Genomic DNA, 41,847 nt, shown 5'->3' with positions numbered 1-41,847 from the left:
GGGCGGGCGTGGGGGCGGGTGCGGGCGGGGCGGGCGCGGCCTGGGCGGCGGCCTGCGCGGCCTGCGCCGCGGCGGCGGCCCGAGCGGCGGCAGCGGCCGGATCCTCCACCGGAGCGGGCGGCGGTACGGCGGCATGGCTGTCCGGACCGGGAACGTACCCGGCCGCGGGCCCGCCGCCGGAGAAAGCGGCCCCGGCGACCGAGGCCGAGGCGGCGCCTCCCCGTTCCAGCCGGTCGAGGCGCGCCTGGACCGAACGCTCGTCGTCGAACGCCGCAGGCAGCAGCACCCGCGCGCAGATCAGCTCCAACTGGAGCCGAGGCGAGGTCGCGCCCCGCATCTCCGTCAGCCCCGTATTGACGAGATCGGCGGCCCGGCTCAGCTCGGCCGCCCCGAAGACGGACGCCTGGGCCTGCATCCGCTCGACGACATCGGCGGGGGCGTCGATCAGCCCCTTCTCCCCCGCGTCCGGCACGGCCGCCAGAATCACCAGATCCCGGAGCCGCTCCAGCAGGTCCGCGACGAAGCGCCGCGGATCGTTCCCGCCCTCGATGACCTGATCCACGACCTCGAAGGCCGCGCCCCCGTCGCCCGCGGCGAACGCGTCCACCACGGCGTCCAGCAGCGAACCGTCCGTATACCCGAGCAGGGCCGTGGCCATGGCGTACGTCACACCGTCGTCGGCGGCGCCCGCCAGCAACTGGTCCATCACGGACATCGAGTCACGCACGGACCCGGCACCGGCCCGTACGACCAGGGGCAGCACCCCGTCCGCGACGACGGCGCCCTCCCTGTCGCACACCTCGGCGAGATAGTCGCGCAGCGTCCCGGGCGGCACCAGCCGGAACGGGTAGTGGTGCGTACGCGACCGGATCGTCCCGATGACCTTCTCGGGCTCGGTGGTCGCGAAGATGAACTTGAGATGCTCCGGCGGCTCCTCGACCACCTTCAGCAGGGCGTTGAACCCCGCCGAGGTGACCATGTGCGCCTCGTCGATGATGTAGATCTTGTAACGACTTCCGGCGGGCCCGAAGAACGCCTTCTCCCGCAGATCACGCGCATCGTCCACACCACCGTGCGAAGCGGCGTCGATCTCGATGACGTCGATCGACCCCGGCCCGTTCCTGGCCAGGTCCTGGCACGACTGACACGTACCGCACGGCGTGGGCGTCGGCCCCTGCTCGCAGTTCAGACAGCGCGCGAGGATGCGCGCGCTGGTCGTCTTCCCACAGCCACGCGGCCCGCTGAACAGGTAGGCGTGATTGACCCGGTTGTTGCGCAGGGCCTGCTGCAGCGGGTCAGTGACATGCTCCTGCCCAATGACCTCGGCGAACGACTCGGGGCGATAACGGCGGTACAGCGCAAGGGACGACACACCTACGACGATATCGGCCCCCTACGACAAAGCCCCCTACCCCCGCCACCCACAACGCAAGCGCCCCCCACGCACCCGCCAGAGCCAACCTACCCTTGCTGCCTTCCGGCCCTGGGGGAGTTCAGTCAGATAGCGCCACGTGAGGGGCTCCGCACACAGTACCCGATCCCGGCCCCCGCGAACGAGTTCGCGAGCACGGCCCAGCGTCTTGTATTGTTTGCGGCGGAGGATTCGCCTAGTGGCCTAGGGCGCACGCTTGGAAAGCGTGTTGGGGGCAACTCCTCAGGGGTTCGAATCCCCTATCCTCCGCCATTGCTCTCACCGGGCAATACGTCGAAGGCCCCCGCTGCTCGCAGCGGGGGCCTTCGACGTGCGTGGTCTCAGTTCTGGTCTCAGTGTCGTTCCCTCTTGGTCTGGGGGCTCTGCGCCCGCTCGATGCGGCATGGCTCGTGGGGCACAGGCTGAGGAACAAAGACGGCACCTTCCCTCAGGAACGAAGTGGTCGACCGTGTCGGCCAGGTGGTCGCCGCAGTGAACTGCACGGCGGGAGCCCTACCCGCGCCACAGAAGTCCTGGCGCTCGGTGCCTCCCACTCCGGCGCCCGCGCGGCCGTTCCGCTTCGGCGGGAACGGCTGGCCGCCCCGGCGAATCCGGCTGGCCGTTGAGCAGGATGGCCTGCCAGACCTGTTCCTGGAGGGCCAGGATGCAAGATCCGCAGGCGTACGTCACGTCTGAGCACCTGCGGCCTTCACCGGACCGAGCCACAGAACGCGAGTCCACTGCTGGCCTCAGTAGAGCCCGCAGAAGCCGTCCACCCACGCGTTGCCGTCGTCGGTGACCGCCGGAGTGGGCGGACCGCCACGGGCGAACTCGGCTGTGCCGTGTATCACCTGATGCGGTACGGCCACTTCCATCAGCACGGCCCCTCCCTTGCGGTCAGCGGCCCAGGGCAGATGCCGGAGCCGATCCGGCGTTCTTCTTCTCCCCGTCGGCGAAGAGGAGGGTGGGCTCGGCCAGGATGTCGCGGCCGGCCTCGCTCTTGCAGATCTCGTCGACGCTGCCGAACCTGGCTTCGGAGTAGTCGAGTTCGAGCAGTGCGGCGGCCTGTCGGACGGATGCCTCGTCGGGGCCCTCGATCTCGACGAACGTCGGAAGGTCCGGCCAGGTGTCGAAGGCGAAGGCGACCTCGCCCAGGCGCCACTCCTCGCGGTAGTTCTCCTGGTGACGGACCTCGCGCATGCCGACGTTCCGGAGAATCTTGGCCATGGCGTGCAGGTCCGCGACTCCGGTCTCGATCTCTGTGGTGCCGTCGATCGTGGTGGCGTCGGTGACCTGTTTGAGCGTGAGCGTCGAGCGCGTGCCCTCGTCGCGCAGGCATACCCAGGCACCGCCGTCGAGAGCGTCGTTCTCGAAGATCTTGCGAGTGAGGAGGGTGCGCGGGAATGCCTGGACCGCACCGAGCGCGGTCGGCCGGGCCTGAAGGCCGGCTACGTCGATGGCCAGGAACTTGGCCTCGTACTCGTGCTTCATGAGTCCTTCTTCCCCTGGTGATGGGCGGAGTCGGGTGTGTGAGCCGCAAGGACCAGGCGTGTTGGGGGCAACCCCTCACGAGTTCGGATCTCGCATCCTCCGCAATTGCTCTCACCAGGCAGTACGTCGAAGGGCCCCACCGCGAGATGGGGCCCCTCGACGCGTGGTCAACGGGGCAACCGAACAGCCTCGGAGCGATTTCCGTCGTTCCAGATGTAGACACCGACGGTGCCCGCGCCGTACCAACTCTCCGGTCCCATCTCGGCCGTGGGAGACGGGTACTCGCTGATGGACTCCCGAACTTCGCCCGGGTCCACTCGCGTGTACGGCTGATTGAAGACCAGAGCGGGCCTGCCGGTGGTCCGGGAAAGCCACGTGGTCGTGTGGTCGTAGAACCTTGGTCGGTCTTGGCACTGCCTCTTGGCGCAGCGGCCCTTGTCGAGCCAGTGAAGCCCGGATGAACACCCCGTGTTGCCGCTCTTGAGGTCGTGCTGGTCCGCCCAGTCCAACAGGTCCGCACGCATTCGGACGTAGACGTTCGGGCCGTAGGGCCAGTCCACGCCGTCTGCGTCACGGCTGAGCACGCCTCGGGCTCGGTCATCCAAGAAGCTGATCAGATCCTTCTGATCGGTGCTCTGGCACCGCCAGCACCACCACTTCGCTTCACCGATCCCGGAGTCGAAAAACAGCCCCTGCCGGGATCGTCCGCATCCCTCGCAGTCATACATGACCTTGCTCCTTCGCTTCTCGTCGGGCCCGGTTCGGTGCCATGGAGAACGGTCCTGCCGTTCGGAATCGCCAGTCATGACCTGGAGTTACGTTCTAACTACCCCCAGTCATGGGCCAATCATCGCGTGGGGCGCGCTTCAACGGGTCCGAACCGCAGAGCTGATCAAGCCGCCACATCAAGGCGGGCCCTCTCCGCAGCACTCGTTGTCCTGGTAGTTGCCAGAAAGGGGCATTTTGTGATCTTCGACGACGAATATCGGCGTCATCAGCCGGGGAGATGCCTGGATATATCAAGAGAGATATACTCTCGGTTCCAGCTGATATCTCCGGAGGTGCCCAATGAGTCGTACAGTGATCGATCTCGACGACGAGCTGCTGGCCGACGTGGCTCAAGCGCTGGGGACCGGCACCAAGAAGGACACGGTCAACAGTGCTCTGCGCGAGGTACTCGAGAACCGCCGGAGGGCCCTCGCTCTCACTCGGCTGCGGGCCGCGGCGAGCGAGGGAGGCTTCGATCTGGAGCTCTTCGAGGACAAGAGGAACTACCGGCGGTGAGCGCGGCACAGTTCCTGATCGACACGAGTGCGCTCGCCCGGTTCCTCCGCGGCGATGCCGAACAGTACGGCTGGGACCAGGCTGCTTCGGCCGGACTCATCGCGACCTGCCCCGTCACCGAGCTGGAGTTCTTCTACAGTGCCCGCTCCGCCGCGGACCGCGCGCGCGGCATCGAGGATCTGCAGTCGCTTTTCGGCTGGGTGCCCGTCGATGACCGCGCGTACGATCGCGCTTGGCAGGTTCAGGAACTGCTGACCCAGCGTGGCCAACACCGCAGCGCCGGAGCCGTTGACCTCATCGTTGCCGCCACCGCAGAGCTACAGGGACTGACCCTCCTGCACCGCGACCACGACTTCGCGTGCGTCGCTGCCGTCACCGGCCAGGCCATGCAGTGGTACGGCCCGGAGCCCGGCAAATGAACGCCCTCGTGGTCTCAGTCCTGGTCTCATTCACCGACGTGCGCCACAGTCCGGCAAGCAGGTAACCGGTGACTGCGCCGCAGGTCGGAACGCTGGCGACCGGCCCCGGACAACCGCGCGAAGGCTTGGACAGCGTGTTGGGGGCAACCCCTCACGAGTTCGCATCTCGTATCCTCCGCCATTGCTCTCACCGGGCAATACGTCGAAGGTCCCCGCAGCTTGCCGCGGGGACCTTCGACGTTGGTGGTCTCCGTACAGTGCTGGGTCGACGCAGGAAGGATCTTCCTCCTCGCTGAGCAGGGCTTCGTGATCCGGTTGACGGTCCGGCGTTTCATCAGCCCGATGAGCAGCCGCGCCGGGAATCAGCGTGAAGCTGGTCAGCCTGTCGGATATCCGGGTGGGCGATGGTGTTCCACGCGGCGGGCGTGATCGCCGCGAACAGGACGGCGGGGACGACCAGCGGCGTTACGTGTCACCCCTGCGGGGCGGGGTGGGAGGGGCGCCGGTTATCGTCGCAGCGCTCTGAGCCACTGGTCTGCGACGACATGGCTGAGCCGCGGGAAGTCGAGGGCCGCGGGTGCGAGGAGCTGCTGCATGCCGATTCCGCGCAGCTGTCCCAGGACCGCGATCGCGGTGGCGTCGGGGTCGGCCTCCGTGCGGATCTCACCCTCGGCGATTCCGGCGGCGATGTCGGCGCGCAGATCCGCGCGGAAGCCGTCGTCGCGTTCCTGGAAGACGGCGGAGAGCTCGGGCGAGGTCGCGGCCTCGACCCACAGCAGCAGGAACGCCCGGCCGGCCACGGCACCGTCGCCCATTCTTCTGATGTAGCCGTCGATCAGCGCGATCAGGTGGTCGAGACCGGGTGGCATCTCGCCGATGCCGGGGACGAATCCGCTCTGGCTGGACTCGGCGAGTGCCTGGAACAACGCCTGCTTCGAACCGAAGTGGTGGGTGACGATACCTCGGCTGTACCCCGCGCGCTCACCGACGGCCGCCAGGGTGGCCGACCGCACGCCCGTCTCCACCACGACCTCCGCCGCGGCCTTCAGCAGGGCGGACCTCGTCGCGGTGCGCCGTTGGAGTTGCGTGCGGCGTTCGCCGCGTGATGACGCGGCGGGGGGCTTCTCGGCCTTCTCGGCTGGCATGAGCCGCAGTCTAGCGATCCCCAGTTCACTTGCGTGTCGTCCAACAAGTATGTGACGATGGGCGTGCAACCATCGGGCCGTCGGAGAGGTGACTACTGATGAGGGTCGTGTTCGTCAACGGCAATCCGGAGAACGCCGCGATATGGGACCTGCTCTGCGACGAGCTGCGCGGAACCGATGCCGTCCGGCTGTCTCCCCCTGGATTCGGGGCGCCCGTCCCGGAGGGTTTCGGGTGCACTGTCGCCGAGTACCGGGACTGGCTGGTCGGCCGGCTGGAGGCGATCGGCGAGCCGGTACACCTTGTCGGGCACGACGTCGGCGGAAGCACGGTGGCGTCGGTCGCCATGAAGAGGCCGGACTTGCTGCGGAGCTGGGTCAGCGACTCGCTGGGCGTGTTCCACCCCGACTACGTGTGGCACGACCTCGCCCAGCAGTGGCAGACGCCCGGCGTGGGTGAGGAATCCGTTGCCAGGTTGATGGGTGGCAGCCTGGAGGAACGCGCCGAACGTTTGATGGCGAGGGGCATCCCCAGGCCCGTAGCCCTCCGGATCGCCCCCGCCCAGGGACCGGAGATGGGGCGGGCGATCCTCGCGTTCTACCGCTCCGCCGCCCAGCCGGTCATGGCCGAACTCGGGCGAGATCTCGCCGATGCGGCGAAGCGACCGGGCCTCGCGATCATCGGTACGGATGACCGGTTCGTCGGCTCGGAGGAGTTGCGACGCGATTCCGCGGCAAGAGCTGGGGCCGAGACCGCCGTCCTGCGCGACATCGGGCACTGGTGGATGGTCCAGGACCCCGCTCGCAGCGCGCGTACACTCACCTCGTTCTGGGCCGGCTGCGAGCACTGCTGCCCAGCGGGGGACACGGGCTGATCGGTCTGTCGGAGCGGGTCCGCCTGGCCGGAGGCACCATCGAGTCCGGGCCCACCGGTGACGGCGGCTTCCGGATCGACGCCGCGCTGCCCATGTCCGTACCCGGAGCGGCCGCGACCGGAGCGTGACCCCGCCGGGCGCGGTGGCGCTCCGTCGAGGCCGGGCCTTTCAGGTCAGCCCGGCGTCGTGGGTGATGAGCGCGACCTGGGTGCGGTTGGCGGCGTCGAGCTTGGTCATGATCCGGCTGAGGTGGACCTTGACCGTGGACGGGCTCACGACCAGGTCGGTGGCGATCTCGGAGTTGCTGCGGCCCTGCGCGACCGCCACGGCGACCTCGCGCTCGCGGGCGGTCAGCTCCGCCATCCGCGATCGTGCCCGCGGGGCGACCGCGCCCGTGGCGAAGGCGGCCAGCAGCCTGGTGGTGATGCGCGGTGAGAGCATCGCCTCGCCGCGCGCGAGGACCCGTACCGCGTCGGCCAGTTCGCGCGGCGAGGCGTCCTTGAGCGCGCAGGCCTGCATCCTCGACTCCGGCGGGCCGATGGTCACGGGCCGTCCCGGGCGGTGGGAACTGATCGGGGCGACCAGCCGCGACGGCGACGCCGACCCGAAGTGCGCCACCGGGCCCGGCATCTACACCGATCTGACGGCCCATCGCGCATGGATCGAGCGGGCCACCGCGACGTGATCGGCCCGTCCGCCGCCGTCAGCCGGCCGACGGGGTCCAGTCGGCGGGCAGGCCGGACTGGGCGAGTACGGCGCCGAGGCTGTAGAAGTCCTGGTCCGAGGCGATCCTGCGGGGGTTGTCGAGGTCGAGAAGGACGGCCATCGGTACGGCGAAGGGCTTGGGCGCGCCCTTGATGTGGCCGGAGTAGACGGCCTCGATGGTGATGTGGTCGCCGTCGCGGTGGGCGGCGCGCACGGTGGCGTGGACGTTGTCGATCGCGCTGTCGGTACGGGCCTTCCACCCGGAGATCTCCTCGCGGCCCCGGAGGGTGACACCGAGGGCCTGGTCGGTGTAGGTGGCGTCGGCGGTGAACAGGGCGCCGAGCGCCTTGGGGTCGGTGCCGTTCCAGGCGGCGGCCCAGTCGGTGACGATCTTCGGCTGGTGCCGGTGGTCGTGCTTCACCAAGGAGGGGGAAGCCGAGGGTGAGGGGGAGGCCGCGTGGGCGGTCGTGGTGCTGAGCGTGGCCGTGACGACCGCGGCGCAGATCAGCGTGGTCATGGTGCGGAGCGGGCTGAGCTTCATGGTGACGGTCCTCCGGGCGGGTGGCGAGTCGGTGCCGCGAAGCCTTCGTCCTGTCGACGAGTCCGGCGGAGGCGGCGCCATGGGGCGTTCGCCACCGCGGCCCACCCCTTCCCGGAAGGAAGCTTCGCGTTAGTTAGAAGCTATAACCATCGTGGCGTGAAGGTCAAGCGTGTTGGTGATACCCCCTCACCACACGGAAGGGCCCCACCGTTCACGGTGGGGCCCTTCGACACGTCCGGTCAGGGGACGGCCTGTCCCTGGCTCACACGAGGAGCGGCAGCGACACCAGGCCTCGCATCAGCCGTGTGTGCCGCCACTCCAACTCCTCCGCCGGGACCGCCAGTCGGACGTCGGGGAAGCGGGACAGGAGCGCCCCGAGCGCGAGTTCGCCCTCGGCCCGTGCCAAAGGGGCTCCCACGCAGCGGTGGATGCCGTGGCCGAACGCCAGGTGCCCCGTGGCGTCACGGTCGAGGTCGAGGTGGTCCGGAGCGGCGAACCGGGCCGGGTCGCGGTTGGCGGCGCCGGGGGCGATGAGGACCGGGACGCCCGCCGGGATCTCGGTCCCGCCGAGCGTGAGCGCTTCCGTGCTGTAGCGGAACGTGGCGATCCCGACCGGCGAGTCGAAGCGCAGCAGCTCGTCCAGGGCACTCCCGAGCAGCCCCGGCTCCGCTCCCAGCCGTGCCAGCGACTCCGGGTGCTGAAGGAGCGCCAGGGCCGCGTTGCCGATGAAGTGGGTGGTGGTTTCGTGGCCGGCCACCAGCAGGAGCACGCCGAGCGAGACGAGTTCGTCCTCCGTCAGCCGGTCCTCGGCGTCCCGTACGGCGATGAGGTCGTCGAGCAGGCTCTCGCCGGGCGAACGGCGCCTGGAGGCGACCAGGTCGGTCAGGTAACCGGCGAGGGCGTGTGAGGCGGCGTCGATCCGCCCCGGGTCTCCGGCGGCGAACAGCTCGCCCGACCAGGTACGCACGAGCGGGCGGTCGGCTTCCGGTACCCCCAGCATCTCGGAGATGACGGTGACCGGCAGCGGGACCGCGAGGCTCGCGACGAGGTCCACCGGGCCGTGCTCCGGCCAGGCGTCGAGCAGTTCGCCGACGAGGCCGGCGATGTACGGGCGCATCCGCGCGACCGCACCGGTGGTGAACGCCTTCGTCACCAGCGTACGGAGCCGCGCGTGCTGCGGGGGATCCGTGGCCAGCATGTTCTGGGAGAGAGCGGGGTGGAGGTCGCGCCGCGACGGCTTGTCCGCGAAGAACCGCGTGGTGTTCTTCGACAGCCGGGGGTCGGTGAAGGCCTGCCGGGCCTCCGTGTGGCCGGTGACCAGGTAGCTGTAGTGCCCTCCCGAACCGGTGGGCACCTTCCGCACCGGCGCCGCGCCGCGCAGCTTGGCGTAGGTCGGGTAGGGGTCGGCGAAGAACCGTGGGTCCTTCAACGGATCGGTCACGCTTGCGCTTCCCTTCCCGAGGCTGCCAGGTCATCGGCGACGGTACGTACGGTCCCGCTCTGTTCGTAGGCATGGGCGACCAGGAGCAGCCACTCGGTCTCGGCCCGGAGGTTGCCCGCGCGGGCGGCTGCGCCGGGGGCCGGCGCCGCGGTTTCGGGCCGCGGATCGCCGCCGGCCTTCTTCGCGTGTACGGCGGCTCGCAGGACCGCGGCCTCCACGATCGCGTCCCCTTCCGGGGTTCCGGCCAGGCCCTGTTCGGCTACGGCCCGTTCGGCGCTCTCCTGGACGTACGGGGAGCGGTGGGGCCGGAGTGCGAGCCCGCCGTCGTTGATCTCGATCACGCGGCGGTGGAGGAAGAAGGCGAAGTCGTCCGCCTGCTTCTCCTCGCCGAACTCCGTCGCGGCCAGAACGACTTCGGGCGCCGCGCCGGAGATGGCCTCCCACAGGGGGCCGAGCGCCGCGTGCGACCGCGACTCCCACCGCCGTCGCAGGAACTGGCTGAACGGCCAGACGACCGCGGGGAGGGTGAGACCCAGGGCGATGAGGAGTACGGCCAGGGCCGGCGCCGTCACGCTGAACACGCAGCGGACGGGGGTGAAGGGCGTCGAGCAGCGGGCGCCCTCCGGGATGAGGCCCAGTCCGAGCCCGATGGACACGAGACCGAACACCTTGTAGGCGGCGTACAGCAGCGCGAAGACGCAGCCGGCGGCGGTGACGCGCAGTCCGATGCGCTGGCTCCTGCGCCGTGAGCGGGTGGACTGCTTCCAGGTCTGCGCGCAGAAGTCCTTCGCCGTGACGCCCAGATACGAGATGTAGATCAGCACGTAGAGCGCGTAGAGCTCGGGCGACCGGTCGTTCATCTGCTCGGCGACGAACAGGACGGTCATGCCGGCCACGGAGATCCCGAGGAAGAGCACGCGGAGCCGGATGCTTCGCCGGGCCTCGTCAGGCTCCAGATCGAGCTGGAGCATGAAGACCAGGACGGAGGTCGCGGCGGCCAGCGTGAACGAGTTGCTGAGCAGGCGGCCGACATGGGGCACGACGCTCTCGACGGCGCTCTCCACGGCCGGTACGTACGAGGCGAAGGCGAGCGCGAAGGAGAACAGCAGGGCGGCCATGGGCCACGTGCCGGTCGGTCTGGGTCCGCCGCGCCCGCGTACCCAGTAACCGGCGGCGAGGAGAAGCACGAGGGCGACGCCGGAGAACAACAGGTTGATCATGGATGCCGATGGCCCTTCCTGGTGGGTTCGGCGAACAGGGCCTCCCAGCGCTCGGCGCCCTTCGCCGGCTCGCTGGGGGGAAGTTCACGTCCCCGGTACATGTGCTGGCGTATGACGGTGGCCATCATCTCGGCCTCGCGCTCGTCGTCCGTGGAGTAGCTCGTACGTCCGTTCATACGCCGGACGAGGGTGGAGTTGAAGCCGATGGCGCGGAGGGTGCCGGCGTCCAGCGCCAGACTGCCGGGGTGGTCGCAGATGATGTGGCTGACCTCGTGGGCGAGGATGTGGTTCTGGTGCAGGGCGGACGTTCCCTCCTCGTAGAAGAGGAGGTCGGCGTCGGCCGTCTCCAGCCGGATGCCGCACGGTGCGTCGATCGCGCCGAGCGTGTTCAGCGGCCTGAGGATGATCGGACGGCCGCGCTTGAGCGCCACGGCGTCGCACAGGTCGCGGGTGCTGAAACGGTGGGGGAGCCGGAGTGCCTCCACGCGCTCCTCGCACGCGTCGCGAAGGCGCTCAAGGTCCATGATCGGTCCAGACGTCGCTCGGGTCGGCACTCCTGCGAACACACCCCCGTACAAGAGGGAGTGATCCGGGTGCCCCCGCGCCGAACCGATCGAAAGCTTAGGCGAATACCTGTGCCCGGCCAAGGGATTTCCGTTCCCCTGGCGGGAGTTGGCCGCCGGACGGTCGGAGTGGCCGTCAGTCGTCCAAGTTGAGTTTGTCCGGGGCGGGTTCGCCTGGGAGCCCTTCCAGGATCCGGGCCTGTTCGATCACCGTGGCGACCATCTGAAGGGTCTCGGTGGAGAGGCCGTTGGCACGCAGGGCGACGGTACGGACGTTCCGGTCCCGCATGGCGGCGAGGACGGCGATCTCCGCCCGGGTGCGGTGGGCGGCCTCCTCGTCGACGAAGTAGCCGGCGGGCACACCGAAGAAGTCGGCCAGAGCCTTGATGGTGTGCCGCGTCGGATTCTTCTTGGCCCCGGTACGCAGTTGCTGGATCGCACTCGCGGTGAGCCCCCTGCCCTGCCCTCCCGAAGCCTCCTGGATGCCCGCGGCGACCTCGGCGTAGGTGTAGGGGCCGCGGTTCTCCGGGTGGACCCGCTCGAACAGGTACTCCAGTAGCTGCGCGAAGGTACGCGGCTCGTCGTCTGTCACGTCCGGTACGCCCTTGTCACGATCATCGCTGTATCCACTCCGGTGCGTGAAGAGCAGGGAGTTCCCTGACATCTTGCCCACTGTAGTTGCCAATTCACCGTAACCAGGGTGTACGTTCTTGGTGAGCGGCTCACACCAGAGTGTTCATCTGCTGGTCAGGCGTCTCCGCTCCTTGGGGTACGAGTGAACTACCCCGACGGGGGCCGGGTTTCACGGGGGTGAGCCCGGCCACCTCGGAATCGCGGGCGGCGGCCTACGCGTCGGCGAGCAGCGGGTCGTAGCCGGTCGAGCGGCGGCGGCCCGACATGAAGGAGAGGAAGTCCTTCACGAACGCGCCGCGGGTGTACCGCGTGTCGGCTTCGGTCATCGTGCGGCGGAAGGCGGTCCTGAACAGGGTCCGGTACTCGGCCTCGTCGATGAAGCCGTCGCCGTTCGCGTCGGTGACGTCGAAGAGCACTTCGGCGACCCTGATCAGCGCGGGGCCGGCGAGGGAGGGGGTGGCCGCCGCGTACTCCTCCTTGCTGACGCGGCCGTCGCCGTCGGTGTCCAGGGCGGCCTGGAGTTCCCTCCACCACTGCGCGTACGCCTGGTAGAGCCTGGTCTCCTCGGGCTCGTCCAGGTCCAGGCGGGTGGACAACTCCCGTGCCATGGCGGCGAGATCGGGCCAGTCCAGGTATCCGTTGCCGGTCTGGTCCAGTACCTCGGTGAAGAATTCGTCGGCGTTCCGCAGCGCCCCGGTCGGCTCGGCGGGGGTGTGCTGTACGGGGAACGGTGTGACCAGGCGGAAGAGGGCGCCGGCCTGGTCCATCCGGTCGCGCAGGGACGTGAGCGTCGCGGTCCGGGCCGTGTCGCTGTCCCTGTCGCTGTCCCTGTCCCTGTCCCTGTCCCTGTCCCTGTCCCTGTCCGGGGAGGGGTTGAGCAGGTCGACGAGGTTCTCTGTCCTGAGCCAGTTGTCCGGGAGGAAACGGGCCAGGCCCGCGGCCACGTACGCGCTCCGCATCAGCGTCCGGGCGCCGGGAACCTCGGGCAGGCCCGCCCGGCGCCGGAAGGGCTCGGGGAGGGACGCCACGGTGATCGTGCCGATGAGCGGGCCCGCGAGCGCGCGGCCCGCCGCCCATACCGTGGGCAGGCCGTCCAGCAGCGCCGGTGCGGGGAGGTGGTCGAAGAGCTGGTGGAGGATGATGCGCAGCGCCTCGGTGTGCTCCAGTTCCTCCTCCACCACCCGGTCGTAGTACGGCCAGAACTCCTGCACGGTGGGCGGCAGATGACCGGCCGCGTCCCCCAGGGCCGCCAGGAAGGCCTGGAATTCGGCGTAGAGGCGTTCCATGGACTGACGGTCGAGCGGCTGGCCGCTCAGTCGGCACATGGTGACGGAGCTCTCGAAGAGCGTCGCGACGACCCAGGCCCGGACCTGGGGGTCCATCGCGTCGTAGGGCTGGTCCTGTGCGTCCGTACCGCTCAGCCGGGCGTGCAGGCGGTTGAGGCGCGCCGCCTCCCGCTGCCGCGTGTGATCGTCGGCGCCGAACATGCGCTGGAGGCTCACCAGCGTGTTGCGCAGCCGCCGCCACGGGTGCGCCACGAACGTCGAGTTGTCGGCCAGGGCCGCGCCGATCTGCGGGTGGGCGGCCTCCAGCACCGTGGCCCTGACCACGGCCAGGGCCCAGCGCGGGTCGTTGAAGAACCGGTGGAACTGCGAGTCCGGGCCGAAGAGGGCGCCCAGTTGAGCTTCGTCGGCCGGCGGAGTGGGGGCGCTGTGGTCGTCAGTCTCAGTCGCGCCGGGAGCGCTTGCGTCCGGGTCCGTCACGGTGGGGGTTCTCCGTTCCTGTACGGCGTCACGCCGCCGAAGCGGCGGTCACGCTGCCGGTAGGCGCGCAGGCACTCCAGGAAGTGCGGCGCGCGGAAGTCGGGCCAGAGCACCTGCGGGAAGATCCACTCGGCGTAGGCCACCTGCCAGAGCATGAAGTTGGAGATGCGCTGTTCGCCGGAGGTCCGGATGACGAGGTCCACGTCGGGTGTGTCGGGGAAGGGCAGGTGGGCGGCGAAGCACCGCTCGTCGACGGTGTCGGCCGGTACCCCGCCGCGGATGAGGGACCTGGCCGCCTCGACGATGTCCCCGCGTCCGCCGTGGTCGAACGCCACGGTCAGTGTCATGCCCCGGTTCGTGCTGGTCAGCGTCGCCAGGTCGGCGAAGTCCCGGGCCAGCGGCGCGGGGATCCTCGGGTCCGCCACGCCGAGGAAGCGGCAGCGGATGCCGCGTGCGTACAGCAGCGTGGCGTGTTTGCGTACGACGCGGCGCACCAGCCCCATGAGGAAGTCGATCTCGCTGCTCGGGCGCTGCCAGTTCTCGGTGGAGAACGCGTACAGGCTCAGCCACTCCACCCCGGCCGACCGTGCCGTCTCGATGACGTCGATCACCGTGGTCTCGGCCGCCCGGTGGCCCGACGTACGCGGCAGGGAGCGCCGCGCCGCCCATCGGCCGTTCCCGTCCATCACGCACGCGACGTGACGCGGGACCGCCCTGGGCTCCCCGGGGCCCTGCGCCGGGGCGGATTCACCGTCGGCCCGGTCGGCCGTCATCGGTGCGCCCCCTCCCCCGGTTGCCGTGACACCGCTCCCCCTCCGCCCGCCTCGCGCTGCCGCCCCGCTCCGGGCCCTCAGGGCGTCGGACGGATCGGCACTCAGCACTCAGGCTCAGCACTCAGCAGAGTGCCGGTCCCCGGCTCCGGGCACCTCACGATCCCTCCCTGTTCACCCGTAGTACGCCAGTCCGATTGCGCGATCTTCCTACGGCGCGGCCTTCCTGAGGCGATGCCCACGGGAGGCGGCAGGCGTCTCCGGGCCCGCCGTCAGCCGGGTCAGAACCGCTCGCACCGCGCGTTCCACCGCGTGCCGCCCCTGCTCGGCCGCCTCCGGGTCGGCGCCGTGGTCGAGGGTCTCGAAACCGTGGCGGGCGAGCGGTACGTCGATCACCTCCACCCGCGCCCCGCCGTCCTCGGCCGCGGACAGGAACTCCTCGACCGTCGCCGCGATCTCCGGACGCTCCCGGCCCACCCGGGTCAGCACGATCGGCAGGGCTCCGGCGGAGCCGACCGTCGCCGCGGGCCGGAAGCGCGGCTCCACCAGACCCCAGCCGGGAACCGGCGCGAGGACGGGGTACGTCGCCGCCACGCACCGGAGCCACGGCGGCGGCGCCGCGAGCCAGTCCGCCAGCAGCAGCCCGCCGCCGGAGAAGAACCACAGCGCGACGCGCTCCCCGTCGACGCGCGGATCGGCCCGTACGCGCTCGACCGCCGCCGCGACGTCCCCGGCGGCGCGGGCGTAGTCGGTCAGCCCGTACAGCCGGTGGTCCACCGTGACGCCGACAGCCCCCAGGCTCGCCACGTACCGCCCGTAACCGGTGAAGACCGGCCAGTCGCGCGGGGTGGGGCGGGTGTCGGCGGCGAGCGGGCCGCCGTGGACGAGGACGACCGCCGGGCGGGGGTCCGTGGCCCGCGGGAAGTAGAGGGTGGTGTGTTCGTCACGTTCCTGGCCCCCGCCCGGCGCGTCCTCGGGTACGTCGAGGGGGAAGGGGCCCAGATGTGCGGGGCGCGCGTCCGTCCTCGCCGTCACCCGGCGCCCCTCGTCCGCCGCCGCCCGCAGGAGTACGCCGGCCAGCGCGTCGGGGACCGAGAGCATCGGCCAGTGGCCGGTGTCCAGCTCGAAGAAGCCCACCCAGGGCTCGGCCAGCGCCCGGAAGCGTGGCTGTCCGGTCTCCACCAGCATCTCGACCAGGGCGATGCCCGATCCATCGGCCGTGCAGAAGATCCCGGTCGTCGGCAGCGCGGCGAGCGCGTCCGCGTGCGGCAGACGGAGCGGCCGGGTGAGCGTGCCGAGCGGCTGGGGCGCGGCGTGGTGGGCCAGCCGTGCGAGCGCGGCCTCGGGGACACCGGCCGTACCGCCCCAGCGCTCCGGCTCGTCGAGCGGCGGCGGGGGGACCCGCCAGTCGTTCCCGCCCTTCCCGGGGCCCCCGCCGCCCGCTGCCAGGCGGTCGCGGATCGCCTGGTCGGGGGCGAGCGCGAGCGCGGCGTCACCGTCCTGGGGCCGGCCCGCGTCGAGATGGACGATCCGGGCGACCCGCTCCGTACGCCGGTCCGCCGCGCCGAGCACCGGATGGATGCCGTAACAGTGGCCCACGAGCACGACATCCCCCGGACCATCGGCCGGGGGGATGGAGTCGATCAGGTCCACCACGTCCTGGATGTGCGTCTCCAGGTCCGTGTCCGGGCCCGCGAGATGCCGGCGGTCGCCCATGCCCGTGAGCGTCGCCGCGTACACCTCGGATCCCGCCGCCCGGAGCAGGACGGCCACCTCCTCCCACACCCAGCCACCGGTATGGCTCCCCGACACCAGCACGAACGTCGCCGTCATGACCACCACTCCTTCGTTCCGCGTGGGTCCGCATCGGCGCGTGGGCCGATCCCGTACGCCGGTACCGTAGGAACTCCCCCTGAGGGAGGTTCAAGCCGTGGACGACGGCACGTGGAGCATCGGGGAGCTGGCCCGGCGCGCGGGCGTCACCGTCAAGACCGTCCGCTTCTACTCCGATCAGGGTCTGCTGCCCGAAGCCGCCCGCAGCTCCGGGGGCCACCGCCGGTACGGCCCCGACGCGCTCGACCGGCTCCGTCTGATCCGTTCGCTGCGCGCCCTCGACCTGCCGGTCCCGGACGTGGGCCGGGTCCTCGTACGGGAGTCCGCGCTGGAGGACGTCGTCGCCGGGCGGCTGGCGGAGGTCGGCTCGCGGCTGACCGCGCTGCGCTGGCAGGAGGCCGCGCTCCAGTCGCTCCGGGACTGCACCGCCGGGGAACGCGCCGAACGGCTGCGCCTCATCGGCGCCGTGACCGCACCGCCCAGCACCACCGCGCTGGCGCGCTTCTGGCGGCGCGAACTGCCCGCGCGGCTGCCGGCCGGGCTGCGCGCCTCGATCGTGGACGCGGCGGTTCCGCAGCCTCCCGCGGATCCGACACCCGCCCAGGTCCTGGTCTTCGCCCGGCTCCACGCGCTCGTCTCCGGCGCCAGGCCGCCCGTAGACCACTGGCGTTCCCCGGCCGGCCGGACCCTGTGCGGGCGGACCGACGACGAGGTGCGTCCCGCCGTGCTCTTCGAGGGACTCGGCGAGGCGTTCGAACTGGCCTCGGCGGAGCTGCGGGCACGGCGACGGCCGTACGGGGGCGACGCGCTCGACTGCTTCGTCGCCGCCCACGCCCGTACGTACGGCGCACGGGACACCCCTGTCTTCCGGCAGCGGCTCGGCGTCCTGCTCACCGTGACCGCCGATCCCGTCCTCGACCGCTACTGGCAGCTCAGCGGCGAACTGGCCGGCCCCCTCGAACCGACCCTCGGCGCCGCCCAGGAGTGGCTGCGCGCGGCCCTGGACGCCGGACCGGCCCGCCCGGCTCCGTCGGACTGACGGCGCGCGCCGAGGCCACGGACGACGCGAATGACGCGGACGACCCGGGTATGACGGACGGCACGAACTCCACCGAGGAGTGGATCCCGTAACTCACATGACCCCGAAGTGAAAACAATGTGCGGCCGGTGTGCCGCAACCACCAACGACCCGCGAATACCTGACATTTGCGCTGTTGCAGCGCCGGCGTGAATCTGCGTAGCATTCGTCACCGACGGAATCCGGCCACGATCCCGTCTCGCGCCGATGGCCACCGCTGTCCGCCGGACGCCGAGTGGCGAAGGCCGCACCCGGCCGCGGAGCGGAATGAAACCCCGATGGAATACCGGGGAAACAGCTCATTCACCACGCTCACCCCCACACGCACGAATTGAGCGCAAGGCAGGCACGTGAAATTCACGAGTATGGACGAGTTGGATGTAACGCCGGGGCTGCTCACCGTCCGGCGGGCCGTGCCGCGCGGTGCGCCCGTGGACGCGCCCGTGGGGGCGGGGGATGCGGGGTGGGTGGCCGACGGGCGGGCCGCCTCGTACGTGCAGGAGGCCCATATCGCCGGGGCGCTGGCGGGTGGGCGCGGCGAAGGGCGGGCTCCTGCCTGGCTGGCCAGCGCTTTTGAGATGCCGGGGGCCGACGCGGCGGCGCTGGAGGGGGCGCTGCTCGGGTGGATCGACCGGCATGAGTCGCTGCGCAGCCGGCTCGTACCGGCGGACGGGGCGGCGCTCGGCGGGCTGCGGCGCGTGACCCTGCCGGCCGGGGGCGTGGCGCTGCGGCACAGCGTCGAGGGGGAGTTCGAAAGCGGGAAGCTGCTCGCCTCCCGCATTGAAGAGGTGTTCGACGCGGAGACCGATCCGCTCGCCTGGCCCTCCTTCGTGTTCGCCACCGTCGAGCACGCCGATGGGCTCACCCTGTATCTCGGCTTCGACCACTCCAATGTGGACGGATATTCCATCCTGCTCATCGCGCAGGAAATTCGGGAGCTGTATGCGGCGGTCGCCGCCGGAACTCCGGCCGCGCTCAACGAGGTCGGGAGTTATCTCGACTTCGCCGACACCGAACGTGAATACGCGGCGCTCGTGCACGACGAGCACGAGGCCGTCGTACGGTGGCGTGAATTCCTTGGTTCCGGAGGTGGCCGGCTTCCCGGGTTTCCCGGCACGACGGACGGCGACCGGGGCGCCTCGGGCCGGTCGGCCGGCCCTGTGGGGGAGCAGATCGGCGGGTGCGACTGGCTGCTGGACTCCGCCACCGCCCAGGCCTTCCAGAGCGCCTGCCGCGATCACGGGGGCAACTTCCTCACCGGGGTCCTCGCCTGCCTCGCGCTCTCCGGCCACGACCAGCACGGGCCGGGGCGGGGGCAGGACGAGTTCCGGGCCCTCACCCCGTTCCATACGCGCGGTGACGCGCGGTGGACGCACTCGGTCGGCTGGTACGTCGGGCTGGCGCCGCTGCGGATCGCCGTGCACCGCGGCGACACCTTCGCCGATGTGCTGCCCGGCGCGTCCGCCGCGCTCGACGGGGCCGGCGAGATGGCGGCGATACCGTTCCCCCGGGTCTCCGAACTGCTCGGGACCCGGCTGCGGCCGCGGTTCGTCGTCTCGTACATGGACATGCGCAGGACGCCGGGCGCGCGCCAGTGGGGCGCGTGGAAGGCGGCGGCGCTGCGCAGCCGCTGCGCCGACCCCGACGAGGTCTACCTGTGGATCAACCGCACGTACGACGGCGTCTACGTGAGCTTCCGTCACCCCGCCACCGAGCGCGCCCGGCTCGCCGTCTCCCGCCTCGTCGCCGGGACGGGACGGCTGATGAACCGTGTCGCGGGCGAGGGTGTGCCCGGCGGACCGGCCGACATGAACGACGTTCTTCCGCGGGACCTCGTGCCCGCCCGGCAGCAGGAGCCCGCCCCGTGCTGATGACACCCCTTCTCGAACTCTCCCCCGCACCCGGTGAGTTGGTTCGTTTCCGGATACCCGGTGCCGGCTCGGCGGCCTCGGCCGTCTCGCCGGTGCCGGCCAGTCACGTCCAGGAGAACCACGTACGGCGGCTGCTCGCGAACCGCGCCGCGGGACGGGCGCAGTCCGCGTGGGTCGGGATCATGTACGACGTGCCGGGGCGGCTCGACACCGACGCGATGGCCGCCGCGCTGAACCGGTGGGTGCTGCGGCATCCGACCCTGCTCACCTGGTTCTCCCTCCAGGAGGGCGAGGGCGGTGGAGGGATCGTGCGCCATGCCGTCGATCCCTCCGCCGTGGCGGTCGAGGCCGCGTCCCTCGGCCCGTACGACTCCCCCACCGCGATCCGCGACCGGCTGCTGGAACTCTTCGACACCGGTACGGACCCGCTCGACTGGCCGCCCTTCGTGGTGGGTTCGGTCGTACGGGACGACGTCTCGACCGTCTACTACGCCGTCGACCACTGCCACAGCGACGGTCTCTCCGCGCTCCTCGTCTTCAACGAACTGCGCGCGCTGTACGAGGCGGAGGTGGCCAGGGCGGTCGCGGAGCTGCCCGAAGCCGGCAGTTACGTCGACTTCTGCGCCCTGGAGCGTGAGCGGTCCGCGCTGCTGACCGCCGACTCGCCCGAGGTGCGCCGCTGGCTGGAGTTCTTCCTCGCCGGGCCGCCCCCCACCTTCCCGCTGGACCTGGGCACCGAGCCGGGCGCGACGTACCCCAAGCTCTCGCTCTCCCTGGACCTGCTCGACGCGGCGGAGACGGACGCCTTCGCCAAGGTCTGCCGGACGCACGGCGCCGGGTTCTCCGCCGGGGTGCTCGCGGCGCTCGGCATCAGCGGGTACGAGCTGGGCGGGCACCGTACGTACCGCGCGCTCTCCGTCGTCCACACCCGGGACGAGCCGCGCTGGCTGCTCTCCCAGGGGTGGTTCATCAATCTGGTGCCCGTCGAGTTCCCGGTCGCTCCGGGAGCGGCGGACGGGGAGCTCGCCGACATCCTGGCGGGCGCGCGGACCGCCTTCGCTCAGGCGCGCGAGCTGGCCGGGGTCTCCCCGGTGCGGGTCGCCGAGCTGGTCCCCGGGCTCGCCGTGCAGCCGGGCGCCGGGGCCGTGCTGCCCATGGTGTCGTACATCGACCTGCGCCACGCGCCCGGTTCGCAGGACTGGGCGGACGCGAACTGCCACGGTCTGGCCGGGCCCGGGACCAGCACGGACGTGCCGATCTGGGTGAACCGCCTCCGGGACCGTACGTACGTGAAGGTCACCTACCCTGACACGGCGGCTGCCCGGGAGAACGTGCCGCGCTTCCTGGAACGGCTGCGGGACGTGCTGCGCGAGATCGCCCGGAGCGGTGCGTACCCGGTGCGGGCCACGGAGGACTGATCCCGTGCGCGTCACGACGATGGACCGGTACGAGCCCGCGCCCGGCCGGGTGGTCGAGTTCGTGCCGTCCCCCGCGACGCTCGGCGCGGCGGACGGCGCCCCGCCCGTCCCCGTACCGCCGTCCGTCAACCAGCGGTTCCACCTCGCCACCGCCGAGCACACCCCGGAGGGCGCCGGGCACTGGCTCGCCTGCGCCTTCGACCTGCCCCCCGGGCCCGTCGACCTCGACGCGCTGCGGGCCGCGTTCGAGGCGTGGGGGCGGCGGCACGAGACGCTGCGCAGCGGCTTCCGCGGCCCGGCCGCCGAGCCCGGGAGATTCCTCGTGACCGCCCCGGCGTACGGGCTGGTCGCGCGCGACGCCGGGGCGTACGGGAGCGGCGCGGCCGTACGGGAGTGGCTGACGCGGCGGCTCGGCGCGGCCTGCCGTCCGCTGAACTGGCCCTCGTACCTCTTCGCCGTGGTGGTGCGGCCCGGCGGCGGGACCGTGTACTGCGGGTTCGACCACTGCAACGCCGACGCCTACTCGCTCGCCGTCGCGGTGCGGGAGATACGGGAGAGCTACGCCGGTGCCGGTGCCGCCCTGCCCGCCACCGGCAGCTTCGTCGACCACTGCGCCGAGGAGGCCGAGCGGGCCTCGGCACGGGCGGTGGACACGGGCGATCCCCGGGTGCACGGCTGGGCGGCGTTCTTCGCCGGGTGCGACGGGACCACGCCCGCCTTCCCGCTCCCCCTCGGCGTACCGCCCGGCGCGCGGGCCCCGCAGGGCACGGACTCCCGTCCGCTGCTCGGCGCGGACGCGGCCGACGCCTTCGAGGCGCGCTGCCGGGCGGCCGGGGGCAGCGCGTTCACCGGTGTGCTCACCGCCGTCGCCCTGGCGGCGCGGCGGCTCGGCGGCGGGGACGTCCTGCGGCTGTGCACACCGCTCCACACCCGGTACGAGGAACGGTGGACGCACGCGGTCGGCTGGTTCACGACGATCGCCCCGCTCACCCTGGACATCACCGGCGTACGCGGGATCGAGGACGGCGTACGCGGCGCGCGGGACGCGTTCCGGACGGCGCGGACGCTGGCCGAGGTGTCGTTCGCGCAGGTCCTGCCGGCGCTGGGCGGGGTCTTCCGGCGTACGCGCGACGACGTTTTCATGGTGTCGTACATCGACTACCGGCGGCTGCCCGGCTCCGCGCACCACCGGGAGGCGAACGCCCACCACATCAGCAGCGTGACCACGGCCGACGACGCGCAGTTCTGGTTCTCCCGTACGCACGAGGGGCTGTTCCTGCGCTCCCGCTTCCCGGCGACACCGGCCGCCGCGGCGGCGGTCACGGGGTTCGCCGACGCCGTCGGGGAGACGCTGGCCCGGCCCTGAACACGCCGGCCGACGGCGGACCGGCCCCACTCCGGAGGGGCGAGGCCGGGGAAGTAGCCCCGGACAGGTCACGGATCAGGCTGTTTTGCTGTCTTCTTGTACGGGTGCGGACGACGCCTCGCCGCGGCGTGCGCCCCGACCGAGCCCCACCGAGACCGCGAGAACGGGACCGACCCTCATGCACGGAGCCAGCCTCGCCCTGACCGACCCCGGCGGGGCCGGCCAGGTGCCGCAGGACCCCATACCGGGGCCGGCCCCGCGCCGGCCCCTGCGCGAGCGCGTCCGCGGCCTGTCGCGCGACCCGGGCGCCCTGGCCCCGTACGCCCTGGCCCTCTTCCTGTTCTGCGCGTACGCCACGCTCACCGTCTGCCGCTACCGCCTGATGGCGACGGCCTCCTGGGACCTGGGGATCTTCGAGCAGGTCGTACGGGCGTACGCGGAGCTGCGGGCGCCGGTCGCCGACATCAAGGGCCGCGGCACACACATCCTCGGCGATCACTTCAGCCCCGTGACCGTGCTCCTAGCGCCCGTGTACCGGATCTTCCCGACCCCCGTCACCCTGCTGATCGCCCAGGCCGCGCTGTTCGCGCTCTCCGCCGTCCCCGTCACCCGCGCCGCGGGCCGTCTCCTCGGCCGGCGCCCCGGGCTCGCGCTCGGCGTCGCGTACGGCATGTCGTGGGGCCTCCAGCGCGCGATCGCCGTCGACTTCCACGAGATCGCCTTCGCCGTCCCGCTGATCGCCTTCTCCCTCGAAGCGCTGCTCACGCACCGCTGGCGGGCCGCCCTGTGGTGGGCCGTCCCGCTGGTGCTGGTGAAGGAGGACCTGGGGCTGACCGCGGCCGCCCTCGCGCTGCTGGTGGCGGTACGCGCCCGGCGTACGCCCTCGGCCTCACGCGTCGTCCCGTACGCCCTCGGGGTCGCGGCGCTGACGGCGCTCGCCGCCGTCCTCACCTTCACCGTCGTCATCCCGGCCTTCAACACGGCCGACACGTACGACTACTGGGTCAAGATGGACGGCGGGAACGGTCCGCTCGACGGCGCCGACGTCAAGTTCCGTACCCTCCTGTGGCTGCTGGTGCCGACCACGGGCCTCCTCGCGTTCCGCTCCCCGCTGCTGCTCGCCGTCCTGCCCACCCTCGGCTGGCGCTTCCTCTCGTCGGAGGAGTTCTACTGGGGCACCGCCTGGCACTACAGCGCCGTTCTGATGCCCGTCGTCACGCTGGCGCTCGCGGACGCGTGCGCGGGCGTGCGCCGTGCCTCGGGCGCCCGCCCCTGGGTGCGCTCGTACGCGTACCACCTCCCCCCGGCGGTCGCCGCCGCCGCGCTCGCCCTGACACCGTCGCTGCCGCTCTCGGCGCTGACCGAGCCCGCCGCGTACCGGGTGACCGACCAGGTCAGGGCGGTGGAGGCGCTGCTGGACCGAATTCCCGACGGCTCGAACGTCGAGGCCAACACCGCCCCGATCAGCAGGCTCACCTCGCGCTGCCGGGTCTTCTGGCCGGGCAACACGCGGGGCCTCACACCGGACTACATCGCGCTCGACAACCGGCAGGACCCGGGGCGCGACACGCTGGCGTACGCGGCGCGGCTCCACCCGAAGGCGGCGTTCCGGATCGCCGGAGAGGCGGGCGGCTTCGTCCTGCTGGAGCTACGGTCGTAACGACCGGTCAGCCCGTACGACGGGGCGATCTTTGCCGTGACGAAAGCGGACGGAGGCGAGGGGCACGATGACGGAAACGCCGTCGGGGCCAGGTGTGGTCGAGGAGGGACCGGCCGGTGGCGATCCGTCCCGCCCGGCCCCGTATCCCCGCCCGGCCTCGTACCCCGGCCAGGACTCGTACCCCCGCCAGGACTCGTACCCCCGCCCGGATCCGTGCCGGGTCTGGTACGCCTCGTACGGCTCCAACACGCACCTCGGCCGGCTCGCGCACTACATCGACGGCGGTCGCCCGCCCGGCGCCTCGCGCGCCCACCCCGGGTGCCGGGACCGCCGACCGCCCGCCGCCTCCGTACCCGTCGAGCTGACCGGCGCGCTGTACTTCGCCACCGAATCGGATCTGTGGGGCGGCGGACGCGCCTTCTACGACCCGGACGCCCCCGGCCACGTCCTCGCCCGCGCGCATCTCGTCACCGTGGGCCAGTTCTCGGACATCGCCGCGCAGGAGATGTACGAGGAGCCGGGCACCGATCTCGATCTGACGCGGGCGCTGACCAGCGGCCGGCAGACGCTCGGGGACGGGCGGTACGAGACGCTGGTCCGGCCGGGCACGCTGGACGGCCTGCCGCTCCTCACCTTCACCGCGCCCTGGCACCTGGACGACGTCCCGTGGAACCCGCCCACCGCCGTCTACCTCGGCCATCTGTACGCCGGGCTGCGGGAGACGGGCGCCTGGGACCCGGCCACGATCGCGGCGTACCTGGCGTCCTGCCCCGGCGTCGCCGGGCACTGGAGCGCGGCGGAGGTGGCGGCGCTGGGGGCCGCCACGTAACGGCCGCCGCGTAACAGCCGCCAGGTGACGGCCGCCACGTGACGGCCTGCACAACACGCTCACGTGGCGGCATCGCCCGGCAGAGCTACGCGACGGCCTCGGGTGAGGTCCCCGGCGACCCCGCGCCCGGCTCCGGAGCCGTTCCCTCCGCCAGCAGCCGCAGCAGCCGCTCCACCTCCCCGGCCATCGCGTCCCGTCCCGGGCCCAGATAGCGGCGCGGGTCGACGGTGTCCGGGCGGGCGGCGAGCCGGTCCCGTACCTCCGCCGTGAAGACGCCGTTGAGATGCGTCGAGATATTGATCTTGCGCATACCGGCGTCCACCGCCGCCACCAGCGCCCGGTCGTCCACCCCCGACGAGCCGTGCAGCACCAGCGGTACGGGCACCGCCGCGTGCAGCTCCGCGATGAGCGCGAGGTCGAGCGCCGCCGTGCGCCGGGTCATCTGGTGGGAGGTGCCGACCGCGACGGCCAGCGCGTCCACGCCCGTGTCGGCCACGAACCGGGCCGCCTCGGCCGGGTCGGTCCGCACGCCCGGCGTGTGGGCGCTCTCCACCACCCCGTCCTCGGATCCGCCCTTGCCGCCGACGGCGCCGAGTTCGGCCTCGACCCACACGCCGTGGTCGTGGCACCAGCGGGTGATCTCGCGGGTGCGGAAGACGTTCTCCTCCCAGGGCAGCAGGGAGCCGTCGTACATGACGGAGGTGAAGCCGCGCCGTACCGCCTCCTTGACCAGGTCGGTGCTGGTCGCGTGGTCGAGGTGGAGCGACACGGGGACGCCGGCCTCCTCGACCGCCGCGTGCGCGGCGGCGGCGAGCGGGGCGAGGGCGCCCCGGTAGGCGACGGCGTTCTCGCTGATCTGGACGATGACGGGGAGGGCCGCCCGTTCCGCGCCCGCGAGGATGGCTTCGAGCTGTTCGAGGAGCGCGACGTTGAACGCACCGACGCCGTGCTCGGTCCGGGCGACCAGCTCGCCGGTGGGGGTCAGAGGCATGGTTCCTGTTTCTGGAGGATTCCGGCGGATTCTGAAAGGGGCGGAAGGACGGGCCGGGTCAGAGGAGGCCCGTGGCCCTCAGCGACGGCTGGAGAAGGTCGCCGTGGGCCTCCACCATGGCGTCGCACAGCTCCCAGACGCGCTCCACGGGCAGCGCGGCGGCGGTCGCCGGGTCCGTCATGGCGGCCTGCCGCACCGAGCGCGGGTCGTCCTCCAGCGCGGCCCTGACCACCAGGTCGTTCATGCTCAGATAGGTGCGGTTGAGCGCCGCGAGCTGGGCGGGCAGCGCGCCGATCCTGGTGGGCTGCACGCCCGACGCGTCGACCAGGCAGGGCACTTCCACGGTGCCGGTCGCGGGGAGGTTCTCGATCAGCCCGTGGTTGGGGACGTTGCCGTAGACGGTACGGGGGGTGCCGGTGGTGATGCTGTGGATGATCTGGGGCGCGTACTCCATCGTGGCCTCGACGTCGAGCGGGCTCCCTGCCGCGAGCGCGTCGCGGGTCTTCTCGTACAGGGCGACGTTCTCCTCGACGATCCCGAGGTACGCGCCGACGGGCAGCCGCAGCCGCTCGATCTCGCTGTCGTGGTGGAGGTACCAGGGCACGTACTCGGAGGAGTGCTCGCTGGTCTCGGTCGGGTAGTAGCCGAGCCGCCGGTACATGTCGACGCGTACGCGGCGCCGCAACTGGGGTTCGGAGGCGATGAGTTCGTCGAGGCGGGGGTAGAGGTCCGTGCCGTTGTGCTCGAACCGCAGCATCCACGCCTGGTGGTTGACCCCGGCGGCGCGGTACGTGACCTCCTGGTACGGCACGTCGAGCAGCGCCGACAGGTCGCGCAGCGTCCAGTAGACGGAGTGGCACAGACCCACGACGCGGGTCAGTCCGGTGGCGGCGGTGAGGTACTGGACGTTCATCGCCATGGGGTTGGTGTAGTTGAGCAGCCAGGCGTCCGGGCACAGCTCCGCGATGTCCGCGCCGAGCGCCTTCAGTACGGGGAAGGTGCGCAGCGCGCGGAAGATGCCGCCCACGCCGAGGGTGTCGCCGATGGTCTGGCGCACGCCGAAGCGGGCGGGTACGTCGAAGTCGGTACGGGTCGACGCGCCCATGCCGACCTGGACGATGTTGATGACGAAGTCGGCGCCGGCCAGCGCCGCACGGCGGTCGGCGTGCGCGGTGACGGTGACGTACGGGGCGGCCCCGGCCCGGTCGGCGATGTGGCGGGCCGCGCCCTCGGCGGTGGTCAGCCGGTCCGGGTCGATGTCGTGCAGGGCGATGTGGAGGTCGCGCAGGTCGGGGAAGGCGAAGAGGTCCGTCAGGAGCCCCTGGGTGAAGACGACGCTTCCGGCGCCGATGAAGGCGATCTTCGTGGTGGTCATGAGGCGTTCTTTCCGTTGCGGGTGGAGACAGGGGAATCGGCGGGGAGCGCGGCGCACGCCTCGTCCCAGGTGGGCTGCGCGGGGGTGCCGCCGTACGCCCGGGTGGACAGGGCCCCGCAGACGGCGGCGAGTTCGAGGGCGTCCTCGACGGGCCGGGCGGCCAGCATGGCGGTGACGAAGCCGGCGTCGAAGCTGTCGCCCGCGCCGACCGTGTCCAGCGGCTCGGCGGGGATGCCGGGGGTACGGAACAGGGTGCGGCCGTCGTGCAGGAGGGCGCCGTCCGACCCGTCCTTGACGGCCACCAGCGGCCCCCGGGAAGCGAGTTGGCGTGCGGCGTCCGCCACGGGGGCGTCCTCGGGCAGCCCGGCCAGCGCGCGGGCCTCGCGGGCGTTCGGCAGCAGGAAGTCGGTGACGGCGAGCACCGCCCCGAGCCCCCCGGAGCCGTCGGTGTCCCAGGTCCCGGCCGGGTCGTCGTTGGTGTCCAGCGAGGTGGTGGCCCCGTGCGCGCGGGCCGTGCGGAAGAGCGCGGGCAGCGCCCCGGCCAGCTTGGGCAGCAGGAAGTACGAGGCGGCGTGCACATGGCGGCTGTCGCCGAGCAGCGCCTCGGGTACGTCATCGGCGCCGGTGGCGGTGAGGGTGCCGGGCGCGGTGAGGATCGTACGGTCGCCGTCGCCGCGCGTCACCACGACGGTCAGCGGGGTCGACAGGGTGGGGTCGAGCCGTACGGCGCCGGTGTCGACGCCCCGCGCGGCGAGCGCCGCCACGACGAACCGGCCCGCCTCGTCGTCCCCGACGCGCCCGGCGAAGGCGACCTTGAGCCCGAGGCGTGCGGCGCCGCACGCCATGATCGCGGCGGAGCCGCCGAGGGTCAGCAGGCCGGTGTCGACGAGCTGTTCGCGCTGGCCGAAGGCGAGGGGCGCGTCGAGCGGTCCCAGGACGATGTCGGGGTTGGCGTCCCCGATGACCAGCAGGTCGAAGGCGTGCGAGGGAGAGGCGGGCGAGGCAGGAGAAGCAGATGAGACAGAAGGAGTGGGTGGGACAGGAGGGGTGTGTGAGGTGTGCGGCATCCGGCTTCCCTGAAGTGCGGAGAGGTGGGCGGGTTGGTCCGGCCTCATCGCCGTCTCATCCCTTGAGCCCCGAGGAGGTGATGGACTGGATGAACGACTTCTGCGCGAAGAGGAAGGCGAGCAGCACCGGCAGCACGGTGATCACATTGCCCGCCATGACCGCCGCCCACTGGGTGTGGTGCAGGCCCTGGAAGGTCGTCAGCCCGAGTTGCAGCGTGTACTGCGTGTCGTGGTTGATGGCGATCAGCGGCCAGGTCAGGTCGTTCCAGGTGGTCAGGAAGGTCAGTACGGCGACGGTGCTCAGCGCGGGCCGCGACATCGGCAGCACGATGAGGAACAGCACGCGCAGCCGCGAGCAGCCGTCCATCCAGGCGGCCTCCTCCAGCTCCCTGGGCAGGGAGAGGAAGAACTGCCGCAGCAGGAACACCGCGAACGGCGTGACCAGCGAGGGCACGATCAGCGCGCCGAGGGTGTCGATCAGCCCGAGGCTCTTCATGACCAGGAAGGTGGGGATCATCGTGAGCTGGAACGGGATCGCCATCGTCGCCAGCATCAGCCCCATCAGCAGCCGGGACCCGGCGAACCGCATCCGGGCGAACGCGTACCCGCCGAGCGCGCCGAAGACCAGGTTGGACGTGACGGCCACGACCGAGACGATCAGCGAGTTGGCGAACCAGCGGGGGAACATCGCGTTGCCGAGGACGTAGCGGTAGCCGCCGAGGTCGATCCCCGAGGGCCACAGGGCCGGCGGGAAGCGGTTGATCTCGGCGTTGCTCATCACGGAGCTGAGCACCAGCCAGATCAGCGGGATCGCGAAGACCAGCGCGAGCGGGGCGAGCAGCAGGTGCCAGGGGCTGAAGGGCAGCCACGACCGGCCGTCGGGGCGCGGCGCGGGTGCGGCGGTGGGCGCGGGTGCGGTGTCGGATACGGGTGCGGGCGCGGGTGCGCTGGTCGCCGTCATGTGGCAGCTCCTTCGACGGGTACGGGGCGTACGGAACGGCGCCGTACCAGCCGCAGCCCCACGGTGACCACGCCCAGCGCCACGGCGAGCACATAGGCCGCAGCCGCGCCGTAACCGGCCGTGAAGTTCTTGAACGCCTGCTCCCAGATGAAGTAGACGATCACGGTGGTGGAGCCGAGCGGCCCGCCCTTGGTCGTCACGTACACCAGGTCGAAGACCTGAAGGGCGTTGATGGTCTGCCACACCAGCAGGAACGCGCTCACCGGTGTGAGCGCGGGGAGCTTGACGTGACGCAGGAGGTGCCACCGCCCGGCGCCGTCCAGCCGCGCCGCCTCGATGAGGGACGGGTCCACGTCCTGGAGGGCGGCGAGGTAGACGACGACGCAGAAGCCGGTGCCGCTCCAGAGCGAGATCGCCACCAGCACCAGCAGCGCCTGTCCCGGGTCGGAGAGGAAGCCCTGGGGGGAGACGCCGAGCGTGTGCAGTACGGAGTTGGCGACGCCGAACTCAGGGTCGAGGATGAAGGAGAACAGCACGCCCTGAGCGGTGGCCGAGATGACGAACGGCACGAAGATCAGGGTCCGGTAGAGGCCCACGAACCGGATGCGCCGGTTCAGTACGAGGGCGAGCGCCAGCCCGAGCCCGATGGACAGCGGCACGTACAGCGCCGTGTAGAGCAGGGTGTTCCGTACGGCCTCGCCGAAGTGCGGGTCCATGCGCAGCGCACGGTAGTTGTCGAGGCCCACCCAGCGGCTGGGGGTGACCAGGTCGTCCGCCTGGAAGGAGAGCAGGAACGACCAGGCGACCGGGACGATGCTCAGCCCGAGGATGATCAGGACGGCGGGCGCGATGAACGCCCAGGCGGTGAGGGACTCGCCGCGTTGCAGCGGCGATCTTCCGGTACGGAGCGGGCGGTCCCCGGCAGAACCTGAACCGGTCGGCGGCCGGCCGGGGTCCTTCCCGCGGGTGCGGCGGTTCCGGGCGGAGCCGGAAGGGGAGTCGGGGTCGGGGAGCGTGAGCGGGGCGGGCAGTCGCGGCATGGCGGTTCTCCTGAGCGCGGTGGGCGCGGGCTACGCGGTCAACGCTGGGTACGGGCGGCGCCGTTCACGTGGCCGGCGCCGGGCTTCCGGTCAACGCCGGTCACGGGCGGCACTGTTCACGCGGTCGACGCGGTTCACCGGTCAGGCCGGTCCCTCGGTGATCGCGGCCGTCGCGGTGATCGCGGTGGGCACGGCGGACGCGACGGGCACGGCTGACGCGGTGGTCGTGGCCCTCGCCGTGGTCGTGGCGGACACGGTGGTCGCGGAGGACCCGGTGGACGCCATGGACCCGGTGGACGCCGTCGTCGCGGCGGACGCCGTGGACCGGCCGGCACACGGCTGCCCCGGTCGGCGCCGGGCCCCGGTCAACGCGGTATGAGCAGCGCGGCGTCGGCCTCCCGCGCGCACCGGCGCACCGCCTCGGCCGGGCTGCTCCTGCCGAGGAGTACGGCGGCGATCGCCTGCCCGAGCGCCTGCGAGATCTGCGGATAGGCGGGGTGCGCGGGGCGCACCCGGGCGGAGTCGAGCGCCCGGGTGAACACCGAGAGCCCCTCGGTCTCCGCGTCCTGCTTCCGCCAGGCGGGCAGCGCCTCCGTCGGCCTGCTCAGCGGCAGGCTGCCCGCCTGGATGTCCCAGCGCACGTCCTGGGCCGGCTGCATCAGCCAGGTCAGGAAGGTGCGGGCGGCCCGCACCCGGGCGGAGCCGTTGTCGAAGACCGTCCAGGTGTCGGGCCCTGAGATGGTCATCGGACGGCGGCTGTAGCTGGGCAGCGGGACGACGTGGTACTCCACCTCCGCCTCCCGGATGTCGGGAAGCTGCCACGGCCCGGTGACGACCATGCCCATCCGCCCGGAGAGGAAGACCTGGTACATCTGCTCGCTGCCGGGCTTGGGGTCGATGTACACACTCTTCGCGCGGGCGAGCGTGTCCACCGTCTCCAGCGCCCGCGCGCCGGCCTTCTCGAAGCCGATCGACTTCCCGTCCGGTGCGATGACCTCACCACCGAGGTCCCACACCATGGGCCACAGCCGCCACACGGTGTCCTCGTCCCCCACCCCCGGCCAGCCGGTGCCGAAGACGGAGCGCCGCCGGTCGGTGAGGCGCGCCGCCGTGTCGGTGAACTCCTCCCAGGTCCAGCCGGCTTCGGGCAGGGGCAGCCCGGCGTCGCGGAAGAGCTTCTTGTTGCAGACGACGGCGAGCGAGTCGATCAGGGCGGGGGCCGCCCGTACCCGCCCGTTGACGGTGACGGCGTCCCGCGCGGGCTTCCAGTACTGGTCCCACGGGACGGATCCCGAGCGGACGGTACCGCTCAGGTCGACCACCGAGGGGCTGCGGGCGACGCTGGCGAGGTCCGAGCCGAAGACGTACGCGATGTCGGGGAAGGAACCGGACGCGAGCGCCGCGGTGATCTTCTGGAGCATCGCGTCGGCGAGGACGCCGCCGCCTGGCCTGACGCGGATGTCGGGGTGGCTCCGGTTGAACTCCCGTACCAGCGCCTCGATCGTGGCGCGGCCGGAGTCGGTCTGGCCGTGCCACAGTTCCACCGTGACCCGGCCGTCGGCGCCGACACCGTCCGCCGCGTCCGTACCGCACCCGGAGAGCGCGGCCGACGCGGCGGCGCCGAGCGCCAGTCCGGAGCCCCGGCGGAGCATCCCGCGACGGGACAGATGGGGTATGCGGGAGTCCGCGGCCATGTCTACCTCCCTGGAAGGCGTGCGGCACGCGGTGCCGTATCGCCGAAGCCTGTTCACCGAAAGGCCCTGTTCATCACGGGCCGGCGGGCCTCATCACCGAGGATCGGCGGGGCTCTTCACCATGGGCCGCCGGCCTTCGTCACCGAAGGCCGGCGGGGCCGGAGTCACCGGACGGTCCGAGTTACCGGACGGCCGGGACTCCCAGCCGGGAGGGTGGCGCTTCAGCAGGTCTGGCGGAGGTAGCCGCTGCTGCCGATCGGGGAGACGTCCATGTCCCTGCGGACGATGGACAGCTTGTCCTTGAAGCCCTTGCAGGCCGTCGAGAGCCCCTTGGAGCTGTACTCGATGACGATGACGTTGTTACCGAAGTGCTCGGTGAAGGAGCCGCACTCGTTCCACTCCCCGCACTCCTCCGCGATGGCGAAGTCGAGCCCGGTGGTGGAGCGGTACTCGGCGAGGTCGGCGGTGTTCTTCTGCGCGATCGCCAGGCCCTTGGAGTGCGCGTGGGCGGACAGCTTGGTGATGAACGCCATGGCCGCGTCGGTGCCGAACTTGCCCCGGCTGCGGTCGTAGCTGTCGTAGTTGTCGGGCTCGATGGCCTGGAAGCCCTTGGCCGCGCAGCCGTCGATCCAGCCGTTCACCTTGTTCGCGATCCGGTCGCGCTTGGCGGCCGTACTCACGTCGAGGATGGCTTCGTCCCACTCCTCGTCGATGATGACGTTGCCCGCGGAGTCCCGCAGCAGGAGGTCCGCGTCCCACTGGTTCAGCTCGGAGGGCTGCACCTGGAAGGCGTTGACGTAACAGATGTTGTACGCACCGGCGGCGGGCGACGCCTCCCGGTCACGGCTGACCACGCTCACGCCGGCGGGCGGGGTGTACGCGCCGCCGATCTGGTAGTCGAACCCGGCGTGCGCCGGGGGCAGGGTGACGGCGGCTGCCGCCGCGCCCGCGGGGGAAGCGGAGAGGAGAGGGGCGACCAGCGCCGCCGTGATGGCCGCGACCGCCGCGGAGATCCGGCGGGTGCGGGCACGATTGATGCTCACTGTCGAGCTCCAGAAGGATGGGGGGTACGTCCCCGCCTCGGACCCTGGAGTGATCCTGGCGACTCTGTCCGGACTTGCGGAGCCGTGGGGGCCCTGCGCTTACCGGCTAGGCGTACCTCTGGTGCCGCAGACTCAGCTCTAGGTGCTCAGCTCCGGCGTTTCGAGGAGTAAAGCGAGCGGGCGTCCCCTGTGTCAACAGATCATGAGGACACAACTCTGCCCCACGGGCCCCGAGTCCGGTCCGATACGGGCAGGCGGTGCGGGCAGTACGGGCCCGCGCGGGGCTCACAGGAGACTGACAGCGCGGGGCGAACCCACTCCCAGAATCGCTCCCTAGGGTCCCGTGCATGACAGCCAAACACGCGGACAACAAGGTGAGCAGGCGGCGCGCACTGGCCATCGGCGGCGGTGTCGTCGCGGGCGCGGGAGCGGTCGCGGCCGGGTACGACGCCTTCGCGGCGGACCCGACGGCAGGCACGGCGACGTCCTCGGGGTCGGGAACGGCGTCGGCGTCGGCGTCGAGCGGGAGTTGTGTCCTCATGTCGAGCGTCACCGAGGGCCCGTACTACCTGGACGGCGCGCTCGTACGCGAGAACATCACCGAAGGCAAGGCGGGCGTGCCGCTGAGCCTGCGGATCACCGTCCAGGACACCACCGGGTCGTGCGCCCCCGTCGCGGGCGCGGCCGTCGAGATCTGGCACTGCGACGCCTGGGGCTACTATTCGGGCTACACCACCGCGAATCCGGGGGGCGGCGCGCCCGCCGAGGAAGAGGACGGCTCCACCGCCGACGACCGGACGTATCTGCGCGGTTACCAGGTCGCCGACGCCCGCGGCGTCGTCACGTTCACCACGATCGTCCCCGGCTGGTACACGCCCCGCACCTGCCACATCCACGTCAAGGTGCACACCGGCGGCGAGAAGGCCGACGGAACGTACGAGGGCGGCAAGGTCAACTTCACCGGGCAGCTCTTCTTCGACGACGCCACCGCCGAGCGGGTCTTCACCCTGGAGCCCTACGCACGGCACACCGGTACGTACACGAGGATCGACGACGACATGGTGTACGAGGGGAACGGCGCCGCGAGCGGGCTGCTCGCCCTGACGCCGGTCCACAAGAAGGACCCGTCGAAGGGGTTCAGGGGCACGATCGTCCTCGGCATCGACCCGGACGCCGAGAACACCGGTGCGGGCAGTGGCGGCGGGGGCGGCGGCGAGCCCCCGACCGGTACGCCGCCGAGCGACGCGCCCTCCGCGCCCGCGTCGTCCGCCCCCTCGTCCGCCCCCTCGCCCAGGGCCTCGTCCGCCTCCGCCGAAGCGTCGTCGTAGCCGTGCGCCGCGAGGACGAGGCGCTGGCGCGGGCCGCGGCCGGCGCCCTGCTGGCCGAGGCGGAGCTGACCCCCAAGCCCGGTCTCCCCGACACGCGCGAGGCGGACTTCGGCGCCCTGCGCTGGTCGGCCGGGTCGCTGGTGCCCGGCCTCGCGGCGATGGCCGCGGCGGCCCGCCGGGCGCCGGAAGGACCGAGCCGCCGGCTCCGGGCCGAGCTGGGCTCGATCGGCCGCTCCACCGAGCGCTCCATGGCCCGCGCCAACGCCGGTACGGCGCTGCACCACGGCGCGCTCTGGCCGCTGGGCCTGCTCGTGGCCGCCGCCGCGCTGGAACCGGCGGAGCCCCCGGGCGAACTGCCCGCCGTCGCCCGGCGGATCGTCACCTTCACCGACGGGGCGGCCCCGCGCCGCCCCACCCCCGGCTCCGCGGCGGCCTCCCGCTACGGAGCGGCGGGCGCGCGGGGCGAGGCGCGGGCCGGATTCCCGCACGTACGGCGGGCGGTGGCGGCCCTGCGGAGCGCGCGGGACGCGGGGGCGCGGGAGCCGGCGGCACGGCTGGACGCCCTGCTCACCGTGATGTCCACCCTCCAGGACACCGGTCTGCTCCACACGGCGGGCCCGCACGGGCTGCGCCTGGTGCAGAACGGAGCCCGCGACGTCCTGGACGCGGGCGGCAGCGCCACCGCGGCCGGCCGCTCCGCGCTGGACGCCTTCGACATCCGGCTGCGGGCGGCGGGGCTGCGCCCGAGGGGCAGCGCGCACCTGCTGGCCGCGACGCTCTTCGTGGACGGGCTGTGGTGGCGCGGCGGCACGCCGAACGCGCGGGCGACGATCCGCGCGGGCCGACGGGAGGCCCCCGTACCCGCGTGAACGCCGTACCGGCACGGCCGCCGGGCCGGCACGGCCGCGTACCGGTACAGCCGCGTACCGGCACGGCCGCCGGGCCGGTGTGCGCACCGCACCGGCACGGCCCCCGCACCGGCCTGGCCGCGAGCGCTACTCCCCGGGCCCGTCGTCACGGCCTTCGGCAGCGCTGCCGCGGATGCCCGGGCCGGTGGGCCGATCCCGCGGGTCCGGGGCGAGGCGGCCGACCACCTCCGCCAGCTCCCTGCATGCCTGCTCCACCTTCCTCCGGATGTTCCGCTGCTCGGTGACGATCGCCGCCAGCAGCAGCCCGGTCAGCGCGGCCGAGCCGTTCAGGGCCTGAATGGTGATCATCGTCTCCGTGAGGTCGTGGTGGGTGAACGGCCCGACGTGGTCGGTCGCCGCCCAGATCACCACGACCGAGACCAGCAGGGCGCAGGGCGCGCTCCCCGCCAGTTGGAAGCGCAGAGCCGCCCAGATCAGCAGCGGAAAGACGAGGAAGAGCAGGCACAGCGGGCTCCTGGCGGCCAGCGGGGTGACGACGACGGCCGTGACCACCAGGGCCGCCGCCTCCCCCCACCGCCGGCCGTGGCCCCCGTCCTCGCGCCGCTCCTGGCCGGCGCGGTCGCGGTCGCCCGCGCCCGGCAGCCGGACCCGGCGCAGCAGGAGCAGCAGCGGGGTGACCACCAGGACCCCCATGGCGTCCCCGGCCCACCACGCGGTCCACGTCGGCCAGAACCCGTGGCGCGGCAGCCGGTCGCTGAGCACCAGCACGCCCGTACCGACGGTCGCGCTGATCAGCATCCCGCCCAGCGCGCCGAGGAACACCAGCGCCACCCCGTCGCGCAGCCGGTCCACCTCAAGGCGGAAGCCGGCCCGGCGGAGCATCAGATACGCGCAGACCGGGGCGAGGGTGTTCCCCGCGATGATCACGATGTCCGTGGGGTGGAAGTCGCTGATCGTGACGATGCTCAGCAGGGCGCCGAGCGAGATCCCCGGCCAGACGCCGAGGCCCAGATGGAGCAGGCAGCCCAGGGCGACGCCCGTCGGCGGCCAGAGCGGCGTGACGATCGCGCCTTCGACCCGCACCTGTCTCACCAGCCCGAGCTGCCCGAACGCGTAGTAGGCGACGGCGACGCCGAGGGCGGGGAGAGCGCGGACGGTGAGACGGCGGAGTTGCTCGGTACGCACCACACCGGCCATCAGACAATGCCCGCCGCCGTGCTCCGCCCAGGTCGGCCGTGACACGCTGCCGAGGCGGTCACACGAGCGGCCGGCGCCACGCCCGGCCTACCGGTCCGGGGGTGCCGCGTCATGGCGGAGGACGAGGACGGCGGCGTCGTCCGAGTGGCCGGTCAGCACGGCCACCTTCATCACCTCGGCCGCCAGCTCCCCCGGCGGCGTACCCCCGCGCACGCCCTCGGCCAGTACCCCCGCGACCGTCGCCAGCCCCTCGTCGATCGGGAACGAGGGGCCCTCCACCACCCCGTCCGTCAGCAGCACGAAGACGCCCGCCTCGGTCAGCCTGCGCCGGGTCACCGGGTACGCCTCGCCCGGCTGGATGCCCAGCGGCAGTCCGCCCGCGTCCTCGGCCACCCCCGACCGGCCGTCGGCCGTGGCCCACACCGAGGCGACATGGCCCGCCCGCGCGCTCTGCAGCTCCCAGGTGACCGGGTCGAAGCGGAGGAAGGAGCAGGTCGCGAAGAGGCTGGAGCCCACCGAGAGCAGCAGGTCGTTGGCCCGGCTCAGCACCTGGCCCGGGTCGGTCGCCGTCGCGGCCACCGCCCGCAGCCCGATCCGTACCTGCCCCATGATCGCGGCGGCCTCGACGTCATGGCCCTGGACGTCCCCGACGCAGAGGGCGAGCGCGCCGTCGGGCAGCGTGAACCCGTCGTACCAGTCGCCGCCGATGTCGAGCCCGTCCCGCGCGGGCGCGTACCGGGCCGCCGTCCGCAGCCCGGGGAGCGCGGGCAGCACGGCCGGCAGCATCTCCCGCTGCAACGCCTCGGCCAGCTCCACGCGGGCGTGCTGGAGCTCCGCGCCCCGGCGCGCCTGGGCGGTGAGCCGGCCGAGGGTGGTCAGCAGGTCCTCGGCGCTCGTGGCCGGGGCGGACCGTGTGGGACGACGCCGGCTCATCCACCGCTCCGAGGTACGTCCGTCATGGACCGTCTGTCATGGACCGCCCCGGGGTTTCCGCGCGGCGGCGTACGTACGGCGACCCGTGCGGGCAGCCGTCACCCTGGCCCGCACGAAGCACCGCATTCATCATATTTCCGACTCGCCCATTCCGCCCCACGAGCGCCCGGGGGTGCCTCATGGCGGGCAGGGCCGCCCCCTGGGACGGGGTGTGTACCCGGAGTCCCGTCCGGGTGCGCTCCGGGAACACACCCCCCTTCCGGGAACGCACCCACCTCATGAGCGGGCCCCGGGCGGTCAGCAGGCCATGGCGGTGGCCGTGCTCCGACGCCGGGACCAACGCGTCCCGGGCAGCCGCCGCAGCTCGCTGATCTTCACCGGAAACGCCGCGTCCCGCCCCTCGATCTTCGCGAAGGGCGGGACACGGAGCGGGACATGGGGCGCGGGACACCGCAGGGCGAGGCCCCCGAGAGGCGTTACTCCGTCGGCTTCGCCGACTTCGCCACCGGCTTGCGCAGCGCGATGTTCAGCTCGCGCAGCCGCGTCTCGTCCAGCTCCGTCGGCGCGCCCATCATCAGGTCCTGCGCGTTGCCGTTGAGCGGGAAGGCGATCGTCTCGCGGATGTTCGGCTCGTCCGCCAGCAGCATGACGATCCGGTCGACGCCCGGGGCGATGCCGCCGTGCGGCGGGGCGCCGAGGCGGAAGGCCTTGAGCATGCCCGCGAACTCGTGCTCCACGGTCTCCCGGTCGTAGCCCGCGATCTCGAACGCCTTGATCATCAGCTCGGGTTCGTGGTTGCGGATCGCGCCGGACGACAGCTCGATGCCGTTGCAGACGATGTCGTACTGCCACGCCAGGATGGACAGCGGGTCCTTCGTCTCCAGGTCGTCCAGGCCGCCCTGGGGCATCGAGAACGGGTTGTGCGAGAAGTCGATCTTCCCGGTCTCCTCGTCCTTCTCGTACATCGGGAAGTCGACGATCCAGCAGAAGCGGAAGACGCCCTCGTCGAAGTGGCCCGCGCGCTTGGCGGCCTCGACCCGGACGGCGCTCATGATCTTGGAGACCTCGTCGAAGCCGCCCGCGCCGAAGAAGACCGCGTGCCCCGGGACCAGCGCCAGCCGCTCCGTGAGGACCTTGACGTCCGCCTCCGTGAGGAACTTGGCGATCGGTCCCGCCAGCGCCCCGTCCTCGCCGACGCGGACCCAGGCCAGGCCCTTCGCGCCGTGCTCGACCGCGTACTCGCCGAGGCCGTCGAAGAACTTCCGCGACTGTCCGGCGGTGTCAGGCACCGGCAGGGCCCGTACGTGCTTGCCCGCGAACGCCTTGAACTCGGAGCCCTCGAAGACGTCGGAGATGTCGACCAGTTCGAGCCGGGCGCGCAGGTCGGGCTTGTCGTTGCCGTACTTCAGCATCGACTCGCGGAACGGGATGCGCGGGAACGGCGAGGTGACGTGCCGGCCGCCGCCGAACTCCTCGAACAGCTCCGTCATCAGCTTCTCGATCGGCTGGAAGACGTCCTCCTGCTCGACGAAGCTCATCTCGACGTCGAGCTGGTAGAACTCGCCCGGCGAGCGGTCCGCGCGCGCGTCCTCGTCGCGGAAGCAGGGCGCGATCTGGAAGTAGCGGTCGAAGCCCGAGATCATCAGGAGCTGCTTGAACTGCTGCGGCGCCTGGGGCAGCGCGTAGAACCTGCCCGGGTTCAGCCGCGAGGGGACGACGAAGTCGCGCGCGCCCTCGGGGGAGGTCGCGGTGAGGATCGGTGTCGCCATCTCGTTGAAGCCGAGGGCGGTCATCTTGTGCCGGATCGCGGAGACCACGGCCGTACGCAGCAGGATGTTGCGGTGCATGCGCTCGCGCCGCAGGTCGAGGAAGCGGTACTCCAGGCGCCGCTCCTCGTTGACGCCGTCCTCCGCGTTGACCGTGAACGGCAGCGGTCCGGCCGCGCCGAGGATCTCGACCTCGGAGACCTCGATCTCGATCTCGCCGGTCGGCAGCTCCGGGTTCACGTTCTCCGCACCGCGCGCGGAGACCTTGCCGTCGATACGGACGACGGTCTCCTTGGTGAGCTTCGACAGCTCCTCGTTGGCGGGCGTGCCGGGGCGGGCGACGAGCTGCACCAGACCGTAGTGGTCACGGAGATCGATGAAGAGGATGCCGCCCAGGTCTCGGCGATTGTGCAGCCAGCCGCTCAGCCGGACGTCGGCGCCGACGTCAGAGGCGCGGAGCTGGCCGCAGGTGTGGGACCTGTACCGGTGCATCGTCGTTTCATCCAGTCTTGGCAGTCGGAGTGGTCAGGAGGCGGGCGGGACACCCGAGGCGTACGCGTCACGTGCGAGACGTACGACACGTATGCGAGAGGAAGCATGATGCGCCGGACGCCACCTGTCGCCCAACCGGTTTCGGAAAACCCGTTGGGCCATAACAGGCTACCGCCCGCGTCCGACACCGCGGTCTGCCGCACGACCGGGCGCACCCCGGGCAGGTCGACTCGGCGGAGCCGATGGTCTCCGAGATGCTGACCGACGTGCTCGTCCACACGGACGGGGACGCGCGCTCCGCACCGACGGCGCCCTGGTGAGCCGGCGCACCTGGTCGAGCTCTACGAGGACGGCGGGGGCGGCGCGCCGGTGGCCTCCGGCCCGCCGGGACCGGTGGAGGAGTCCGCGGCGTAACGTTTCCGCACCTCGGAGAGCACCCCGAACGCGGCGGCCGTCAGCGGTACGGCGAGCAGCATGCCCAGAATCCCGGCGACGCTCGCGCCCGCCGTGATCGCCAGCATCACCACGGCGGGATGCATCTGCACCGTACGGCTCTGGATCATCGGCTGGAGCAGATGCCCCTCCAGCACCTGGACGGCGAGCACCACCCCGAGCGCCCAGAGCCCGATCACCCACCCCCGGTCGACGAGGGCGACCAGTACGGCGACGGCGCCGGAGAGCAGCGCGCCAAGATACGGGATGTACGCGCCGACGAAGACCAGCGCCCCGAGCCCGACCGCGCCGGGCACCCGCAGGATCAGCAGGCCCACGGTGATGCAGACCGCGTCGATGAGCGCGATCAGGGTCGTCCCGCGCATGAAGCCCTCGACGGCCCCGAACGCGCGGCGCGCCATCGCCTCGACGGCCCGCCCGGCCGGCCCCGGGGCGAACCCCCGGAGCGCGCGGGCCGCCCGGGGCGAGTCCCGCAGGAAGAAGAAGACCAGCAGCAGGGCGAGGACGGCGGTGGCGATCAGCTCCCCGACCACGCTGATGCCGGTGAGCACCCCGGAGGCGGCGGTGGCACCGAACTTCCCGACGAGGTCCTTGGCGTTCTTCGCCAGATCCTCCAGCGAGGTCCCGGCGGCGCCGCCGAAGTGCTTGCTCACCGCCTGGCCTGCCTGGCGCAGCGAGGCGACGATCTGGTCCCCGGTGTCGACGAGCGCGCTGACGACGATGTACGCGGCGCCGCCCACCACGCCCACGATGGCGACGCAGGTCAGCGCGGAGGCGAGCGAGGCGTTCAGCCGCAGCGCGATCAGCCGGCGGTAGAGGGGGCCGAGCAGCGCCGTACCGAGGAGGGCGAGCAGGACGGGGGTGACGGCCGTCTTGAAGGTGACGCACAGCCAGATCGCGACGGCCCCGACCCCGGAGACCAGCAGCGCGACCCCGCACCACGCGGCGAGGCGCCGGGCGCTCTCGGGGAGGAGGGGGTTCGGCGGCGTCTGCACGCCCCCAGCCGACCACGGCCGCCCGGGGTTGTCCTGCGCTGCCCGCCGCCCGGGTGGCGCACCGGCACCCCCGTACGCCGGCCTCGGGCCCGCCCCGGTCCGTCACCGCCAGTCGGGCAGCATCGCCTCGTGGTAGCGGGAGCCGGCCGACCCGTGCGGCAGGATCTCCTGGATACGGCCGAGGTCCTGGGGCGTGAGGGTGACCTGCGCGGCGGCCACGTTCTCCGCCAGGCGCTCCGGGCTGCGGGTGCCGGGGATGGGGACGATGTCGTCGCCCTGCGCGAGCAGCCAGGCCAGGGCCAGTTGGGCGACCGTGATGCCCTTGCCCTCCGCCAGGGAGGTCAGTTCGCGGACCGCGGCGAGGTTCTTCTCGTAGTTGCCGGGCTGCCAGCGCTCGTCCTGGCCGCGCATGTCGTCGGCGGGGTACGCGGCGGCCGGCTTGACGGCACCGGTGAGGAAGCCGCGGCCGAGCGGCGAGTAGGGCACGAAGCCGATGCCCAGTTCCCGGACCACCGGCAGGACCTCGGCCTCGACCGCCCGCTCGAACACCGAGTACTCCGTCTGGAGCACGGAGACCGGGTGGACGGCGTGGGCCCGCCGGATGGTCTCCGGGCCGGCTTCGCTCAGCCCGAAGTGCCCCACCTTGCCTTCGGCGATCAGCTCGCCGACCGTACCGGCGACGTCCTCGATGGGGACGTCCGGGTCCACCCGGTGCTGGTAGAGCACGTCGATACGGTCGGTGCCGAGGTGGCGGAGGCTCGCCTCGGCCACCTCGCGGATGTGCTCGGGACGGCTGTCGAAGGCGGTTCCGATCCGGGCCGGGTCGCTGAGGTCGAAGCCGAACTTGGTGGCGATCAGGATCTCGTCGCGGAAGTCCTTCACGGCACGGCCGAGGAGCTGCTCGTTGCTGCCGGTGCCCAGGCCGTACAGCTCGGCCGTGTCGAAGAGGGTGACGCCGCGCTCGTAGGCGCGGTGGATCGTGGCGATGCCGTTCCGGTCGTCCGGGGTCCCGTACGCCATGGTCATGCCCATGGTGCCCAGGCCGATCGCGCCGGCCCGCAGGCCCTGGCCGCCGAGCGTCCGGAGGGGAAGATTCGTCGTGTCGTGTGCCATGGCATCGACGCTAGGCGCGCGGAACCCGGGAGGCATGGGGCACAAGTCGCGTAGGATTGCCTGATCCTCTCAGCCCCCTCCCGATTCTCAGCCCTCGATTCTCCGGGGGCGCCCCGGCCCGCCCGCCCGCCCGCCCCCGCCCCCCCGCAGCGAGAGCCCACACCACACCCCCCCCCCCCCCCCCCCCCCCCCCCCCCCAGCCCACCCACCGCCCCGC

39 protein-coding genes, 1 tRNA gene and 1 other RNA gene are annotated in these 41,847 nt (G+C 72.1%); 14 read left to right on the top strand and 27 right to left on the bottom strand.

The features are described from left to right. Both ACFXPL_RS07140 and ffs read right to left on the bottom strand, forming a co-directional pair. On the bottom strand, positions 1-1,372 hold a 1,372-nt coding region (locus tag ACFXPL_RS07140; protein ID WP_384913764.1), incomplete at its 3' end, for a DNA polymerase III subunit gamma and tau. A 53-nt stretch (positions 1,373-1,425) separates the two neighbouring features. Further along, positions 1,426-1,524: signal recognition particle sRNA small type (gene ffs, locus ACFXPL_RS07135), an RNA gene on the bottom strand. Positions 1,525-1,596: 72 nt separating this feature from the next. Between ffs and ACFXPL_RS07130 the strand changes: the two genes are divergently transcribed. Continuing rightward, positions 1,597-1,684, top strand: a tRNA-Ser gene (locus ACFXPL_RS07130). Between the two features lie 476 nt (positions 1,685-2,160). Here ACFXPL_RS07130 and ACFXPL_RS07125 read toward each other — a convergent pair. The 3 genes from ACFXPL_RS07125 to ACFXPL_RS07115 form a co-directional block, all read right to left on the bottom strand. Then, on the bottom strand, positions 2,161-2,292 hold the full coding sequence (locus ACFXPL_RS07125) for a hypothetical protein (RefSeq protein ID WP_384913760.1): 132 nt from the start codon (positions 2,290-2,292) through the stop codon (positions 2,161-2,163). A gap of 16 nt (positions 2,293-2,308) precedes the next feature. Beyond that, the gene (locus ACFXPL_RS07120) at positions 2,309-2,902 is read right to left on the bottom strand and encodes a class IV adenylate cyclase (protein ID WP_384913757.1); all 594 of its coding nucleotides are present in this window, start codon (positions 2,900-2,902) and stop codon (positions 2,309-2,311) included. Between the two features lie 167 nt (positions 2,903-3,069). Then, positions 3,070-3,630: a hypothetical protein gene (locus ACFXPL_RS07115; protein WP_384913754.1), complete on the bottom strand. Its 561-nt coding sequence runs from the start codon at positions 3,628-3,630 to the stop codon at positions 3,070-3,072. 340 nt (positions 3,631-3,970) lie between these two features. On the opposite strand from ACFXPL_RS07115, the gene ACFXPL_RS07110 reads away from it, so the two are divergent. Further along, entirely contained in the window at positions 3,971-4,186 is a 216-nt protein-coding gene (locus ACFXPL_RS07110) for a type II toxin-antitoxin system VapB family antitoxin (RefSeq protein WP_384913751.1), read from the top strand. Beyond that, the gene (locus tag ACFXPL_RS07105) at positions 4,183-4,605 is read left to right on the top strand and encodes a PIN domain nuclease (protein WP_384913747.1); all 423 of its coding nucleotides are present in this window, start codon (positions 4,183-4,185) and stop codon (positions 4,603-4,605) included. Before ACFXPL_RS07110 ends, ACFXPL_RS07105 begins: the two co-directional genes overlap by 4 nt. A 506-nt stretch (positions 4,606-5,111) precedes the next feature. On the opposite strand, the gene ACFXPL_RS07100 is transcribed toward ACFXPL_RS07105, so the two are convergent. Continuing rightward, positions 5,112-5,750, bottom strand: coding sequence for a TetR/AcrR family transcriptional regulator (locus tag ACFXPL_RS07100; RefSeq protein WP_384913744.1), 639 nt, complete (start codon positions 5,748-5,750; stop codon positions 5,112-5,114). Positions 5,751-5,848: 98 nt separating this feature from the next. Here ACFXPL_RS07100 and ACFXPL_RS07095 point away from each other — a divergent pair, with 98 nt between their 5' ends. Then, positions 5,849-6,622 (top strand): alpha/beta fold hydrolase, encoded by a 774-nt coding sequence (locus ACFXPL_RS07095; RefSeq protein WP_384913742.1) that lies wholly within the window; start codon positions 5,849-5,851, stop codon positions 6,620-6,622. 168 nt (positions 6,623-6,790) lie between these two features. On the opposite strand, the gene ACFXPL_RS07090 is transcribed toward ACFXPL_RS07095, so the two are convergent. Then, positions 6,791-7,141: a response regulator transcription factor gene (locus ACFXPL_RS07090; RefSeq protein ID WP_384913739.1), complete on the bottom strand. Its 351-nt coding sequence runs from the start codon at positions 7,139-7,141 to the stop codon at positions 6,791-6,793. Here ACFXPL_RS07090 and ACFXPL_RS07085 point away from each other — a divergent pair. Then, on the top strand, positions 7,122-7,307 hold the full coding sequence (locus tag ACFXPL_RS07085; RefSeq protein WP_384913736.1) for a trypsin-like serine protease: 186 nt from the start codon (positions 7,122-7,124) through the stop codon (positions 7,305-7,307). The genes ACFXPL_RS07090 and ACFXPL_RS07085 overlap by 20 nt on opposite strands. An 18-nt stretch (positions 7,308-7,325) precedes the next feature. On the opposite strand, the gene ACFXPL_RS07080 is transcribed toward ACFXPL_RS07085, so the two are convergent. From ACFXPL_RS07080 to ACFXPL_RS07045, 8 genes are all read right to left on the bottom strand, one after another. Beyond that, positions 7,326-7,868, bottom strand: coding sequence for a nuclear transport factor 2 family protein (locus tag ACFXPL_RS07080; RefSeq protein WP_384913733.1), 543 nt, complete (start codon positions 7,866-7,868; stop codon positions 7,326-7,328). Positions 7,869-8,130: 262 nt separating this feature from the next. Continuing rightward, a complete protein-coding gene (locus tag ACFXPL_RS07075; RefSeq protein WP_384913730.1) occupies positions 8,131-9,309 on the bottom strand; it encodes a cytochrome P450 in 1,179 nt (392 codons plus the stop codon). Then, a complete protein-coding gene (locus tag ACFXPL_RS07070; RefSeq protein WP_384913728.1) occupies positions 9,306-10,529 on the bottom strand; it encodes an MAB_1171c family putative transporter in 1,224 nt (407 codons plus the stop codon). Before ACFXPL_RS07070 ends, ACFXPL_RS07075 begins: the two co-directional genes overlap by 4 nt. Beyond that, positions 10,526-11,053 carry a regulator component gene (locus ACFXPL_RS07065; RefSeq protein WP_384913725.1) on the bottom strand — a complete coding sequence of 176 codons (528 nt, stop codon included), beginning with the start codon at positions 11,051-11,053 and terminating at the stop codon, positions 10,526-10,528. The genes ACFXPL_RS07070 and ACFXPL_RS07065 overlap by 4 nt, the downstream gene beginning before the upstream one ends. Before the next feature lie 175 nt (positions 11,054-11,228). Then, entirely contained in the window at positions 11,229-11,756 is a 528-nt protein-coding gene (locus tag ACFXPL_RS07060; protein WP_384913723.1) for a Secondary metabolite protein, read from the bottom strand. Between the two features lie 181 nt (positions 11,757-11,937). After that, complete coding sequence (locus tag ACFXPL_RS07055; protein WP_384913720.1) at positions 11,938-13,488, bottom strand: oxygenase MpaB family protein; 1,551 nt, start codon at positions 13,486-13,488, stop codon at positions 11,938-11,940. Beyond that, positions 13,485-14,261, bottom strand: coding sequence for a polyprenyl diphosphate synthase (uppS, locus tag ACFXPL_RS07050; protein ID WP_384913717.1), 777 nt, complete (start codon positions 14,259-14,261; stop codon positions 13,485-13,487). The genes ACFXPL_RS07055 and uppS overlap by 4 nt, the downstream gene beginning before the upstream one ends. A 207-nt stretch (positions 14,262-14,468) precedes the next feature. Continuing rightward, the gene (locus ACFXPL_RS07045; protein WP_384913715.1) at positions 14,469-16,091 is read right to left on the bottom strand and encodes an alpha/beta fold hydrolase; all 1,623 of its coding nucleotides are present in this window, start codon (positions 16,089-16,091) and stop codon (positions 14,469-14,471) included. 97 nt (positions 16,092-16,188) lie between these two features. Between ACFXPL_RS07045 and ACFXPL_RS07040 the strand changes: the two genes are divergently transcribed. From ACFXPL_RS07040 to ACFXPL_RS07015, 6 genes are all read left to right on the top strand, one after another. Next, positions 16,189-17,130 (top strand): MerR family transcriptional regulator, encoded by a 942-nt coding sequence (locus ACFXPL_RS07040; RefSeq protein ID WP_384913712.1) that lies wholly within the window; start codon positions 16,189-16,191, stop codon positions 17,128-17,130. Between the two features lie 389 nt (positions 17,131-17,519). Next, positions 17,520-19,040, top strand: coding sequence for a condensation domain-containing protein (locus ACFXPL_RS07035; protein WP_384913708.1), 1,521 nt, complete (start codon positions 17,520-17,522; stop codon positions 19,038-19,040). Then, positions 19,040-20,458 (top strand): condensation domain-containing protein, encoded by a 1,419-nt coding sequence (locus ACFXPL_RS07030; RefSeq protein WP_384913793.1) that lies wholly within the window; start codon positions 19,040-19,042, stop codon positions 20,456-20,458. The genes ACFXPL_RS07035 and ACFXPL_RS07030 overlap by 1 nt, the downstream gene beginning before the upstream one ends. A 4-nt stretch (positions 20,459-20,462) precedes the next feature. Further along, entirely contained in the window at positions 20,463-21,824 is a 1,362-nt protein-coding gene (locus ACFXPL_RS07025; protein WP_384913705.1) for a condensation domain-containing protein, read from the top strand. 178 nt (positions 21,825-22,002) lie between these two features. Continuing rightward, positions 22,003-23,484 carry a DUF2079 domain-containing protein gene (locus ACFXPL_RS07020; RefSeq protein ID WP_384913702.1) on the top strand — a complete coding sequence of 494 codons (1,482 nt, stop codon included), beginning with the start codon at positions 22,003-22,005 and terminating at the stop codon, positions 23,482-23,484. Between the two features lie 67 nt (positions 23,485-23,551). After that, on the top strand, positions 23,552-24,313 hold the full coding sequence (locus tag ACFXPL_RS07015; protein WP_384913699.1) for a histone deacetylase: 762 nt from the start codon (positions 23,552-23,554) through the stop codon (positions 24,311-24,313). An 85-nt stretch (positions 24,314-24,398) separates the two neighbouring features. Here the strand turns inward: ACFXPL_RS07015 and ACFXPL_RS07010 are convergent, their stop codons facing one another. The 5 genes from ACFXPL_RS07010 to ACFXPL_RS06990 are packed head-to-tail and all read right to left on the bottom strand — an operon-like array spanning position 24,399 to position 29,747. Then, positions 24,399-25,304: a ketose-bisphosphate aldolase gene (locus tag ACFXPL_RS07010; protein ID WP_384913697.1), complete on the bottom strand. Its 906-nt coding sequence runs from the start codon at positions 25,302-25,304 to the stop codon at positions 24,399-24,401. 58 nt (positions 25,305-25,362) lie between these two features. After that, the gene (locus ACFXPL_RS07005; protein ID WP_384913694.1) at positions 25,363-26,679 is read right to left on the bottom strand and encodes an alpha-glucosidase/alpha-galactosidase; all 1,317 of its coding nucleotides are present in this window, start codon (positions 26,677-26,679) and stop codon (positions 25,363-25,365) included. Next, entirely contained in the window at positions 26,676-27,746 is a 1,071-nt protein-coding gene (locus tag ACFXPL_RS07000; protein ID WP_384913691.1) for a carbohydrate kinase family protein, read from the bottom strand. Before ACFXPL_RS07000 ends, ACFXPL_RS07005 begins: the two co-directional genes overlap by 4 nt. Positions 27,747-27,801: 55 nt before the next feature. Continuing rightward, complete coding sequence (locus ACFXPL_RS06995; RefSeq protein WP_384913687.1) at positions 27,802-28,707, bottom strand: carbohydrate ABC transporter permease; 906 nt, start codon at positions 28,705-28,707, stop codon at positions 27,802-27,804. Then, complete coding sequence (locus ACFXPL_RS06990) at positions 28,704-29,747, bottom strand: carbohydrate ABC transporter permease (RefSeq protein ID WP_384913685.1); 1,044 nt, start codon at positions 29,745-29,747, stop codon at positions 28,704-28,706. The genes ACFXPL_RS06995 and ACFXPL_RS06990 overlap by 4 nt, the downstream gene beginning before the upstream one ends. Here ACFXPL_RS06990 and ACFXPL_RS06985 point away from each other — a divergent pair. Continuing rightward, entirely contained in the window at positions 29,746-30,126 is a 381-nt protein-coding gene (locus tag ACFXPL_RS06985) for a hypothetical protein (protein ID WP_384913682.1), read from the top strand. The genes ACFXPL_RS06990 and ACFXPL_RS06985 overlap by 2 nt on opposite strands. Here the strand turns inward: ACFXPL_RS06985 and ACFXPL_RS06980 are convergent. Together ACFXPL_RS06980 and ACFXPL_RS06975 are read right to left on the bottom strand one after the other, a co-directional pair. Beyond that, a complete protein-coding gene (locus ACFXPL_RS06980; RefSeq protein ID WP_384913679.1) occupies positions 30,113-31,441 on the bottom strand; it encodes an ABC transporter substrate-binding protein in 1,329 nt (442 codons plus the stop codon). The genes ACFXPL_RS06985 and ACFXPL_RS06980 overlap by 14 nt on opposite strands. A gap of 221 nt (positions 31,442-31,662) precedes the next feature. After that, on the bottom strand, positions 31,663-32,484 hold the full coding sequence (locus ACFXPL_RS06975) for an endo alpha-1,4 polygalactosaminidase (RefSeq protein ID WP_384913676.1): 822 nt from the start codon (positions 32,482-32,484) through the stop codon (positions 31,663-31,665). Positions 32,485-32,831: 347 nt separating this feature from the next. Between ACFXPL_RS06975 and ACFXPL_RS06970 the strand changes: the two genes are divergently transcribed. Both ACFXPL_RS06970 and ACFXPL_RS06965 read left to right on the top strand, forming a co-directional pair. Beyond that, positions 32,832-33,812: an intradiol ring-cleavage dioxygenase gene (locus ACFXPL_RS06970; protein WP_384913673.1), complete on the top strand. Its 981-nt coding sequence runs from the start codon at positions 32,832-32,834 to the stop codon at positions 33,810-33,812. A 2-nt stretch (positions 33,813-33,814) separates the two neighbouring features. Then, positions 33,815-34,681, top strand: coding sequence for a triphosphoribosyl-dephospho-CoA synthase (locus tag ACFXPL_RS06965; RefSeq protein WP_384913670.1), 867 nt, complete (start codon positions 33,815-33,817; stop codon positions 34,679-34,681). Positions 34,682-34,807: 126 nt separating this feature from the next. Here the strand turns inward: ACFXPL_RS06965 and ACFXPL_RS06960 are convergent, their stop codons facing one another. From ACFXPL_RS06960 to ACFXPL_RS06940, 5 genes are all read right to left on the bottom strand, one after another. Next, on the bottom strand, positions 34,808-35,869 hold the full coding sequence (locus ACFXPL_RS06960; protein WP_384913790.1) for an MASE1 domain-containing protein: 1,062 nt from the start codon (positions 35,867-35,869) through the stop codon (positions 34,808-34,810). A gap of 96 nt (positions 35,870-35,965) precedes the next feature. Next, positions 35,966-36,811, bottom strand: a complete 846-nt coding sequence (locus ACFXPL_RS06955; RefSeq protein ID WP_384913667.1) for a PP2C family protein-serine/threonine phosphatase — start codon at positions 36,809-36,811, stop codon at positions 35,966-35,968. Positions 36,812-37,287: 476 nt separating this feature from the next. After that, the gene (aspS, locus tag ACFXPL_RS06950) at positions 37,288-39,069 is read right to left on the bottom strand and encodes an aspartate--tRNA ligase (RefSeq protein ID WP_384913664.1); all 1,782 of its coding nucleotides are present in this window, start codon (positions 39,067-39,069) and stop codon (positions 37,288-37,290) included. Positions 39,070-39,410: 341 nt separating this feature from the next. Further along, complete coding sequence (locus ACFXPL_RS06945) at positions 39,411-40,517, bottom strand: AI-2E family transporter (protein WP_384913662.1); 1,107 nt, start codon at positions 40,515-40,517, stop codon at positions 39,411-39,413. A gap of 102 nt (positions 40,518-40,619) precedes the next feature. Beyond that, positions 40,620-41,630: an aldo/keto reductase gene (locus ACFXPL_RS06940; RefSeq protein WP_384913660.1), complete on the bottom strand. Its 1,011-nt coding sequence runs from the start codon at positions 41,628-41,630 to the stop codon at positions 40,620-40,622. Positions 41,631-41,847 lie beyond the last annotated feature (217 nt).

The sequence above is a fragment of the Streptomyces sp. NPDC059092 genome (assembly GCF_042756365.1).
Lineage (GTDB): Bacteria > Actinomycetota > Actinomycetes > Streptomycetales > Streptomycetaceae > Streptomyces.
This window is presented reverse-complemented; position numbering and strand designations above follow the sequence as displayed.

Bases quoted from the DNA above. Each gene is read 5' to 3' on its own strand.
- ACFXPL_RS07100 (WP_384913744.1), bottom strand. From the start codon at position 5,750: ATGCCAGCCGAGAAGGCCGAGAAGCCCCCCGCCGCGTCATCACGCGGC.
- ACFXPL_RS07065 (WP_384913725.1), bottom strand. From the start codon at position 11,053: ATGGACCTTGAGCGCCTTCGCGACGCGTGCGAGGAGCGCGTGGAGGCA.
- ACFXPL_RS07070 (WP_384913728.1), bottom strand. From the start codon at position 10,529: ATGATCAACCTGTTGTTCTCCGGCGTCGCCCTCGTGCTTCTCCTCGCC.
- ACFXPL_RS06940 (WP_384913660.1), bottom strand. From the start codon at position 41,630: ATGGCACACGACACGACGAATCTTCCCCTCCGGACGCTCGGCGGCCAG.
- ACFXPL_RS06955 (WP_384913667.1), bottom strand. From the start codon at position 36,811: ATGAGCCGGCGTCGTCCCACACGGTCCGCCCCGGCCACGAGCGCCGAG.
- ACFXPL_RS07015 (WP_384913699.1), top strand. From the start codon at position 23,552: ATGACGGAAACGCCGTCGGGGCCAGGTGTGGTCGAGGAGGGACCGGCC.
- ACFXPL_RS07045 (WP_384913715.1), bottom strand. From the start codon at position 16,091: ATGACGGCGACGTTCGTGCTGGTGTCGGGGAGCCATACCGGTGGCTGG.
- ACFXPL_RS07090 (WP_384913739.1), bottom strand. From the start codon at position 7,141: ATGCAGGCCTGCGCGCTCAAGGACGCCTCGCCGCGCGAACTGGCCGAC.
- ACFXPL_RS07030 (WP_384913793.1), top strand. From the start codon at position 19,040: ATGACACCCCTTCTCGAACTCTCCCCCGCACCCGGTGAGTTGGTTCGT.
- aspS (WP_384913664.1), bottom strand. From the start codon at position 39,069: ATGCACCGGTACAGGTCCCACACCTGCGGCCAGCTCCGCGCCTCTGAC.
- ACFXPL_RS06990 (WP_384913685.1), bottom strand. From the start codon at position 29,747: ATGCCGCGACTGCCCGCCCCGCTCACGCTCCCCGACCCCGACTCCCCT.
- ACFXPL_RS07060 (WP_384913723.1), bottom strand. From the start codon at position 11,756: ATGTCAGGGAACTCCCTGCTCTTCACGCACCGGAGTGGATACAGCGAT.
- ACFXPL_RS07095 (WP_384913742.1), top strand. From the start codon at position 5,849: ATGAGGGTCGTGTTCGTCAACGGCAATCCGGAGAACGCCGCGATATGG.
- ACFXPL_RS07005 (WP_384913694.1), bottom strand. From the start codon at position 26,679: ATGACCACCACGAAGATCGCCTTCATCGGCGCCGGAAGCGTCGTCTTC.
- ACFXPL_RS07010 (WP_384913697.1), bottom strand. From the start codon at position 25,304: ATGCCTCTGACCCCCACCGGCGAGCTGGTCGCCCGGACCGAGCACGGC.
- ACFXPL_RS06985 (WP_384913682.1), top strand. From the start codon at position 29,746: ATGGCGGTTCTCCTGAGCGCGGTGGGCGCGGGCTACGCGGTCAACGCT.
- ACFXPL_RS07000 (WP_384913691.1), bottom strand. From the start codon at position 27,746: ATGCCGCACACCTCACACACCCCTCCTGTCCCACCCACTCCTTCTGTC.
- ACFXPL_RS06995 (WP_384913687.1), bottom strand. From the start codon at position 28,707: ATGACGGCGACCAGCGCACCCGCGCCCGCACCCGTATCCGACACCGCA.
- ACFXPL_RS07020 (WP_384913702.1), top strand. From the start codon at position 22,003: ATGCACGGAGCCAGCCTCGCCCTGACCGACCCCGGCGGGGCCGGCCAG.
- ACFXPL_RS07110 (WP_384913751.1), top strand. From the start codon at position 3,971: ATGAGTCGTACAGTGATCGATCTCGACGACGAGCTGCTGGCCGACGTG.
- ACFXPL_RS07080 (WP_384913733.1), bottom strand. From the start codon at position 7,868: ATGAAGCTCAGCCCGCTCCGCACCATGACCACGCTGATCTGCGCCGCG.
- ACFXPL_RS07115 (WP_384913754.1), bottom strand. From the start codon at position 3,630: ATGTATGACTGCGAGGGATGCGGACGATCCCGGCAGGGGCTGTTTTTC.
- ACFXPL_RS06970 (WP_384913673.1), top strand. From the start codon at position 32,832: ATGACAGCCAAACACGCGGACAACAAGGTGAGCAGGCGGCGCGCACTG.
- ACFXPL_RS06980 (WP_384913679.1), bottom strand. From the start codon at position 31,441: ATGGCCGCGGACTCCCGCATACCCCATCTGTCCCGTCGCGGGATGCTC.
- ACFXPL_RS07120 (WP_384913757.1), bottom strand. From the start codon at position 2,902: ATGAAGCACGAGTACGAGGCCAAGTTCCTGGCCATCGACGTAGCCGGC.
- uppS (WP_384913717.1), bottom strand. From the start codon at position 14,261: ATGACGGCCGACCGGGCCGACGGTGAATCCGCCCCGGCGCAGGGCCCC.